Annotated in this window: 46 protein-coding genes and 1 tRNA gene (1 of these 47 running past the window's edge); 27 read left to right on the top strand and 20 right to left on the bottom strand. The window is 40.1% G+C overall.

The window, feature by feature from the left end; all coding sequences use genetic code 11:
* Nucleotides 1-7,232 carry part of the coding region annotated (locus B8983_RS12435; RefSeq protein ID WP_084285517.1) for a hypothetical protein on the bottom strand (this coding region is incomplete at its 3' end). 6,043 nt of the annotated region lie to the left of the window's left edge, so 7,232 of the 13,275 annotated nt are shown.
* A gap of 574 nt (nt 7,233-7,806) precedes the next feature.
* Entirely contained in the window at nt 7,807-9,531 is a 1,725-nt protein-coding gene (locus B8983_RS12430; RefSeq protein ID WP_084285515.1) for a ShlB/FhaC/HecB family hemolysin secretion/activation protein, read from the bottom strand.
* Between the two features lie 402 nt (nt 9,532-9,933).
* Between B8983_RS12430 and hisD the strand changes: the two genes are divergently transcribed.
* From hisD to B8983_RS12415, 3 genes are read left to right on the top strand one after another with little or no spacing between them, the layout of a single operon-like run.
* Nucleotides 9,934-11,256 (top strand): histidinol dehydrogenase, encoded by a 1,323-nt coding sequence (gene hisD / locus B8983_RS12425; protein ID WP_084285513.1) that lies wholly within the window; start codon nt 9,934-9,936, stop codon nt 11,254-11,256.
* 5 nt (nt 11,257-11,261) lie between these two features.
* Nucleotides 11,262-12,017, top strand: coding sequence for an SDR family NAD(P)-dependent oxidoreductase (locus B8983_RS12420; protein WP_084285511.1), 756 nt, complete (start codon nt 11,262-11,264; stop codon nt 12,015-12,017).
* Nucleotides 12,014-13,045, top strand: coding sequence for a LacI family DNA-binding transcriptional regulator (locus tag B8983_RS12415; protein WP_084285509.1), 1,032 nt, complete (start codon nt 12,014-12,016; stop codon nt 13,043-13,045). Before B8983_RS12420 ends, B8983_RS12415 begins: the two co-directional genes overlap by 4 nt.
* A 2-nt stretch (nt 13,046-13,047) precedes the next feature.
* Here the strand turns inward: B8983_RS12415 and B8983_RS12410 are convergent, their stop codons facing one another.
* Genes B8983_RS12410 through B8983_RS12400 form a run of 3 tightly spaced genes read right to left on the bottom strand, consistent with a single transcriptional unit; the run spans nt 13,048 to nt 16,014 of the window.
* Nucleotides 13,048-14,004, bottom strand: coding sequence for a tripartite tricarboxylate transporter substrate binding protein (locus B8983_RS12410; RefSeq protein WP_084285508.1), 957 nt, complete (start codon nt 14,002-14,004; stop codon nt 13,048-13,050).
* Nucleotides 14,005-14,027: 23 nt separating this feature from the next.
* Nucleotides 14,028-15,146 carry a mandelate racemase/muconate lactonizing enzyme family protein gene (locus B8983_RS12405; protein WP_084285506.1) on the bottom strand — a complete coding sequence of 373 codons (1,119 nt, stop codon included), beginning with the start codon at nt 15,144-15,146 and terminating at the stop codon, nt 14,028-14,030.
* A 4-nt stretch (nt 15,147-15,150) separates the two neighbouring features.
* Nucleotides 15,151-16,014: a TauD/TfdA dioxygenase family protein gene (locus B8983_RS12400; RefSeq protein WP_084285504.1), complete on the bottom strand. Its 864-nt coding sequence runs from the start codon at nt 16,012-16,014 to the stop codon at nt 15,151-15,153.
* A 259-nt stretch (nt 16,015-16,273) separates the two neighbouring features.
* Here B8983_RS12400 and B8983_RS12395 point away from each other — a divergent pair, with 259 nt between their 5' ends.
* On the top strand, nt 16,274-17,467 hold the full coding sequence (locus B8983_RS12395) for a methionine aminotransferase (RefSeq protein WP_084285524.1): 1,194 nt from the start codon (nt 16,274-16,276) through the stop codon (nt 17,465-17,467).
* A 36-nt stretch (nt 17,468-17,503) separates the two neighbouring features.
* Here B8983_RS12395 and B8983_RS12390 read toward each other — a convergent pair whose 3' ends face one another.
* The gene (locus tag B8983_RS12390) at nt 17,504-17,884 is read right to left on the bottom strand and encodes a VOC family protein (protein ID WP_084285501.1); all 381 of its coding nucleotides are present in this window, start codon (nt 17,882-17,884) and stop codon (nt 17,504-17,506) included.
* A gap of 314 nt (nt 17,885-18,198) precedes the next feature.
* Here B8983_RS12390 and B8983_RS12385 point away from each other — a divergent pair, with 314 nt between their 5' ends.
* Complete coding sequence (locus B8983_RS12385; protein ID WP_084285498.1) at nt 18,199-19,155, top strand: tripartite tricarboxylate transporter substrate binding protein; 957 nt, start codon at nt 18,199-18,201, stop codon at nt 19,153-19,155.
* 2 nt (nt 19,156-19,157) lie between these two features.
* On the opposite strand, the gene B8983_RS12380 is transcribed toward B8983_RS12385, so the two are convergent.
* Entirely contained in the window at nt 19,158-20,021 is an 864-nt protein-coding gene (locus B8983_RS12380) for a GRP family sugar transporter (RefSeq protein ID WP_084285495.1), read from the bottom strand.
* Between the two features lie 114 nt (nt 20,022-20,135).
* Entirely contained in the window at nt 20,136-21,353 is a 1,218-nt protein-coding gene (locus B8983_RS12375; RefSeq protein WP_084285494.1) for an MFS transporter, read from the bottom strand.
* Nucleotides 21,354-21,550: 197 nt separating this feature from the next.
* Here B8983_RS12375 and B8983_RS12370 point away from each other — a divergent pair, with 197 nt between their 5' ends.
* Nucleotides 21,551-22,570 (top strand): Bug family tripartite tricarboxylate transporter substrate binding protein, encoded by a 1,020-nt coding sequence (locus tag B8983_RS12370; protein ID WP_084285492.1) that lies wholly within the window; start codon nt 21,551-21,553, stop codon nt 22,568-22,570.
* A 21-nt stretch (nt 22,571-22,591) separates the two neighbouring features.
* A complete protein-coding gene (locus B8983_RS12365) occupies nt 22,592-24,349 on the top strand; it encodes a CocE/NonD family hydrolase (protein ID WP_084285490.1) in 1,758 nt (585 codons plus the stop codon).
* Between the two features lie 157 nt (nt 24,350-24,506).
* Here B8983_RS12365 and B8983_RS12360 read toward each other — a convergent pair whose 3' ends face one another.
* The 3 genes from B8983_RS12360 to B8983_RS14050 form a co-directional block, all read right to left on the bottom strand.
* Nucleotides 24,507-26,255 carry a diguanylate cyclase domain-containing protein gene (locus B8983_RS12360; protein WP_084285488.1) on the bottom strand — a complete coding sequence of 583 codons (1,749 nt, stop codon included), beginning with the start codon at nt 26,253-26,255 and terminating at the stop codon, nt 24,507-24,509.
* A gap of 127 nt (nt 26,256-26,382) precedes the next feature.
* The gene (locus B8983_RS12355; RefSeq protein ID WP_084285486.1) at nt 26,383-26,796 is read right to left on the bottom strand and encodes an HD-GYP domain-containing protein; all 414 of its coding nucleotides are present in this window, start codon (nt 26,794-26,796) and stop codon (nt 26,383-26,385) included.
* Nucleotides 26,797-26,824: 28 nt separating this feature from the next.
* Nucleotides 26,825-26,977, bottom strand: a complete 153-nt coding sequence (locus B8983_RS14050) for a hypothetical protein (RefSeq protein ID WP_159460905.1) — start codon at nt 26,975-26,977, stop codon at nt 26,825-26,827.
* A gap of 140 nt (nt 26,978-27,117) precedes the next feature.
* On the opposite strand from B8983_RS14050, the gene B8983_RS12350 reads away from it, so the two are divergent.
* The 4 genes from B8983_RS12350 (at nt 27,118) to B8983_RS12335 (ending at nt 29,725) form a co-directional block, all read left to right on the top strand.
* Nucleotides 27,118-27,318, top strand: a complete 201-nt coding sequence (locus B8983_RS12350) for a zinc ribbon domain-containing protein (RefSeq protein WP_084285520.1) — start codon at nt 27,118-27,120, stop codon at nt 27,316-27,318.
* Nucleotides 27,319-27,460: 142 nt separating this feature from the next.
* The gene (locus tag B8983_RS12345) at nt 27,461-28,300 is read left to right on the top strand and encodes an alpha/beta fold hydrolase (RefSeq protein ID WP_084285484.1); all 840 of its coding nucleotides are present in this window, start codon (nt 27,461-27,463) and stop codon (nt 28,298-28,300) included.
* Nucleotides 28,297-28,767 carry a cupin domain-containing protein gene (locus tag B8983_RS12340; RefSeq protein ID WP_084285482.1) on the top strand — a complete coding sequence of 157 codons (471 nt, stop codon included), beginning with the start codon at nt 28,297-28,299 and terminating at the stop codon, nt 28,765-28,767. The genes B8983_RS12345 and B8983_RS12340 overlap by 4 nt, the downstream gene beginning before the upstream one ends.
* Nucleotides 28,754-29,725 carry a Bug family tripartite tricarboxylate transporter substrate binding protein gene (locus B8983_RS12335; RefSeq protein WP_084285480.1) on the top strand — a complete coding sequence of 324 codons (972 nt, stop codon included), beginning with the start codon at nt 28,754-28,756 and terminating at the stop codon, nt 29,723-29,725. The genes B8983_RS12340 and B8983_RS12335 overlap by 14 nt, the downstream gene beginning before the upstream one ends.
* 66 nt (nt 29,726-29,791) lie before the next feature.
* On the opposite strand, the gene B8983_RS12330 is transcribed toward B8983_RS12335, so the two are convergent.
* Nucleotides 29,792-31,246 (bottom strand): mechanosensitive ion channel family protein, encoded by a 1,455-nt coding sequence (locus B8983_RS12330; RefSeq protein WP_084285479.1) that lies wholly within the window; start codon nt 31,244-31,246, stop codon nt 29,792-29,794.
* A 458-nt stretch (nt 31,247-31,704) separates the two neighbouring features.
* Complete coding sequence (gene maiA / locus B8983_RS12325; RefSeq protein WP_084285478.1) at nt 31,705-32,355, bottom strand: maleylacetoacetate isomerase; 651 nt, start codon at nt 32,353-32,355, stop codon at nt 31,705-31,707.
* Nucleotides 32,356-32,688: 333 nt separating this feature from the next.
* On the opposite strand from maiA, the gene B8983_RS12320 reads away from it, so the two are divergent.
* Nucleotides 32,689-33,684, top strand: coding sequence for an ABC transporter substrate-binding protein (locus B8983_RS12320; RefSeq protein WP_084285476.1), 996 nt, complete (start codon nt 32,689-32,691; stop codon nt 33,682-33,684).
* Between the two features lie 74 nt (nt 33,685-33,758).
* Here B8983_RS12320 and B8983_RS12315 read toward each other — a convergent pair whose 3' ends face one another.
* The 4 genes from B8983_RS12315 to B8983_RS12300 form a co-directional block, all read right to left on the bottom strand.
* Nucleotides 33,759-34,337 (bottom strand): amino acid synthesis family protein, encoded by a 579-nt coding sequence (locus B8983_RS12315; protein ID WP_084285474.1) that lies wholly within the window; start codon nt 34,335-34,337, stop codon nt 33,759-33,761.
* A 24-nt stretch (nt 34,338-34,361) separates the two neighbouring features.
* On the bottom strand, nt 34,362-35,345 hold the full coding sequence (locus tag B8983_RS12310) for a tripartite tricarboxylate transporter substrate binding protein (protein WP_369405861.1): 984 nt from the start codon (nt 35,343-35,345) through the stop codon (nt 34,362-34,364).
* A 23-nt stretch (nt 35,346-35,368) separates the two neighbouring features.
* The gene (locus tag B8983_RS12305; RefSeq protein WP_084285470.1) at nt 35,369-36,370 is read right to left on the bottom strand and encodes a zinc-dependent alcohol dehydrogenase family protein; all 1,002 of its coding nucleotides are present in this window, start codon (nt 36,368-36,370) and stop codon (nt 35,369-35,371) included.
* Between the two features lie 119 nt (nt 36,371-36,489).
* Entirely contained in the window at nt 36,490-37,023 is a 534-nt protein-coding gene (locus B8983_RS12300; RefSeq protein ID WP_084285468.1) for a VOC family protein, read from the bottom strand.
* A 593-nt stretch (nt 37,024-37,616) separates the two neighbouring features.
* Between B8983_RS12300 and B8983_RS12295 the strand changes: the two genes are divergently transcribed.
* From B8983_RS12295 to B8983_RS12285, 3 genes are read left to right on the top strand one after another with little or no spacing between them, the layout of a single operon-like run.
* Nucleotides 37,617-39,710 (top strand): hydantoinase/oxoprolinase family protein, encoded by a 2,094-nt coding sequence (locus B8983_RS12295; protein WP_084285466.1) that lies wholly within the window; start codon nt 37,617-37,619, stop codon nt 39,708-39,710.
* A gap of 2 nt (nt 39,711-39,712) precedes the next feature.
* A complete protein-coding gene (locus tag B8983_RS12290; RefSeq protein ID WP_234987043.1) occupies nt 39,713-41,344 on the top strand; it encodes a hydantoinase B/oxoprolinase family protein in 1,632 nt (543 codons plus the stop codon).
* Between the two features lie 52 nt (nt 41,345-41,396).
* Nucleotides 41,397-42,305, top strand: coding sequence for a tripartite tricarboxylate transporter substrate binding protein (locus tag B8983_RS12285; protein WP_159460904.1), 909 nt, complete (start codon nt 41,397-41,399; stop codon nt 42,303-42,305).
* Between the two features lie 168 nt (nt 42,306-42,473).
* On the opposite strand, the gene B8983_RS12280 is transcribed toward B8983_RS12285, so the two are convergent.
* Nucleotides 42,474-44,033, bottom strand: coding sequence for a rhodanese-like domain-containing protein (locus tag B8983_RS12280; protein ID WP_084285459.1), 1,560 nt, complete (start codon nt 44,031-44,033; stop codon nt 42,474-42,476).
* A 107-nt stretch (nt 44,034-44,140) separates the two neighbouring features.
* The gene (locus B8983_RS12275) at nt 44,141-44,641 is read right to left on the bottom strand and encodes a cupin domain-containing protein (RefSeq protein WP_084285457.1); all 501 of its coding nucleotides are present in this window, start codon (nt 44,639-44,641) and stop codon (nt 44,141-44,143) included.
* Nucleotides 44,642-45,353: 712 nt separating this feature from the next.
* On the opposite strand from B8983_RS12275, the gene B8983_RS12270 reads away from it, so the two are divergent.
* The 6 genes from B8983_RS12270 to B8983_RS12245 all read left to right on the top strand — a co-directional run bounded on the left by B8983_RS12270 (nt 45,354) and on the right by B8983_RS12245 (nt 53,932).
* Nucleotides 45,354-47,591, top strand: coding sequence for an NADP-dependent isocitrate dehydrogenase (locus B8983_RS12270; protein WP_084285453.1), 2,238 nt, complete (start codon nt 45,354-45,356; stop codon nt 47,589-47,591).
* Between the two features lie 336 nt (nt 47,592-47,927).
* Nucleotides 47,928-48,890, top strand: a complete 963-nt coding sequence (locus tag B8983_RS12265) for an alpha/beta hydrolase fold domain-containing protein (RefSeq protein WP_084285451.1) — start codon at nt 47,928-47,930, stop codon at nt 48,888-48,890.
* Between the two features lie 461 nt (nt 48,891-49,351).
* Nucleotides 49,352-49,900, top strand: coding sequence for a peroxiredoxin-like family protein (locus tag B8983_RS12260; RefSeq protein WP_084285450.1), 549 nt, complete (start codon nt 49,352-49,354; stop codon nt 49,898-49,900).
* A gap of 211 nt (nt 49,901-50,111) precedes the next feature.
* Nucleotides 50,112-51,305, top strand: coding sequence for a hypothetical protein (locus tag B8983_RS12255; protein ID WP_084285448.1), 1,194 nt, complete (start codon nt 50,112-50,114; stop codon nt 51,303-51,305).
* Nucleotides 51,306-51,379: 74 nt separating this feature from the next.
* Nucleotides 51,380-52,405, top strand: a complete 1,026-nt coding sequence (locus B8983_RS12250; RefSeq protein WP_084285444.1) for an alcohol dehydrogenase catalytic domain-containing protein — start codon at nt 51,380-51,382, stop codon at nt 52,403-52,405.
* A gap of 255 nt (nt 52,406-52,660) precedes the next feature.
* Nucleotides 52,661-53,932 carry an amino acid ABC transporter substrate-binding protein gene (locus B8983_RS12245; protein ID WP_200806905.1) on the top strand — a complete coding sequence of 424 codons (1,272 nt, stop codon included), beginning with the start codon at nt 52,661-52,663 and terminating at the stop codon, nt 53,930-53,932.
* 207 nt (nt 53,933-54,139) lie between these two features.
* Here B8983_RS12245 and B8983_RS12240 read toward each other — a convergent pair whose 3' ends face one another.
* Nucleotides 54,140-54,691: a cupin domain-containing protein gene (locus tag B8983_RS12240; protein WP_084285441.1), complete on the bottom strand. Its 552-nt coding sequence runs from the start codon at nt 54,689-54,691 to the stop codon at nt 54,140-54,142.
* 364 nt (nt 54,692-55,055) lie between these two features.
* On the opposite strand from B8983_RS12240, the gene relB reads away from it, so the two are divergent.
* The 6 genes from relB to B8983_RS12215 all read left to right on the top strand — a co-directional run bounded on the left by relB (nt 55,056) and on the right by B8983_RS12215 (nt 57,494).
* Nucleotides 55,056-55,340, top strand: coding sequence for a type II toxin-antitoxin system RelB family antitoxin (gene relB, locus B8983_RS12235; protein ID WP_084285440.1), 285 nt, complete (start codon nt 55,056-55,058; stop codon nt 55,338-55,340).
* Nucleotides 55,341-55,870: 530 nt separating this feature from the next.
* Nucleotides 55,871-55,966, top strand: a tRNA-Sec gene (locus B8983_RS14045).
* A gap of 38 nt (nt 55,967-56,004) precedes the next feature.
* Nucleotides 56,005-56,337, top strand: coding sequence for a thioredoxin family protein (locus B8983_RS12230; RefSeq protein ID WP_159460903.1), 333 nt, complete (start codon nt 56,005-56,007; stop codon nt 56,335-56,337).
* A 9-nt stretch (nt 56,338-56,346) separates the two neighbouring features.
* Entirely contained in the window at nt 56,347-56,592 is a 246-nt protein-coding gene (locus B8983_RS12225; protein WP_143736180.1) for a hypothetical protein, read from the top strand.
* Nucleotides 56,593-56,643: 51 nt separating this feature from the next.
* Nucleotides 56,644-56,964 carry a carboxymuconolactone decarboxylase family protein gene (locus B8983_RS12220; protein ID WP_084285434.1) on the top strand — a complete coding sequence of 107 codons (321 nt, stop codon included), beginning with the start codon at nt 56,644-56,646 and terminating at the stop codon, nt 56,962-56,964.
* The gene (locus B8983_RS12215; protein ID WP_084285430.1) at nt 56,964-57,494 is read left to right on the top strand and encodes a carboxymuconolactone decarboxylase family protein; all 531 of its coding nucleotides are present in this window, start codon (nt 56,964-56,966) and stop codon (nt 57,492-57,494) included. Before B8983_RS12220 ends, B8983_RS12215 begins: the two co-directional genes overlap by 1 nt.
* Nucleotides 57,495-57,671 lie beyond the last annotated feature (177 nt).

Raw genomic sequence — 57,671 nt, 5'->3', positions numbered from 1 at the left:
CCAGTTGTCGTAATTGTTCCACCAGCAACTGAAGATACACCGATGTTCGTTCCACCACTCGCTGTTAAATTAACTCCCGTAGCTGCTGAGATGGCTGCACCCACTTTAATACTGAGTTGCGGAGTAACTAGTGAAGTTGTTAAATTAACGCTACCTGTATAGCTAGTAAAAGGAGAAGTTACATAAATAGACGGCGTTGATAAAGAAGCACCGCCAGGTCCAAAGGTCGTTAAGGTAATATCACCCAATGCGTTAATTGGTGAGCTAGTTGCGAATCCGCCAGGTGTATAGGCAATACCCGTTGGACCTATCACGCGAATATTAGCTGTGAAAGTGCCGCCGGCATTAATAACTTGGTTTGCACCTGGTTCCCATGCGCCATAGTCCATATTGTTTGGAATCATGGTATTCGTACTTCTACTAGTAGTGAGGATTACGTTACCACCACCTGTTGTAGATGCACTCACGGCCAAACCATCATTCGTCGTATTTATTTGCAAATTATTATGGGTCCACATGACACCATTTTGAATGGAGCCCATCGTATTGGTAATACCCGGAGTGCCCAAACCACTGATAGTTCCACCTGTTCCATCAAGTACTACGTAACCACCCCGGGTAATAAATTGAGCACTTTGACTCTTACCAGCATCAATGTTATTGCTACCACCAACAAACGCATAAAAATTTGCATAGGTATTCGCTGTATAAAAGGACTGAGCCAAAATATTAATAGGGGCCGCTGATGTTCCAGGAGCATTTTGAGTAATGCTGCCATTAATCGTGATCGTGGAATTAGAGAGAATGCTTACATTAATCGGTGCAGTAATCGAAGCACCTTGCGAACTAATGGATTGAATCGTGATTGCACTGCCACCGTTACCACTTGTTGTGTCGTATTTAATACTCTGAGCATGGTTCGTGTTATTGGCAGCTAAATTTAGTGCACCGGTAAGAGAAATATCGCCGTTGGACTGGAAAAGTAAATCTCCACCACTCGACTGTATTGCAACCGTACCTGTCGAAGAAATCCCCGGATTACCCACATTAGAAGTTTTGTGGTTAGCAATCACAGAAATAGCTGCAACATCCGCTGTCGGGAAAGTTGCTGCACTAGTAACGGTTAAGTTGAAAGCTCCCAATGAATTTACAACTGCCGTACCTGAATTAATACCATTCAGATAAATTCCTGCCCCGGATGTTAAGTTACCTCCTAAGGTAATTGCGCTCAAAGCAGTAGCGTTTGTAGCAGTCACATTGGTCGCCGTTAAATCAGAAACGCCAGCCGTAGTACAACCGTAGCAAGTATTATCTATACGAATGTATCCTGGCATCGTTATTGCTGTTGAGCTAATAGCAGCTCCATTTGTTTTAGCAATAAAGTTAATTGGACTTGTACTAGAGCCAGTAATAGAGATAGCCCCATTCGCTAAGATTGATAGGTAATTACCACTTGTTGTGTCATACGTAACATTGGCAGCTGTACCGGAAGCATTAGCAACTAATGCAATAGCTCCAGACTGAGCAATCTTGTTATTTGAAATGAAACTGATGTTGCCGCCACTGGCATTATCAGTAATAGCACCTGTTTGTGTAATACCGTTATTAGCTCCTGCGGTACTATCATTACCAGTCACTGAAATATCACCGCCGCCTGCATTGATCGTCATTGCTCCTAAAGATACGACCGTTGCAGCAGTTGTAGCGTTCCCAGTCACAGTAATGGAGTTTGCTGTAATTAAGCCAGTGGTTGCAATAGTTGCACCAGTAGTTGATGTGCCCGTTAGGATGACATTACCAGAGGTCGCTGTGATTGGGCTGCTATAAGTAATTCCAGCACCGGTTGAGGTTGTTGAAATTAACGAAATATTTCCAACTGACGCAGTTAAATTATCAGTGGCAGCCGCATCATTGATTCCGATACCTGCAGTGCCAGCGATTGCCTTGAGAGTAATTGCATTAGCACCTGCTAAAGATCCTGATGTTAATGCGCCGCTAACTGTGATTGCTGTGCCCGTTGTTGCATTCGCAGCTAAGGTAACTCCATTATTAGTGTTGTCTACTAAGATAGAACCAGGAACACTAGTAGCAGCGATGTTTAAAGCGGATCCAGATGATTTCACAACATAATTGATTGCTGAACTACTAGTTCCAGCCCCAAGACTTAAGGCACCTGTAGCAATAGTACTATTTTGATTACCGCTTGTTGTGTCATAGGTAATGGCTGAGGAAGTACCACTTGTATTGGCAACTAAAGTAATCGCTCCCGCTTGAGCAATTTTATTATTTGAAGTAAAGGTGATATTTCCGCCACTGGCATTTTGCGTAATAGCACCAGTCTGCGTAATACCAGTATTGCCGCCGGCTGTACCTGTTCCGTTAACAACGATATCGCCAGATGCAGAGTTTGTAAATACAGGTGATCCACTAAATCCAATGTTAGCAATCCCGTAACCAGCCGTTGCTAAAGAAGTTGATTGGGTCGTTGCAACTGTTCCCCCAGTCCACAGCGTATTAATGTTTGTACCAGCGCCTGTGGTTAATGCTGTCACGCTTGTTTTTGCAGCTAGCTCTGTTGCTATTAATTGACCACCAACCAATTGAAGGTTTAATTGAACTATTCGTGTGAGTGGTGCAGCTGCAGCTCCCCAACCTAGTAAATAGTTCGCATTGGTTGCAGTGTTGCCTGCCATTGCATAAACTACCGTTGCACTTTGAATATTGCCAGTTAGTCCCGCATTGGTTCCTGCAATTGCTGCAGATGTCAGAGTTGGTAATGTCGCAATGGTGCCAATGTAAGTACCATTCGTATTAGAAATAAAACTTGGAGCAGCATTAGTGCCAGCAACATAGAGACCATTCACCGTCATCGCACCAAGACTAGTAATTGTTGCAGCAGTAGTTGCTGTACCGTTCACAGAAATGCCTAAACCAGTAATTGCTCCGGTTGCAACAATCGTAGCTCCAGTTGTTGAAGTTCCAGTAATGCTGACAGATCCTGAAGTTGCTGTCATTGGACTTGCATAGGTAATACCAGCCCCAGTAGACGTGGTGGAATTTAGGGAAATATTACCAACAATTGCGGTTAGATTGTTAGTCGTTAAACTGTCATTAATACCAACACCAGCGGTACCAGCAATCGCATTAATCGTAATAGCATTCCCACCAGCGTAAGCACCAGATGTTAGAGCACCACCAACAGTAACTGCAGTCCCGGTTGTTGCATTCGCCTGAGTTACCCCACCGCTAACCGGAGATGCGCCACCATAAGTGTTATCTAAAAGAATATAGCCAGGTACTGTTACCGCCCCAACCGTAATCGGAGCACCCGACGTAATTACAGTATAGTTAATAGCGGTATTCGAAGCACTCATACCACCAGTTAGCGTTAACGCCCCAGTTGTAATTGCAGAACTTTTATTTCCGCTAGTAGTATCGTAAGTAACGCTTGAGATTGTGCCACTTGTATTAGCAGCGAGTGTTATTGCCCCTGTTTGATTAATGATGTTATTACTTGTGAATAATATCGTTCCACCATTCGCACTTTGGTTAATAGCGCCAGTGGAACTGATACCGGTATTGCTGCCAGCAGCACTATCATTGCCAGTGATAGCAATATTGCCAGTTGTATTGGTAATAGTAGCAGAGCCAAGATTTACTACCGTTGTTGCTGTAGCAGAAGTACCTGTAATAGTGACGCCCGCTCCTGCAGAGATATTTCCACTCTGATTCACAGCAACGCCAGTGCTAGTAGAATTACTATTAATGGTTACCGGACCGGATGAACTAGTAATTGTTCCAGTATTAATAACACCAGTACCTACTAAATTGTTATTGATAATATTAACACCCGTAGCACCCGAAATAGCAGCTGCACCATTAACCCCCGGTGCCGTTGATGACCCAGTGCCTGTGGAAGTAAGATTTACAGAGCCAGCATATGATGTCAAAGTTGACGTGATATCGATGATTCCTCGGCCACTTGTAGTTGAACCCGAACTGTTGCTTGCTGTAATGTTGAGATTACCAACCGCAGCGATAGGAGAATTGGCGGAATAGAGGTTAGTTACAAAGCCTCCCCATAATGCTGTTCCGGTAGCATAGGTATTAATATCAACCGAACCACCAATATACCAAGCCCCATTTGGGCCAAAGCTAGGCACTAGACTATTTGATGATGTAACTGCAAAATTTCCACCGGTTGTGTTTGAGCTTACACTGGTAGTTGCTGTCGATGTGGTGTTGAAAACGACACCACCAGACCCCAGCGCAACAGTACCGTTGACAATGGTTCCTTTGGTAATTACACCTACAGCAGAAATGGAGCCCCCGGTACCATCTAAGGCAATAAATCCGCCCTTGGTCGTGATGTTGCCAACGATATAAATGTTGGCACCAGAACCTGAACCTGCCGCATTTGAATTATAGAAAGATTGCATGGATACATTTAATGGCCCTGTGCCTGAGGCTGTGATTGCGCCCGTCGCTGAAATGGTACCGGATGCTTTAACAACTAGGCTCGTGGTGGCTGTGCCAGTTGTTGTAATGGCGGCAAGACTAATATTTTGAGCAGTACCACTGGTGTTATCAATTGTTAAAGTTGCTGGGGCTGTGCTATTTGCAAACGTCAACGCTGCTGATTGGGTAATCGTACCAGTTGCAGAAATAGTGACGGAAGTACCTGCGTTAATTGCATTTTGAATATCCGCAGTATTAATATTAGAAACACCTGCTTGCGCAGCAAATGCAGCGATATTAGCGTTGTAGTTAGAACCTGTTGCAGCAACTCCACCGGTAGTGGTTGCAGCCGAAATCGTCACATTGGTTGGATCAAGCAACCACTCCCCACTTGCATGCACATTTACACCACTGATACTTAATGCTTCACCTGAGGTCTCAACATTCGTACCAGTTAGGTTTGAATTAAAGATAAAAGTTGATGAACTTAATGCACCTTTAGCAAAAGCTTGACGTCCAATTGCAATTGAGCCATTAGTAGTTGTGATACTGGAATGATTAATTTGGATTTGATTACCGAATACGACGATTTTGCCGTTTGGTGAATTAATAGCGCTTTGGCTATTTATTTTGATAATACTTGAAGTAATACTATTATTTGAATCTACTGCTGTTACAACTGCATTATTAACAAAAACTATTAATGAAGGAGGTGCCGTTGCTGGGGGAGCTAAAGTAGAACCATTACTTAGATTATTAATCTGACCCAAATTAATAACACCACCTTGAGATAAACCTTCCGAACTAATTAAAGCGCCAATAATATCCGTTTGGGTTTTACCAACAATGGCAACGTTACCACCATTATTTACCTTACCAATGGAATCAATAATACCGTTATTATTAACATTACCAGAAGTTGAAACGATATTAATCGTTCCACCATTAATACCGTTAGCAGAAATATAACTATTAGAACCTACATTAATATCTCCACTAGAAATAACGTTAATAGTTCCACCTGAAGAAGTATAAGTAACGTTATCTGCAATTAATCCATTTTGGCCATTACGGCGATTATTACCCGTATTGGCATTTGATAAATTTAATGAAGTTGAATTATTTGAACCACTATTATTACCGTTGCCATTACTATTAATATTACCTAATAGATTAATCATTGCACCAGCTAAGTAAATATTTGAACTCGATCCACCATTAGTATTGATAGAGCCATTTACATTAATTGCTTGAGCAACGGCATAAACGGCCCCCGCCGTAATATTGTTATTAATGTTGATTGTCCCAGCCACTGCATTTAAGGACAAGGAGGTCAATTGATTTTGAGAAAAGATATCAGCGCCAGCTAAAAAAGTTATGCTGGGCACACTACTTTGCACACAAGTTCCGAATCCACCGCAGGAAGCAAGGGTGGCATCCAAAGTAACATTGGTTGTTATCAGGGCATTGGAGATCACTGAGGCAGCGTTTTGGTCAATCGTTATTTGTGTGATCCAGTTACCAATCTTTCCCTTTGGTGCTGTTGTATCAACCAACAATCCCGTTCCATAAATAACTTTACCAACAGAACTGTTATCAATCGTACCGCCATTACCAGAAAGTAAACCACCTTTAGCACTCAATGCACCTGCAACTGTCGTTACCTGCTCTGACCACACTTGAATCATGCCACCATTGCCATTTTTTGAAGCAGATACATCAATTACAGCACCCTTATCAATAATTACTGTTTTGGCATTAACTTGAGTTAAAGATGAATGATTATTTGATTTACCAATAAAAATCTGACCACCACCTGTTGTGCCAGTAGCCGTAGTTTGAGATTGACTCGTTAAATTAACCTCATTACCAGTAATATTAATCTGACCACCAGTTGAAGTGGTCGAATTTGATTCGATAATACCTGCTTGAACAACTTTATTACCAACTAAGGTAATCACTCCACCCTCTTTATTAATTCCTGAAGCAGAAATAGTTCCTGAATTTTGTACTACAGAGTTTCTGAGTGCCTGTGCAGAATTTGCTGCAATAATAATGTTTCCACCTTCTACTTGGATTAATCGCTTATTTTGAATCAGAGAGTTAATACTTGAAGCATCAACATAAACATTAACTAACTGTTGGTCATTAAATGTTAACGTAACTTTTTGACCAGAAACTAAAGCAATTGCATTTGCTCCAGATAATGTAGCGGTAATAATGCCTTCATTTCTAACTTCTGGTGCCATTAAAGCAATATAACTATTAATGTTATTACCAGTTATTTTTCCTTTATTAATAACTTTAGCTGAGCTATTAACATTTCCGGAATATGTTTGCTTCATATTTCCGGACATAAATTCATCTTGATTAATATTCATGGTAGTTGCAACCATACCACCGACATTTACTTCAGCATTTTTACCAAATACAACACCATTTTGATTAGTAAAAATAACCTGACCATTTGCATTAACTGCTCCATCAATCATTGATTTTGACGAACCATTTACAACATTTAAAGTTGCGGAATTTGAATTTGGTTGATTGAAGTTTACTTTTGCACTAGAGCCTACATTAAAACTATTCCAGTTAATCACCGCATTTTGGGAACTTTGATTGATATTCATCACATTACCCGATTGGGCAATAACGGCCTGACCTGCAATCAGAACTCCACCTGTCGGTAATGCATTTGTTGCTAAAGGCGCGGCAATAGCACTTGAAGTTGCAAACAAACTACTAATGATTAATGCTAATTTGAAGTGCAACATCCTACTCCTATCACCTTTGACAGTGAAAGGACTATGACTCCTAGTTAGAGAGGAATTTATAGTTGTATGCAAATTAAATTAAAAAAATTTTGTTAAATAATTCTCATGACACTCAGAAGGATCAGCATTTTTTTTACGAGCGCAACCCGTTTAGGTCATAAGTTTTAGTATTCTAAAAACATGCCCATTCAAAAAATACACCCAAAGGTAGGTGTTTTTGAGCAATTGCATAATTTTTTCTACTCTTTTAAATAGTATTTATCTACCATTTAAAATTGGTTGAAATTAATATATTTTGCTAATCTTGATGTGTTTCCGTATTGGATTTTTTTGATTAGAACGTTAGACTTCAAAGTTCTTTTGCCGCATTCGATGTCTTTTGTCGAATGCGCTAATTTGATGGGGCTTACTCGGCAACATTCACTGAAGAGGCCGAAAAGCATCATTGAGGTTGCAGTAGATAGGTGTTATTCACCTAAAGTGAGTTAAAACCTTAGTACCTCAATTGAAGTAAGTTTAAAGTTCTCTTGCAACCCCTTCATTTTTCCGTAACTAATTTTGATTAATTGCTAAATTAAAAATAATAGTTACCCCTAATCCACGCTTGTACTGTTCTGTATTGGTTATCAGTATTCAGTTGAGCACCATCTGCATTAAGTAGGGGATTTTGTCCTACCCGAAATGCAACTGTGCCTTGCAGCTGAAAATTGTTAAAGTTATACTTTGCCCCAAATCCTGCAGCATAGACAGCATAAGCGTTATCAGCATTAGTTAAACCTTGGAGCGTTGTACTCCATTGGCTGAGATATTGTTGAACCACGCCCATATCAAAAAATATACTAAGCTGCAATTGACTAGGATAAGTATGAATAACTTCAGCTGAAGTCACGATTCCTTGTGCGCCACCACCTTGGGCAATTGGGTAAGCCCTAACACCATAAGGCCCTCCAATATACAGTTGCTCAGAAGAATTCAAATTACGACTTGAGACTTGGGCATTCACTGAAATCAAAACGTTCGTCATCTCAATAGGGAGTGGACTTAAATAACCTAGATAAACGTTCAACTTTTCATAGGTTCCCGCCGTGAAAGGTCCAGTTGGCGATTGATCAGAGACGAGTTGTTGCGAGTTACGAATGAATAAATTACCAACAGTACCAGTGACTGAATAGTTGAGGGAGTTCTTATCCAGCATTTTTGTGCCGGACCATCCCATATTAAAACTCGTGATACTGTATTTACTTGCCTCTAATCCTTTCACATAGTTTAAGTAATCACGGTTTTCTAAGCCAAAACTTAAATTTTGACTTTCAGCGCCGTTTCTCTCTAATGCATAGGACGCATAGACACCATAAGTAGAAGCATCGCCATTCGTTGGAGTTGCTGAAAAACTCTCTAAACCATAGTAAGTAAGTTGCGAACCACCAAAACCAATTCTCCATCCATCATTTCCAACAGGCATCCAAAACTTAACTGCCCCATAAATTGCGCCTTGGGAACCAATTGCATCTAATACAATCTGATCACCCATTCCAAAGGGATTGTTTAAATTAAAACCACCAATGACTTGGGGCACGCCAGTACTTGCAGCTCCATGGTTAGAAAAGTCCACGCGACCACTAATGAGGGCGTTATCTTTTAGTTTTACCTGAATATTACTACCTCCATCTTTCTGACCTGGCAAGAGTCCACCCTCGGCTGACACGCCGGGTAGCTCATTGAGCAGAATAAGACTTCGTTGTAACTTAGGGAAATCGATGAAATCACCAATCTGATTACCATTTTTAATGAATCCTCTTGCAACCTCTGGTTTTAAACGAGACTGACCTGTTTCAGATTCATTTTCGATAGTGATCGCCTCGACTGTCCCCTCCAAAATTTTAATTTCAATGATGCCGTCTTTCACTTCTTGGGGAGGAATCACTGCTGTAGCGACGCGTCCAACTTTTGTATATATATTAGTGATGGCATTCCCAGCTTCTTCAATCTGCGCAAAAGTTAGTTCTCTACCACTAAAGTTTTTTAATGCTTCTTGAACAGTTCCCTGACTGATTAAACTGACGCCACTCACACTAAAGCCATTTACTTGAATTTTCTCTGCTGGTTGTTCAGAGGGTGTTGGCGCAGATTCCTTTTTGGGCTCTATTGGCTCCACGCTTTGTTGCTGCCGATTACGTTCTGCCTCGCGTTGTAATTGCTGCTGTAATGCTCCAGCATCTTGAGCATAAACATTCGGACTTAAAACACCACTGATAACTAAACCCAATGATGCAAATTTATAAACAAAAGGTGATTGCATAAATGAAAATGTTGAATTTTTAGATAAAAAAATAGTAAATCACCGATGTTACGGTTTCTACCAAAATTAAAAGTTGGTACCTTAACGCTTGATTTTTTATGTTTTATTTTTGCAAGCAAAGCCTGAATATGTAGAATTTTCAGGTTGGGGAAGATCACTTTTAAAACATATTACTACAAAAAAATTTCAAACATCCGCTAACCATCCTCGTATTCATCTTGTCTATTTAATCCTCTTCTAGATCATATTGTTACCAAATTCGTTCCAATTCCACGTTGCAATAAATTAATTTAGTTACAAAATAAAGATAATCATCGATACAAAATTCTTTTTTTTGCATACGCATGCAAATACGATATACTTGAAAAAAATTATTATTCATTAAACCTAGGAGCTAACAAAATGATCAAGTATCTGAAACGCGGTAAAGATGCGCAAGTCCGCTTAGATGACGACGCAAAAGTTCGTCAAACTGTTGAAGGAATCATTAAAGACGTTGAATCGAATGGTGATTCTGCTGTTCGTGAATATAGTAAAAAATTCGATAATTGGGATCCAACTGATTTTCGCTTAAGCCAAGCAGATATCGAAAAAGCGTATAAAGCGCTCTCCCCGAGAGAAATTGAAGATATTACCTTTGCGCAAAAGCAAGTTCGTAATTTTGCGCAAATTCAAAGAGACTCCATGAAGGATGTAGAAGTTGAAACTTACCCTGGCGTCATTCTTGGCCATAAACATATTCCAGTAAACGCTGTCGGTTGTTACATTCCAGGCGGTAAATATCCATTACTCGCTTCTGCTCATATGAGTGTATTAACGGCAAAAGTTGCAGGTGTTAAACGAGTAATTTCTACAGCACCTCCTTTTCAAGGTGCCCCTCACCCAGCTATTGTGACTGCGATGTCGATGGCTGGCGCAGATGAGATTTATGTTTTAGGCGGAGTGCAAGCAGTGGTTGCAATGGCCGTTGGCACACAAAGTATTGCACCCGTAGATATGTTAGTTGGCCCAGGCAATATGTTCGTTGCAGAAGCAAAACGCCAACTCTATGGTCGGGTTGGTATTGATTTATTCGCTGGCCCAACTGAAACACTCGTGATTGCAGATGAATCCGTTGACGGTGAACTTTGTGCTGTTGATCTGTTAGGCCAAGCTGAACATGGTCCAACATCACCTGCTATTTTGCTAACCAATAGTGAAAAGCTTGCGAAAGAAACGATGGCAGAAGTTGAGCGTCAATTAGCTATTTTGCCAACCGCAAAAATTGCTCAGCAAAGTTGGGCTGATTATGGCGAAGTGATTGTTTGCGACACTTATGAAGAAATGCTCCAAAAAGCAGATGAATTAGCTTTTGAGCACGTGCAAGTAATGACGAAGGACCCTGATTACTTCCTCAATAATATGACGAATTTCGGCGCTCTCTTTCTAGGACCAAGAACCAACGTAAGTTATGGTGACAAGGTCATTGGTACAAACCACACCTTGCCAACGAATCGTAATGCCCGTTATACAGGTGGTTTATGGGTAGGTAAATTCATCAAAACTTGTACTTATCAAAAGGTACTTACTGACGAGGCTAGCACCACGATGGGTGAATACTGTTCACGCTTGTGCCATATGGAAAATTTTGCGGGTCACGGTGAGCAAGCGAATATTCGTGTTCGTAGATATGGTAATCGTCCTGATTTGCCTTGGTATCAACCAGTTGCTGCAAAGGGTGAGTAATTCACATGCAAACACCTAACTTTAGAGTAGATGGACAACGTGCCCTAGTCACTGGTGGCAGTCGTGGTATTGGATTTTTTGCTGCAATTGCCCTGGCGCAAGCCGGGGCGAAAGTTACTCTAGCCGCACGATCCATTGCGACCTTAGAATCTGCTGCAGAAGAATTTAAAAAAGCAGGTTTTGAATGCGAGATCTTGCAGCTAGATGTTACCGATCCGATTGCGGTCGATGCCTCATTAGGAGCGCGTGAGCCATTTCAGATTCTCGTTAATAATGCTGGTATGAATCGGCCAAAGCACTTGGTGGATGTCAAAAACGAGGATATTGATGCTGTTTTTGATTTAAATATCAAGGCAGCCTTTTATGTGACTCGTAAAGTGACCCAACAATTACTTGCTGCTAAATTACCAGGTTCTATTATTAACATTTCATCGCAAATGGGTCTAGTCGGTAGTCCACGTCGCACCCTGTACTGTGCCAGCAAGCACGCACTAGAGGGAATGACTAAAGCACTCGCTTGGGAGTTAGGCACAGCCAATATTCGAGTCAATACGATTTGTCCGACTTTTATTGAAACGGATATGACTGCACCAATGTTTGAAGACAAGGCGTTTCGCTCCTGGGTGATTGATAAAATTGCGCTTGGCAGATTGGGGCAGCCAGATGAAATCATGGGCTCGATTGTTTTCCTAGCTAGTCCTGCTTCCAGCCTAATCACTGGTAGCGCATTAGTACTTGATGGGGGCTGGTCTGCTGCATGAAATCGGCACCAACGGCACAGGATGTTGCGGCACTTGCCAATGTTTCACAATCTGCTGTTAGTCGCAGTTTCACACCGGGTGCCTCGGTATCTGAAAAGACTAGGTCGAAAGTACTTCTTGCTGCGAAAGAGTTGGGTTACCGCCCAAATGCTATAGCAAGAAGTCTTTCTACCAACCAAAGTCGAATCATTGCTTTGGTCATGAGTTATCTAGAAAATCAATTTTATCCACTGGTGATTGAAAATCTCAGCCAAGAACTGCAAAAGCAGGGATATCATGTTTTACTCTTTATCGGTCAAACGAATAATTTTGATGCAGACTCCATCTTGATGGATATTTTGCAATATCAAGTAGATGGCATCATTATGGCTTCGGCAACTTTATCGCCCAATCTTGCTCAGAGTTGCGCTGCTTCTGGTGTGCCCGTCGTGTTATTTAATCGCGTTTCCTCGATCAGTCAATCGAGTCTTGTAAGTACAAGCTCCGTCACCTCTGATAACTATACTGGGGGAATCCTGATTGCGAAAGTTCTTGCTGAGCGTGGTTACAAAAAAATAGGTTTTATTAGTGGTCTTGAAAACTCTTCAACAAGTATTCAGCGTGAAGATGGGTTGAAAGACGGATTAAAGCAATATGGACTTGATGTGCAGTTTAGATCGGTGGGACAATATGACTTTAATCAGGCGAAAGTTGCAACTCGAGAACTTTTTAGCTCCAAGGATCACCCTGATGCAATTTTTGTTGCGAATGATCATATGGCGATTGCTACGATGGATGTAATTCGAGAAGAACTCCACTTGCGAATTCCAGAGGATGTGGGAGTGATTGGCTTTGATAATATTCCACAAGCAAACTGGCAAAGCTATCAGTTGACCACCATTAGTCAAGATGTCGACAAGATGGTTCGGGCTACTGTGGATGTTCTCATTAAACAGATTCATCATGAAATCCAACCCGAACATATTGTCATTCCGTCTAACTTCATTGAGCGGAATACACTGCGCAAACCAACGGAAATTTCAGCCTAAAATTAATCAGCCTTAATCTCAAGTTTTCTGATTAATTTATCCCATTTCACAAGATCCAGCTCAACTTGATCTGCAAACTGCGCTCTACTCATTGGTTTTACCTCTAAACCTTGTGCTAGAAGTTTAGTTTGATTCTCAGGATCTTTTAAGGATTCATTAATGGCTTTATGGATTTGATCTAAAGTTTTCGGTGGCGTTTTTGCCGGTGCAAATGACCCATACCAAGGCTCGAAACTAAAGCCTTTTAAGCCACTCTCATCTAAAGTTGGAATCGTTGGCAAGGAGGGTGTCCGCACTAAACCGGAGGTTGCAATAGCTCTCACCTGACCAGAATCAATGTAAGGTTTAATTGCCGCAATGGTCATAAACATCACTTGAATTTGGCCACTAATTAAATCAACAATAGCTGGACCTGATCCTTTATAGGGAATATGCGTCGCCCGAAAATGTGCTCTATCTTTCAGCATTTCCATGGCTAAATGGCCAGCACTTCCAACGCCACCGGAGCCAAAATTCACCTTATCTGGATATTTATTTACGTAAGCCAAAAACTCAGAAACGTTTTTTACTGGCAGTGCGTTAGTAACCACTAAAACATTTGGGGTCACACCAATACTAGCTAAAGGAATAATGTCCCGACGCGTATCAAAAGGGAGTTTATCGTACAAAGCAGGATTAAATACAAACCCCATATGATGAAACATCAGCGTTTTTCCATCTGGATTAGAAGTCGCTAATTTTGTCGTACCAATCGTACCACCACCCCCACCTCGATTCTCAATCACAACTGAGTCTCCCAACAACTTACTTAAGTCCGGGGCTAATTGTCTGGCGACAATATCTACTGTCCCACTAGAGGCGAATGGCACAATAATAGTCGTCGTTTTACTACCTTGAGCAAAACCAAGACTACTAAATAAGATACTCAGAAGAAATACAATATTTTTGCTACGAATCATAGAGAGTTGTTTAAAAAAAGGTATTAAATGGATTTAAAAAAACTATATTTTTGGATTTTCTCATCATCCAAAACAACCCCTAAGCCTGGGCCGCTTGGAAGTGCTAAAGAACCACTAGAAATGTCTAACTTATGATGCACAATATCATCCACCGTTTTTAGAGGTCCTACGCATTCAAGTCCTGGCAAAACATCTTCACTGGAAGCTGCAAACATAATTTCAGCAACAGTATTTACTCCTAAACCAAAACCATGTCCAATCACTACTTTGAGCCCAGCGGCACTCGCCGTTTCAAGCATTCTTCTAGCAATTAAAAAACCACCCTGTTTCATTACTTTTAATTTAACGATATCTGCCGCATCTTTTTTAATCACGGCAATCAAACTGGCATGGTCAATAATTGATTCATCTGCCATCACAGGAATGCCAATCGCTTGTCTTACTTTGGCCATGCCGTCTAAATCATCTGCATGCACCGGTTGCTCAAACAGTTGTAAATTAAAAGGCTCGAGCAACTTGCCAAGCGCAATAGATTCTTCAACGGTATAACCTGCATTGGCATCTACCCTAAGTTTCATCTCAGGACCAACTGCTTCACGAATCGCGGCAATCCGGTCTCTATCGGCGTAAATATCGGCACCCACCTTGACTTTGGCTGATTGAAAACCTTTATCAAACCATTTTTTTGCCTCAGCAGCGGCCTCATCAGGCGGTAGGATGCCAATCCAAGCATTGAACAGGACATTTTCAGTAACATTCCCACCTAACAAGGTATATACGGGAATGTTTAGTTTTCTACAAATTAAATCGGTACAAGCCATTTCAATGGCTGCTTTCGCATCATAAAACTGCTCAACAGATTGATTCATCTTTTTTAGCAAATGATGCACATTGAAAGTGTCAAATCCAATAACAAGTGGAGCTAATACTTCTTTAAGAACTTTTAACGAATCCTCAATCGACTCTGCGGAGTATCCGGGGGATGGATCAATATTGCCAAGGCCTACATTACCACTGTCATCAGTAATCCGGATCACGGCACTTTTTTGGACTGTTTTAGTGACATAGGCATTTTTAAAGCCACCACCAACGAGTGGCACTGCAACGCCAAAGACTTCTACTTTAGTAATAGTTGATTTCATATTTTTATTCGAATGGAATGACAGAACTACCTTTGATTTGAGTACGATGCATCAAGCGTCTAGCATTAGGATCAAAACTATCACGACGGTGCAAAGTACAACGGTTATCCCAAAGGATCAAATCGTGCAATTGCCATATTTGGGTAAAAGTAAACTCAGGTTTGGCAGCATGATCCCACAACTCATCTAATAATTGATTACTAGCTTCTAAATCCATCCCAAGAATATAACTATTTCTTCTACGACCTAAAAATAGCGTGGGTAGGCCTGTTTCCGGATGGACTGATACCAAAGGATGATGAGCGCCAGGAGCTTCCCTTGGATCCGTTACATCTTTCATCCCTTTACGAATCATGCCAGCACTATTGTAAGTAGAGTCATGAATCGCCTTAAGACCTTTGATCTCTTTCTTCAATGCATCGGGTAATGTTTGATAGGCTAAATACATATTAGACCAAGAGGTATTTCCACCTTCCTTAGGAATTTCTAAGGCATGCAAGAAAGATCCTTTCGGAGGATTTTCAATATAAGTCATATCCGCGTGCCAAGAAGCCTCACCATCACCTAATCCACCAATCGCCTGATCGCCCACTTTGATATTTGAAATGACATTCATTTCAGGAAAGTCGGCTAGGAAAGGTTTTCCATAGGAGTTAGGGCCTGGAGGGTCGATTTCACCAAAATTACGGGTCACGTCAAGTAATTGTGGATCACTTAACTCTCGCCCCCTAAACCGGAGTACCAAGTGTTCTTTCCAAGCATTAAGAATCTGTGCCAAATCCTCTTTTGCGATGGGCTTAGAAAGGTCAACACCAGAAATCTCAGCGCCCAAGGCATCTGCTAATTTGTGTACTTTTAAAGTTGTCATAAGTTTGTCTCGTAAAAATTGTCATTACAATCAATCTGAAATAATTATTTATTTAACGCATACTGATTGAACAACAATCTCAAATAATAAATGAGGTTCATTGTTTTTAACCACCAACATTAAATTGTTTCGTTATACCGAATTTGATATATAAGGTCATTTTAACTGTTTATTCTAGAATTCAGACCACCTTTAAGGAGGATTATTGGGGCGAGTAAAATGAGTGAATTACTTCTTTTGCCTTTCAATGACTCCAGTGATGACCCAAAAACTATTGCAATCTAAATTTCCAGAGATGGAAACTACTATTTTTACCGTGATGTCCGCTTTAGCGCGGGAACATAATGCAATCAACTTAGGCCAAGGATTTCCTGACTTTAGCTGTGATCCCCAATTATTAGATGGTGTGGAGAAAGCCATGCGAGGGGATCAGAATCAATACCCCCCAATGACCGGCATCCCAGAATTAAGAAATAAAATTTCTGCAAAAATTCAAGACCTTTATGGTAAATATTACTCATCCGATGATGAAATTACGGTTACAGCAGGAGCAACCCAAGCTATCTTAACTGTCGTTTTAGCCACGGTAAGGCCAGGTGAAGAAGTTGTAGTGATTGAACCAGTCTATGACTCTTATCTTCCGGCAATCCACTTGGCGGGTGGGAAAGCCATCTCAGTAAAAATGATTCCGCAAAGAAATACTTTGGGTCTGGTAGCAAAATATGTCCTTCCTTGGGATGACCTAGCAAAGGCAATTAATCCTAAAACTCGGCTCATCATGATCAACTCTCCTCACAATCCAACTGGGATGGTATGGGAAAGTGAGGACTTGGAGCGACTTGCCGACTTGGTGAGGCCAACCAATGCACTCATTTGTAGTGATGAAGTTTACGAGCACATGGTATTTGACAATGAGCACCATCAAAGTATTTCTCGTCATCCAGAACTCTGTCAAAGAAGCTTCGTTATTTCCAGTTTTGGTAAAACTTTTCATGTAACAGGTTGGAAAGTGGGCTATGTCGCAGCACCTAAAGAGTTAATGGCAGAATTTCGTAAAGTGCATCAATTTAATGTTTTCACAGTAAATACTCCTATGCAGTATGGTTTAGCCACTTACCTCAACTATCCAAATGCATATAAGGAGTTACCAGCTTTTTATCAGGAAAAACGAGATTTCTTTAAGGCTGGTTTAATTGATACGCGCTTTTCATTGCTTCCGTCTAAAGGAACTTATTTTCAGTGTGTTGACTACTCCAATTTAAGGATTCCAGAGGCGAAATTCAATGAGGTAGACTTTTGCCAATGGTTAACGAAGGAAATAAAAGTTGCCGCAATTCCAGTGTCAGCATTTTATAGTTCTGCAACGAATTCTAATGTGATTCGATTTTGTTATGCCAAAAAGGAGGAGACTTTAAAAACCGCACTCAATCGATTGCGGACAATTGCTAGTTAAACTGCTCAAATTTTAGATTTTGGATTCTTTTATAGATTACTCAAAGGAATGGAGTCCAATCGCATTACCTTCGGTATCACCAATAATTGCGATAAAACCATTGGGGCCAATGCTCGATTTGGGTTTAAATAATTGCCCACCATTTTGCAGAGCAATCGCTGATTGAACTGCGCAATCATGACTATGAAAATAGACTAAAGTTCCTTCTAAGGACGGTCTTCGCATTGGGTGCTTCACTAAGGCACCCATCGCACCATTGCTATGAATCGCATCAGGAAATTGTAAAACTTCAAAGCTACCATCAGTAGTTTGCGGTTCTAAGAAGCAATCAAATACTTTTTCGTAAAAATTTTTGGCTCGCTCCATATCATCAACATAGATTTCGAACCAAGTGACAGGATTATTAGATTTAGACATCTCAATTTTTTCGTGATTGAATGAACTCCATTATCTCCTAGGATTTCTTACACTTTAGTGAGGCTCTGCTAATAATCATTCAATCTTCCTCTGAACTATCTGAGTTTCAGCACCTAGATATGATCGCCTAAAGACTATTCATCGATGAGTCTCTTTCTATTTATAGAGTTCAGGAGAGTTCGTTTATTTTAAGAATTGTTCAGTGGGAAATTTCCGTAACTTACAATTATTCATATAAACTGATTAATCAGAGAGCTTTGCAAAGAAAATTATTTAAAAAAATGCGAAGTCGTCATCAGCTCAGGAGACTTTAAATGAAAAAATTAATATTAATTCTTAGTGCTTTCGTTTTTACAAGCCAAATTTGTATTGCGCAAGAATATCCCACGAAGCCAATAAAAATTGTCGTACCTTTTCCTCCAGGTGGTGGTGCTGATGTCTTAATGCGACCATTAAGTAAGCGCTTATCAGAGTTACTTGGTCAAGCAATCATTTTAGACAATAAGCCTGGCGCGAACGGTAATATTGGTGCAGATTACGTAGCAAAATCGGCACCTGATGGGTACACTCTTCTCCTCGGGAATAGCTCATTGCCGATTAGTTCGGCACTCTACGCTCAACTCCCATTTGATCCTGTAAAAGATTTAACGCCCATAGCACTCATGGTAAATACGCCAAGTGTTTTGGTCGCCAACCCAAAATTCAAAGCAAAAAATATTACTGAATTAATCGAGTTGGCAAAATCAGAACCCGGGAAAATTAATTACTCTTCTGCTGGTATTGGCAGTACGCCACATTTAGGCATGGAGTTACTAGGGAACTTAACCGGTACCAAATTTACCCATATTCCCTACAAAGGCGGTGGGCCAGCGGTTTCTGCAGTACTTGCGAATGAAGTTGATGTTTTAATCACCAACACCTCGACGGTACTTGCCCAAGTTCAAGCTGGTAAGTTAATTCCTTTAGGAACAACTACTTTAAAGCGCACACCAATTCTCGCCACTGTTCCAACCATCGCTGAGACAGTTCCTGGCTTTGAATTAAATACTTGGTATGGCATCTTTGGACCGACTGGAGTACCTAAAAACATTGTTCAACGCATCAATCAAGCTTTCATTCAATGCCTGAATACTCCAGAGATCAAACAACAGTTAATTGCCTTAGCATATGATCCGGATCCTGGTTCAGCAGAAACATTAGGCGCGCTATTGAAAAAAGATAATGCCAACTGGGCTAATATTGTGAAATTAACGGGGATTAAGGCAGAATAAATTTAGATTGCTAGCAGTATCATCGCCGCGATCGAGCAAACTAAACCAAGGACTTTTCTGACGGAAATTTTTTCTTTAAAAATAAAGATACCTAAGATTGCAGTGACCACAAAACCCATCTGTGAAATGGTTACCACCGTGCTTGCAGGGCCTGATTTCAAGGCCTCAAGTAAAAAATAGAGCGCTAAAAATAAGAAGAGTGCCGTAATAAATCCTAAATAAAGATACTTCCACAAAAAGATAATTTTTTTATCTTTGTAGTAACAAGAAGAAAACGCCATCGTGAAAAAGACCACTGCCTGCCCTGCGACGATTGAAATCGAGTTTCCTCCAGCGATCGCACCCAATTTATAAATAAAGCCGGTAATGCCTAATAGGACCGTTGCAATCGCAAGAGAACGGAAATAAGTTTTACTCGTTTTTGAAGGGCTAGGGTTCGTTGAACGAAACGAGAGATTACTCAGCAATAAAAATGCTGCAATGATTAAGAGCACAAAGGCAAAGCCCTTATTCATCGTTAAAGACTCATTTAAAAAAAGCAGTGCTAGGGTCGCTGATAAAACAAAGCTGCTTCTAAAAACTGGTGCTACCACGCTAACGTCCCCAGTATTCAAACTAATCGAAAAGTACAGCAACGCAAAGTACAGAGTCAAACCAGCACACATTCCAAATAAGAAGGGCACACCAAAATGAAGAGAACCCGTCACCCACCCCAACAAAAGGGCACTAGGTAGAAAAAACACGGTTTGTAAAACGATGAATCGATGCGCCGGAATTCCTTTACGAGCAGCAAATTTAAAAACCAAATCTCCTAATCCGTAACAACACATTGAAATTAAGGCGAGTGGTAAGTAAGCATTTTGCATGGATTTAGACTTTATAAGGTGATTCAAAACTTTAGTTAATTTTATAGCTTTGATGAGATAACGTTTCAACTATCTCACATTGAATGAATTTTCTTAAAAAAAGTAATTAGTAATTTAAGCGATTATTTTTCTTCTTACATGGTAAGCAACAAAAATACATCCCCAAATCACAATTGATACATAGGCAAACACCCAAGCTACGGGTTGTTGTTGTCCGCCAGACACATCTAAGACAAATCCAAAGATAGATGGTCCTAATAGTCCACCACCAAAACCCATCATCGAATGCAATCCCATCGCAGCACCCTTCAGTTGATCAGAAGTGCTAGTAACCAACCCAGCTGTTAAGGTAGCAGAATCCGCCATAATAAACAACGTATGCAGGACTGCAAAAATCATCACTAACCACCATGCTTGACCAATCGACATGGCCAGTAGGATACCGAAAATAGTACTCAAAATCATGGCGGTGTAGATCCATTTTTTTCGCCCAATTCGGATAGCAATTTCGTTACCCAGAATTGAGGCGGGTACCCCAAAAAAATTAATGAGGCTAGCTGATTCAGTACCACTGAGCAAAAACGATTGATCCGAATTTGCTGCGCAAATCAAAAAGAAGGCGACTAACCAACTTCTTGATGCAAATAACTCTAGGGAATGTACCACGTAGCCCCAAATATAAGTAGAAGCATCTTTATTTTCTAAAACAAGTTTCCAGCGAGCAATCGGAAAAATATCTCGCCAATGGAGGTTGAGTTTACCTTGCCATTTTTTATCTCTGAGTGGCTCTATCAAAAAATAAACAATGGCTCCTGCAAGTAATGGGCCAACCGCAATCACTCCATAGACATAATGCCAATTGAGCAACTTTAAGATGAAGCCTGACAAGAGATAAGAAAAACCAACTCCAATGCCAAAAGAAGCAGTATAAAAAGAAATGTACCGAGTCAATTCACCGGTCTTGACTCTGTCAGTGATAATTTTTAAACCGGGCATATAAGCACCAGCGACGCCAGCACCATTTAAAAACATAAAAAATAAAGCACTATAAAAGCCATTCGTCATGGTTGCTAAACCAATGAGGCCGATGAATTCGATAAAAACGCCAACTAAGTAAATTTTTCTCGCGTCTAAACGATCGGTTAATACCGTGGCACAGGAGACAAACCCAATATAACCAAAGAAAAAGATACTGGCGATGAAACCAGACTGAAAATTTGATAAATGCCATTCTTGTTGAAGTGTATTTAAGGTCACCGCATAGCTCGCAAAACCCAACAGGGTTAAGACTTGTGAACAGAGCATGCAAATAATGATATTTTTTGTCTTCATATTTATTATTTAAAAGGTTTTTGCAGTAAATCTTATCGATAAGACTATTCTAATTGGTCAATCACTCCACGTTTCTTTTCTGGCTGGTTTTTATGCTTACTTTGCACCTAAATCAGCAAAGGGGGATTTGTCCGTATTGATATTTCTAAACTTCTAGAGTAGGCTTTAAAAAAAGAAAATATTAGGGAGGCAAAGACATGGTAATCAATCCACTGATTGGTATAGGAAAACGCTCGCTTTTTCGAAAGTATTTTTATTTTTCTATTTTAAGTGTCATCTGTATTTTGCACGCACTGCACGCACCGATGGCATTCGCACAAGCTTGGCCTAATAAGCCCATCAAAATCATTATCCCGTTTCCACCGGGTGATTCAATCGACTTGACCACGCGAATGATTGCTCCGAAGCTGACCGAAATACTCGGGCAGCCGATTATTGTTGAAAACGTTGTCGGTGGTAGTGGCTCCATTGGTATCGCTAATTTAGTCAGGTCAAGTCCAGATGGCTATACCTTTGCTTCCGCTCAAACAGGTAATTTAATTGTCTTACCCAACACACTTAAAAGTGTCAAATACAATCCACTCAAAGACTTAGAGCCTATTGCTCTCATTTCAACCAATTTTCAGGGGATTGTGGCAACTCCCAATACACCCTTTAACAACCTAAAAGAGATGATTGCTTATGCCAAAGCAAACCCAAACACTTTAACCCTCGCTACCAACGGAGAGGGTGGCTATCCGTTTTTAACCTTCGAAGACCTCAGAATGCGCGCAGGATTTGACTACATTCATGTGCCCTATAAAGGGAGCGTGCAAGTAACTACTGACGTCATTGGCGGACAGGTACAAGTCGGAATTTTAGGCATGGCGACCTTTGTGCCGCAAATTCAGGCAGGGAAATTAAAGCTGTTAGGTATTACGGCTGCAACTAGCCCTGCCACTTGGCCTGATGCGCAATTAGCCAGTGAAGTAGTCCCAGGGTTTAATGCGACGGGTTGGTTTGGCTATGTAGCTCCTGCAGGGACCTCTCCAGAAATCATTCAAAAAATGAACCGTGCTATCAACATAGCAATGTCCCAAAAAGAAGTGATTGAGAAGTTAAAGGGAATGGAATTATATGTTCAATCATATACTTCTCAAGCCTTTAAAGAAGTCATCGAAGCAGACTTTATACGTTACTCAAAACTGATTCAAAGCATTGGACTTAAACCACAATAAATTTAAAAAGAGACTATCAAAATGACCAACAATACAAATGATTCATTTAAGAGTGAAACGCGTGATGGGATGCAAATCGATTGGGATGTTCCCATCGAGATGGATGATGGAATTGTTTTAAGAGCTGACATTTTTAGACCTATTGATTCGGGTCAATATCCTAGTTTGATTAGTTATGGCCCGTATGGAAAAGGTTTAAGTTTCCAAAAAGGCTACCCAACAGCTTGGGAAAAAATGGTCAGTGATCACCCTGATACAGCTGCTGGTTCTAGCAATAAATATCAAAACTGGGAAGTACTTGATCCTGAAAAATGGGTACCAGACGGATATATTTGCATTCGAGTGGACTCAAGAGGTGCGGGTAGATCCCCTGGTGTAGTGGATCACCATTCCCCAAGAGAAACCCGTGATTTCTATGAATGTATTGAGTGGGCTGGTCAGCAAGCATGGTCTAACGGCAATGTTGGGTTAGCGGGGATCTCTTATTACGGCACGAATCAGTGGCGTGTAGCTGCATTAAAACCTCCTCATCTAAAAGCCATGTGCATTTGGGAAGGTTACTCTGATCGTTACAGGGATAGCACCCATCACGGTGGTATTCTCTGCACCTTTGTCAAAAATTGGCAAGATATGCAAGTACGTAATGTGCAACATGGCCTAGGTACGAGAGGACCGATTAGCGAATTAACAGGAGAACTCGTTTGTGGCCCTGAAACACTAACTGACGAAGAGTTAGCAGCTAACCGCGTACCAATGTGGCAAGAGTTGCTAGATCATCAAATGGATGATGAGTATTATGCTGTTCGGAAGAGTGTTTTTAGTGAGATTGAAGTCCCCTTATTATCTGCGGGCAATTGGGGTGGCCAAGGTCTACACTTAAGAGGCAATATTGAAGGCTTTATGCGTTCAGGCTCCACCCGTAAATGGCTTGAAATGCATGGCGGAGCGCATTGGGCAGGACTTTATACGGATTATGGTGTTGATATCCAAAAAAGGTTTTTTGATTACTATCTGAAAGAGATCAATAATGGTTGGGAACAAAATCAACCAAAACTACAATTACAAATACGGCATGTAGATCATTTTGAGCAGCGCTATGAAGAAGCTTGGCCAATACCAAGAACCGAGTGGACAAAACTTTATTTAAATTGTGCCGATCATTCTTTATCCTTTAACCCTCCCGAAGAAAATACTAAAGTGAGTTATCAACCTTTAGTACAGGGGACTACTTTTTATGCAAAACCTTTTGAAGAAGAGGTTGAAATCACGGGACCGGCTGCGTTGAAAATCTTCATGAGCTCCTTATCCAATGATGCTGATATTTTTACCGTACTACATGTTTATGATCCTCAAGGACAAGAAGTGGTATTTCAAGGAGCCCTCGACCCACATACACCGGTTGGGCAAGGATGGTTACGTGCATCTCATAGAGAGTTAGACGAGACCTTATCAACCCCTTACCGCCCGTATTATCGTCATCAACAAAAAATGCCATTGATCCCAGAACAAAAGACAGCGCTCGACGTTGAGATATGGCCAACAAGTATTGTCATACCCAAAGGATATCAATTAGCGCTCAGTGTTTTAGGTAAGGATTATGAGTGGGATGGTCCAGCAGCACATCTTTCGAATATGAAAAATCCCATGAAAGGTTGTGGTCCTTTCATCCATGATGACCCTATCGATCGACCACCTGCAATTTTTGGTGCTGAAGTCACTTTATACTCTGATCAAGATATGCCGTCGTATGTCTTGTTGCCTTTTATTCCTAAAAAATGACTAAATCCTGAATCGATCTTTTACTGTAATCGGAAGACTTCTATCCTCACTGATTTATTATTTACTGGTTCGGAAGCTTCCAATTACAAGATGGATAACAACGTAACAAGTTAATAGGAGAGAGGCCAGTGAGGAAATACGTATCTAGTTCTGGGTTTTATGGACTGACAGGCTTGCTATAAAAACATACCTGATTCCCTCCAGCCTTTTTCGCTAGATACATTGCATCATCAGCCTGTGAAAGCAGTTCATCTTGCGTTTTTTTATTTCCTAAAAAGACGGTAATACCAATACTTACAGAGCAAGTATATTTTTTTAAATCATTTAATTTGTCCAGCTTACCGAATGCTATTTCCATGGATAAAGTATTGGATAAGCTTTCACATAATTTTTCAGCAATCTTTTTTGCCTGTTCACACGCAACAGAATACTCAAGACCTAATTCACCGAGAATAATAGAAAATTCATCACCGCCGATTCGAGCTATCGTGTCGATCTCCCGAATGATCTCTTTCATGCGCTTTGCAACCTCCATCAACCTTACATCTCCCATCTGATGCCCATAGCTATCGTTTAAATTCTTAAATTTATCTAAATCAAGAATCAGTAATGCACAATATTGTTGATGGCGTTCTGAATTTTTAAGCGTTTGATCTAAGCGATCTTCAAAGATACGGCGATTCAGCACCTGCGTTAATGGGTCATAAAAAGCTAATTCTTGAAGTTTTTCTTGAGTAGCTACTTCTTCACTAATATCACTAATAGCACCAACCATCCGAATTGGCGTACCATCCTCTGATTTTTCAACAACGGCGCCTCGATCTCTCACCCAAATTTGCCGACCATTAGTCCGAAGCATCCGATAAGAATATCGATACTCTTGGTGATCCTCAAGCGTTGCTCTCAGTTGATCAAGTACGGCATTTAAATCATCCGGATGAATACGTTTTTTAAAATCCTCGACAGAAAAATACGGTTGCCCTGGATCTTCACCAAGCATTTCTATCCAACGGCTATTGTGCTTCACTTCACCAGTCAGAATATTCCAATCCCAAATGCCATCTCCAGAAATATCTAATACATACCGCAATAGTTCTTCACGTTTTAATAGTTCGTTTTCGGCATCGTCTAACTTAACTTCCATCGATTTGACCTCTTGGAGCGTTGTCAACAACTGCCAGTCAGATTGAAGAATCTTATTATTTGCAATTTCTAACTTCATTAAATTGTTTTCTTCAATCGTTTTTAGATTTTCAGAACTAATTCTACCGACCCAATAGGCAATGATAGTCACATAGGAAATGACCATTAAGGCAAACCAAATCCATCGAATTAAAGCCAATTCGAAAGGTTCTTGATATAAATTTATATTAGACGGTAATTGTTGAAAAAATATCGCCGCTAATCTCATGAAAGTTAAAATTAACTCCACAACAGTAATAAAGAAAAACAATCTTAAATGTTTTAATCGAACTTTACCTAATAGTCCCAACTCGATGAGTTGCCATAGAAGACAAAGGGACGATGTCGAAACAACCAGTAGCACTCTTTCTGTAAAAACACCTCTTTGTCTTAGATATTCGAAAACTAGAGCAAAAATCAAAATCGCCATGATGGGCAACCATTTGCTAGTTTTATTGCTTGGTTTTCTGAGCGATCGACAAAATAATGCCAGATACATATTGCCAGCAACAAAGCAGGTATTAGCAAATGTCAATAGTACTAAATTAAGGATGGAGGCAATCGTAAAAAAACTAAAAGCACATGCTGAAAAAACAAAAGTCAAAAACCAAGCGTTTTCTGATTCAAGAAGTTTACGTTTATTAACTAATGGTTTTGAGGCTGCCACCAGTCCCCACATGATTAATGCTGAGGTAAGAAAGAAGATTTCGTTAAGAGATAACATATCTTAGATCATTTTGTATGAAGCTATTGCTGTTTTACAACCCCAACTGAGGCTTAAATAATACCCTTGGCTACGGATTGCTTTATCTAGTTGAGTTGTCTTGTAATGACTTCCCCTTAGGTGCAAATTAGTTATCTTCATATTGCTGTGAAATAACAAGAAAGTTATCTGACTCCAAAACAAACGCATCAACTACCAATGGATCGAAATGATGCTCCCTTTTAGAAATAATTTCATGAATGGCGTCCTCATGGCTCCAGCTTGCCTTATAAACGCGTTTACTCACCAATGCATCATAAACATCAGCAAGGGCCATGATGCGCGCTGGCAAGGGAATATCTTCCCCGCTTAAGCGGCGAGGATAGCCAGTTCCATCCCACTTCTCGTAGTGACCGCCCGCAATTTTGAATGCCATTCTAATGACACCTTCATCACCTGGAAATTCCTGTTCAGCAGAGGACAGGATCGTTTCACCAATCGCAGCATGGGTCTTCATAATTTGCCACTCTTCATCATTCAATTCATTTTTGTAATAACCCATTTTCCTTAATCTTAAGGCCAGTATTTTGTTAGAGCGACTGTAAAAAAGGAATCTCAACCTCAGTCATAAGTAATCCTATTAAGCGTGACTGACCAACTACCTTGATTTTGATGATGGAAAGCATTTGCCATGCTAAAACAGAGCAAATCACAATCAGAATCGCTACGATTACTCTTTTCATTTTCTAAGTATTGAAAGAAGTGTCTCTGAGGGGTTGAATATAGTTATAAAATACTACTTTTAATGGCTTGATATTAGTACCTTTTAATTAGCAAGGCAAGTATATTTTGCGTGAAATAGTAACTTTCATGATTTTTTGTAATTTCTTCAATTCACATTGAAATCACCCGCCAAATTTGCCGCAAGGTCCCATGTGGGCAGATTGGCAAAGGCAACCGCAAGACCCCATCGCACTTTAAGTGCGTATCTTGTGGGCAGGAGAATCACGCCGATATGGTTGGAGCAATCAACTTTTTAGAGCGGGGATTGCGCTTGTTAGCTTGTGGAGATCCGTGCCGTTAAATCGGTCAATGAAGCAAGAACCCACCGAGACGACTTTCGATACTCTTGCAGCGTAAGCGTGGTAGGAATCCTCTTACTTCAGGGAGTAGAGGATGTCAATAATGGATAATGAATATTATTTCAAATACACTAAAGGTTAAAAATGCCATACGCTCTTGTTCGCGGTGTTCAAATTTTCTACCAAATTATTGGTGACCATGGCCCTTGGTTCACTCTTTCTACTGGTGGCAGAAGGAGTCATGCCGAATTTATATCACTCGCTCAAAAGATTGCTAAAGGTGGCTTTAGGGTTTTATTACATGATCGTCGCAATACAGGAGCCTCTGAAGTATCAATTTCTGGTCAAGATGGTGAAGAAATAATTTGGGCAGATGACTTAGCGGAGCTTTTAAAACAGTTGGGAATTGGTCAAGCATTCATTGGAGGAGCATCCTCTGGAGCAAGATTGTCCATCCTAGTCAATCAACGCCATCCGGGAATTGCCAAAGCACTCGTTTTAATTCGCTTGACTGGTGGGGAAACAGCCGCTGCTAGATTACCCAAAAAATATTATCAACAGTTTATTGATGCGGCTAAATCAGGTGGAATGCAAGCTGTATGTCAAACTTCTGACTATCAAGAAAGAATCACGGCACGCCCTGAAAATCTTGAGGTATTAATGAAGATGGATCCGGAAGAATTTATTCGGGTCTTAGAAAATTGGCTGAGTATTTTTGTGAGTGGCCCCACATATCCGGTGATGGGCGTTGAAGAATCTACTTTGCAAGCAATTCAAGTACCTGTACTCATTATTCCAGGTAATGATCGTACCCATGCACGGGGTAATGCCGTTGCTGCCTCTCAAATCATTCCCCAAGTAGAGTTATTTCAGTTACCGATTGAGGATCAAGATGCAGACATTATTTCTTTCACAGAATGGGCTCCACTTGAGGAATCCATCGCTACTAAGGTTATTTCTTTTTTGAAAGCTATCCAATCATGAAAATTCGTCGCGTTGTCACCGGGCATGATACAAATGGCAAAGCCATCGTTGAGCAAGATGAAATCTGCACCAATATTATTTCAAGACGTGATCATCACTCCAGCATCGTAGTGTGGTCGACTGGTCAATTTCCAGTAGATAACTTAGATCCTGCGAATGGCAACTCAAGGGATGTATCCGTCCTCACTAAAGAGGATACGGTGTTTCGAATTGTGCAATACGATCCAGGTGTTGCTCCTAGAAATCATCGGACTGAAACCATTGATTACGCCATTGTGATGTCTGGTTCCATCGATATGGATTTAGATGGCAGCATTGTTCATCTAAAACAAGGCGATGTTATTGTTCAAAAAGGCACCATTCATAACTGGGTTAATAATGGCGATGTGCCATGTGTGATTGCTTTCATCCTCATTGCTGCAAAGCCGATTAGCCTTACTCAAGAAACTTTACATGCCGATGGATAAAATATTTAAAACTATTTTAGTTTTTATGTTGATGGGGGTGAGTAGTTTTTCTTCTAGCCAAACTTACCCTATAAAACCAGTAAAAATCATTGTTCCATCTGCGCCAGGTGGTGGCTCAGATATTATTGCCCGACAACTGGCCCAAACTTTTACCAAAACATTTGGGCAAAGTTTCTTCGTAGAAAACAAGCCGGGTGCGGGTAATATGATTGGGATTGAGGCGGTAGTTCACGCCCCAGCTGATGGATATACCTTACTCATGGTACCCACCCCATTAATTCTCAATCCACTACTCTTGAAAAATGTAGCCTACGATCCGATCAAAGATTTTGCGCCAATCTCTCTCGCCGCTACTGCACCCAATATTTTTGTTGTGAATCCGAATGTTCCTGCGAAGAATATCAAAGAGTGGATTAATTTAGCGAAGAAAGATCCTAATAAATTCAATTTTGGGAGTGCCGGAGTTGGCACTTCTCCACACATGTCGATGGAATTATTTAACTATCTTGCCGGGATTCAAACCATTCATGTGCCATATAAGGGGACTACTCCGGCAGTAACTGACCTAATGAGTGGGCAGGTGGATGCGATGTTTGTTAACCCGCTAACCGCACTGCCCTACATCCAATCAGGGAGACTTCGAGCTTTAGCAGTATCTGGCAATAAACGATTAGATCTTTTACCGAATGTTCCAACCGTCATCGAATCTGGTGTAAACAATTACGTCTCATTACAGTGGTATGGCTTACTGGCGCCAGCGGGAACTCCTGACAGTATCATTCAGATGATTCAAAAAGAAATGGCAAAGGCTCTTCAAAATAAAGAAATTAAGGAGAGACTTTTTGCAGAGGGTGCTGAACCAATAGGGAGTTCGTCGGAAGAGTTCAGAATGCTCATTAAAAATGATTATCAAAAGTGGTCTGAAGTTGCTAAAAGGGCAAAAATCGAACCACAATGAACTGCAACTTAATAGTGGCGAAAATTGGTTTATTTCGTCACTATTTATTAAACAATCCTACTACTTCTAGGTCTTTGCCCCAAAGAAAAAAGTAAAGATTTTATGAGCTAATGCTTTAATCTGATTGGCTTTTTCATGATGACCTGAAGCGCTTGATAGTGCTTTTTCATTGATCAAATTACGCTCAGTCAGAATGTGAGAAATTTCCTCAATTAATTTTGGTGATTCCTCAAATATTGGAGCAAGGTGATCTTTCGTTAATTCCAGTAAGACGACTTTTGATCTCGCGAATACGTTTGCCGACCTTGGCTCACCAGTGAGTAATGACATCTCACCAACGCAATCGCCTGGCCATAGAGTAGCTACCACCTTATCATTACCTTCATTATCCTTAATACTCACTTCAAGGTGTCCCTCAGAAATGAAATACATACTTTCAGCAAGTTCCCCTTTGCGAATTAATTGCTCACCCGACTCGTAGCGCATAATCTTGACATTCGATGAAAGTTCCTCAACTTGATATTCATCTAAAACTTTCAACACACTCGAGTGATAAATGTCCATCAATCGTTGTTGCGCCTCAGGGACGGCCTCTGCAGTAGTTGTAATCTCAACATCAGAACCAAGATTAATGGCAGCTGCCCGAAAAATATGTAATAGTCGTGTAAACACGATATTATTTGACGCATTCTGAGTCAGACTTGGATCGCATTCATAGCCAACCGCATAACCAATCTCTCCCCCTTCAATTTGCTCAACGTGACATACATATTTTGGGAGAAACCGATGGTCTTTAGAAACCAAGTACTTCATGGCTGTTTCCATTGTCTCTAAAACTCTAGAACTATTATTGCCCGTCGTTAGCTTAAAACTAATCCGTCTTAGTGTGCCACGCTTTTCAGGCTGTCTACTCAAATTGATATATTTTAAATTCAGAAACAGGCGCGCCGGCATACGAATAACATAGCGTGTGTCAGTTTGCATCGTAATCATGCGATGATCAATTTGAATCACCTTGACTGCACCTTTTTCCCCGGACATTAGCAGGAAATCGTTGATTCCAGCTAAATGATCCGTTTGAATCTGAATACTCGCTGTAACGTCAGCAATCCATTCACGAAAAATAAAGAAAGCACCCACACCTAAAGCTCCAGTAGTCGCCAAGATATGAGTTAGGCCATGATCATAAAGAAGAATAAAGCCTACTAAACCAATCAGGCCGTAAATCACGATACTTAAAGCAGTGACGGCAATTAAAGGAATTTGTCCCTTAGCTAAACGCTGATTTACGGAAATTATCATTAAGCGCATCAGCATATCTACCGTCAGCGCAAACAGGGCAAATTGCACAATCGCCAAAAATGTCGGAAGGCTCATCGATAAATCACTCGACAAATCGACTACTGTCCAACCCCGGAAACTACCGATTTCTATCTTGAGCCACCATGCATAGGCTAGATTACTCATCAGCAAAGCAACCCATGCTGGTTTAGGTATTGCAAATATTTTTTTGTGTTGCATATTTAAATCGATTAAGTATTGATGCTTGGTTGAACAGCGGAATCATTTGCCAACAAAATGAAATGATAGATATAGATAATTTTTTCTTACTTATCATCATATTACAAATATTTTGACTTGAATACAAAGTAAAGACGTAATTTAAAAAAAGAGTATGGCATCCAAACATTTATCTCGAATCAGAAGCCAAACCTAAGTTTGAATTGAATTGATTTACTTTCACCGTAAGGCGTGAGAAAAAAGGGAATGTATATGTTCGGTAAAGGATGTCAATAAATTGCCAGTCATTTACCTATCTATTAAAAGCTTCTAAGAAGAGTTGAAAGATAGTCAAAGAGCACCCCCAAAAACCATATTTTGACCGCTAAAATCAGCCATAAAAAGTATCACCCGGTCAGCAATTTTAAAAACATCATCATTTTTACTTACTTAAACGGGTGATAACTAATTTTCCAATCTCAAATGGAAGTAGGTGCACCAGGCTGCTTTAAAGGATGGGCTTTAGCAAAAGCTTCTAATTTTGAGCAATTTTCATAGATTTGGAGCACACGTGGCAACTTACTGAGGTCGCATTTAAAAAATCCAGCACCGATTACATGTGATGCGAGAAAGATATCAGCCAGTCCTGGTGTATCACCGTAACAATAAAGACTAGAAGTCGAATTTGCCGTCAAAATTTCTTCACATGTTTCTAAAGCCGGCATGACAAAACGATGAATCCACTTTTGCACACCATCGGCATCTAAACCAAGTTCTTCAGTTAAATAATTTCTTACTCTCGGTACCATCAGGGGATGAGAATCAGCAGCAATAATTTGAGCTAAGGCGCGAACTCTTGCCTTGCCAAGAGGGTCAGATGGCAAGAGCGGAGGATTCGGAAACATGTCATCAATATATTCAATGATGGCCATCGACTGGAATAAAGCGGGTCCACTGCCAACATCGAGTGCGGGTAGTAGGCCTTGAGGATTAATCGAGTGATAATGCTCGCCAAGATGCTCTTTACCTAATAAATCAATTGGCATGACTTCTACATCAATACCTTTTAGATTGATTGCAACTCTAACTCTGTAAGTGGCCAGTGAACGCCAATGTCCATAAAAACGCATAAATTAAATCTCCTTATTTTGGGAATACAAAAATCACCCTATTGATGTTTAAAAAACTCGTTACATCTAGTGTAATGCGAATCTATTTCATGTGAGCTATTAACGTATTAAAACAGGAACCAAACGCAACAAGTTTTTATGATTTACTTCAAGACTTCTACCTTCTCCCTTATTTTTTCTTCAAATCGCATCAAAATAAAGCCATTGAACCCAACTTGGTATCTTGTGCCACTTTTTAGGGCGTATCTTGAAATTTCTCAGTTAGCTCGAAGGCATACTTGAAAGTGAATAAGTACGCTAATAGTTATTTTTTATTTAAAAGGAAGAATCAGCATGAGTAATCATAGGTTTAGCCAAGGTCGTCGCCAAATCCTTCAAGCAGGGGCGCTTAGTGCTGTTTCAGGTTTGATCCCATCATTTGCTCATGCAGCAGACGATAAAATTCTCATTGGCTATTGGCCTATTGCCAGTGGTCTACCCTTTTTTGTAGCACTAGAAAAAGGTTACTTCAAAGAAGTAGGACTGAATGTCGAAGGGGTTAAATTTGCTAGCCCGAATCAAATTGCTGAAGCCATGATTGCCGGACGTATACACGGTTCTGCAAACGGCACTGCTTCTGCTGCATTAGCTCTTGCCGAAATTGCCTCACCCAATCTGTTTAAGATTATTTGTTCCAACCCATCCAATGTGAAATATGTATTAGATGAGGTTTTAGTTCCCCTCGATAGTAAAATAAAAGCGATTAAAGATCTGCCAAAAGACGCCAAAATTGCCTGTGGTCCTGGTATCCAAAATGTAACTTTGACGAAAATTATTCTTGAGAAAAATGGACTATCGAATATCCAGCCAATTGAACTCCCCGTTGGCCAACATGTTCCAGCTTTAGCAGCAGGACAAGTTGATGCTGTTTATACCCTTGAGCCATCTGGTACCGTTGGTAAAGTAAAAGGGTTCTCACGTATTTTAGAGGCAGGTGTTATTTCTAAATACATGTTGGGAGACCCTATGGCACCTTGGTTTGGTGGATCTGCAACCCTCACAACTACAATCATTAAAGAACGATCCGCTGAGGTTAAAAAATTCATTACTGCCTATGCAAAAGGCGTGGAATTTATTCGGAAGAATCCAGATGAATCCAGAAAATCACTTGACGGATTTACAGCCATCGAAGAATCAATTGTGAAAGAAGTACCTTTGGCTGATTTTGTGATGTTTAATGAGTTTAAGCAGTCGGATATTTCATATTTCCAAAAATACTTTGACGTTTTCACGGATCGTAAAATTTTCACAAAAACTGTAGATGTGAAATCTCTTATTTACACTAGCTAATCATAAAAATATGAACAATCAAAGCTCCTGTCTTTGATTGTTCTGCGTTCATTTCTTGCACTTAATTACGTTCGTTATCGTTGTCCATCATGCACGGATACTTTATCTTTAGTTAAGCCGCCTAATCGTGAATGTACACGAGCACCTGTTCCCATCACCAATGCAAAAAGGATTTCATTCGGGCGAGGTGCATCTTGAATCCCAATTTCCATACTATTAAAATGACTACGGACATAAGATGCATGAATATAGTGCAAAGGAACCATCAATCGATACCCAGTTGCGGCCACTGCTTTAGCAGCTGGCACCATGGCTTTGGGCTCACCTAAAACACTTCGCATCGCCCACCCACCTGCTTCGTGCCAAACAGCGCCATGTTCCATTTCACCATTCACGCCAACGATTGCAGCTTTGCTATACGTTTCAATGTTGTCACGACCGAGTGTATCCACGAGCTCTTGAGCTAGTAAAGTGCCTAGGCTTCTTAACTCTGCCATAAAGGGCATTAAATCTGATTCATATCGACCAGCGTAGGGGTTCAGAATAACGGCGCATGATGCCGCCATCTTTAGAGGCACGGTCGCCTTTGGACCACCCTCATGATATTGAGTTTCAATAATTAAACTACGCTTGCGAATTTCAATGAGCGACATAAATATCTCCTTTCTTAATGTGAACTATTGTTTTGGAATTTTTGCATCATTAACCACTTGAATCCATTTTTGAGTTTGGTTGGAAACCATCACCTTCATTTCTTCGGGAGTACTTCCTTTTACTTCACCGCCCATATCTTCTAATTTGTTTCTCACAGTAGGTACAAGAAGTGCTTTTTGTAGTTCAACATTTAACCGATCAAGAATTGGTCGGGACATGCCGGCCGGAGCCATCAACCCCGCCCATGAACGTACGTCGTATCCTGGGATGCCTTGTTCAGCAACGGTCGGCACATCTGGTAAGCCCGGCCATCTTTGCGGACCGGTAGTTGCTATAGCGCGTAATTTTCCAGCTTTAATATTGGACATGACAGCTGTCGGTGGAGCAATGATCATTGGTAAATCACCGGATAATAAAGCGACTACAGAGGCAGCGTCTCCCTTGTAAGGGATGTGGAGTAATTGCGTTTTTGACATGCTAGAGAGTAATTCACCTGCTAGATGATGAGTCGACCCAATTCCAGCAGAACCATAACTTACTTTATCAGGGTTCAATTTTGCATCTTGGAGAAGTGATGATAGGTTCTGAACTTTACCGTCGTTCTTCACAACAATCAAAAAGGGAAAATAAGTGATCGTACCAATCATGTCAAAATCTTGTACGGTTCTATAAGCTAAATTACTATACAGCGCCCCAGCAACCGCATGGCCACCAGTAGCAAGCAATAAAGTGTAGCCGTCAGGCTTAGCTCTAGAAACTGTAGTGGCTGCAATAGTGCCACCAGCGCCAGTTTGGGCATCTACAATAAATGATTGTGAAAGTCCTTTCCCCATTTCATCGCTGACAGCCCTAGCTATAGAATCTGCGTTTCCACCTGGTGCAAAACCTTGTAGGATTCTGATTGGGTGATCAGGATAATTTTGCGCATTACTTAGTATCGAACTGAGCAATAAGATTAGAACAGAAAAGATGTTAAGTAAAAACTTTGGAACTTCTTTTGTCATCATGTATCTCCTTTTTAAAAACCCTCTTAATGGGGTTTTAAAACAATCTTACCTAAAGTAAGTCCTTGGTCAAGAATCTCATGTGCTTGTCCAACCTGACTAAAATCCATGACTACCGATGGTGACGCTTTCACCTGGCCATTTGACATCAAATCAATTGCTTTGCACATCAACTTTCGACGGTTATCTTTATCTTCATCAAAGGTATGCATTGAAAAACAACGTACTCCCAAGCTTTTACCTAACAGCTCACGAAGTAGTCCAAAGAGATCTTCGTTGGGTTTGCCAGTGATAATGTTGTAGGAAATAGCTAGTCCAAGTGGGGCTAAACTTCGGATACACTGCGGAAACATTGCGCCTCCTAAATGGTCATACACCAAATTGACCCCTAGACCATTCGTTGTAGACATCACTTCTTCGACAAGAGTCAACGGATTAGCGTCCAGGATTACATCAAAACCATTCGATAAGGCAAATACTCTCTTCTCCAAAGTACGAGCTGTGCCTATCGTTTTAAATCCATAGTACCGTGCAAGTTGCGCAAGCATGGTAGCGACCCCACCCGCGGCACCAGTAATTAAAATGGTTCCCGGGATTGGTGTATGTCCCGGACTAGCAGCCTGCATGAGTGCTAGGGCAAGCTGTAAATTTGGCAAACTGACTGCATCGTTGAATGAAATCGCATCGGGTAAGTTGTAAGGAGCACTCTCTGGAACTACGATACTTTGAACGTAGCAACCACCTCTTTGCGCTAAATCTCGGGCACTCACCAAAACACGCTGACCTAGCTGAAGTGACAGCACACCTTCACCAACTGCGTCAATTTCACCAGCAAGTTCTGCCCCGGGAATTGCTGGTAGTGGTGGCATCCACTTGTAAGTTCCCTGACGAATCAATACGTCAGGACGACCCACCCCAATTGCATGGGCTTGCACTCTGACTTCTCCAGGACCTGGCATTGGAAGAGGTAATTGCTCAACACATAACGCATCGGGCCCTCCTGGTTGATGAACTCGTATAACGAACATGCTAACTATCTTTCTACAGCAATAGAATTAATCAAGGCACCCCATGAACTGCCAGCTTTTAAAATGAATGATAAAAGTTTCATCTCTTTTATTCCTATTTTTATGATTTTTAAGAGTATTTATTTAAAAACTTCTGCTCGCCACTCATCGAGAAGTTTGAAACTTGGATCGTTTCGACACATTGCTTCTGTCTCTCTAAGTAAAGTTTCATCATCTTTATCAAGATTTAATGGGTCTCCATGGGGTTGAGAAATATAAAATGGCATATCCACGTAAGCCTCAACCGTATTACCCTCTGGATCAGCAAAATATACAGATAGTGCATTACCATGATTGAGAGGTAAAAATTTTGTTGCACCAAGTTCAGTTGCTCTCGTTCTAATCTCCCTTAGATACTGAATACTAGGTACTACAAAAGAAAGTTGCATTACGGTACTAAATGTTGCTTCGATTGGTCGACCACCAGCAATGACCAACTGATGATGCTGATCTGGGCTTGCGCTCAGAAAAACCAATGGCGCTTTAAATGTTTTACCAACACCTCTATCCGTCTCCGTCAAACCAAAAACAGCTTTATAAAAATTAACCATCTTGTCTACGTCTGTCGCGTAGATCCCAAAGTGAGAGGGAGTCGGCCTAGTAATTTTTAACATCTGTATCTCCAAATAATTAATGGGTCTCTTTAACCCATAATGCCGTTCCCTTTAATACATTTTTATGCGTACTAAGCACAAGCTCTTGATGTAAGTTACCGGCAGGTTCGATATCTCGATTAAGAATTGCTCACATCAACAATTGATGATCTTCACTGTTTCGCTTGACTACAGTTTTATAACGAGCTGAAATATGTCGGTACCGTTCAACTTGATCAAACAAACTCCAACTACTAGAAATAAGTCGTTCAGTCGATTTAATATCTTGATGCATTTTTTAATTTTTATACATAAAATTTAATTAATACATAATGGAATACCCTGTATGAAATAATCATTTCACTCTAGCAAAATAGCAAATAATTGAGCTAAGCGTCGTTTATCTATCAGGTGATTTATGGGAATTTTTTAATGTCGTTTACAAAATCAATTACCCCAATAAAACTCTATGCAAAAAACGAGTTGACTTCTATTATTCATTTAACTCGAATTTTCCATCAGATGAGGTCTAATAGAAACGAATTAAACTTCAGAAGTTACATCGTATACTTTGATAAATGAAACATACAATTACTTTTTAGGAACATGCTGAAATGAACTGGTCGATAGGTATTGATATTGGAGGAACATTTACTGATATTGTTGCTTGCCACTTACCATCGCAAAAAGTTGAGTCACTCAAAGTACTCACTACAAACTCCAATCCAATTGTTGGAGTTGAGAATGGTTTGAATCAGCTCATTACTAACCAAAAAATTTCCCCTGAAGAAATTTTTCGGATCGTACATGCGACAACTTTATTTACGAATGCTTTGATTGAACGCAAAGGCGCTAGCACCGGCCTTATAACTAATCAAGGATTCAAAGATATTATTGAAATAGGCAATGAGCGTAAATATGACCTTTATGATTTAGCGATCAGCCGTCCAGATATGTTAGTTCCCAGAAATCTCAGGGGCGAGATCTCTGGACGAATTGACGCTAGAGGATTTGAAATTGAAAAAATAAATGAGGTACAGGCGCTATCCGAAGTCGAACGCATCATTCATTTAGGCGTGGAATCACTTGCCATTTGTCTACTGCATTCCTATGCGAATCCAGTTCAAGAAGAAACCTTAGCAAAGATAATTAAAAATAAATATCCCCGTTTGGCGGTTACTATTTCATCCGAAATAAGTCCTATTATTCGTGAGTTTGAAAGAATGACTACCACGATTGCGAATGCTTATATTCAGCCTATTGCGCTTTCGTATCTAAATCAACTTGAAAGCACACTTTCTAACATCGGCATCAAAGCCGAGGTGTTAATGATGCTTTCGAATGGTGGACTCAGTCATCTAAATACCGCAAAAAGTAAACCCATCGCTCTACTAGAATCGGGACCAGCTGCTGGTGTGGTGGCTGCAAGTTATTTTGGCATCGAAGAGGGAGTTTCTGATTTATTAGCCTTTGATATGGGGGGTACAACCGCCAAACTTTGCCTTATTAATGAGAGTAAACCTTCCATTGCCTTTAACTTTGAAGCGGCAAGGCGTAAACGCTTTACAAAAGGCAGCGGTATGCCAATGAATATCACTACGATTGACCTGATTGAAATCGGTGCTGGTGGTGGCAGTATTGCACATCAAGATGAATTAAACTTACTTCAAGTGGGCCCCAAAAGCGCTAGTTCTGAACCGGGACCAGCATGTTATGGACTCGGCGGAGATCAAGCAACTGTAACAGACGCAAACTTATTTCTAGGTTATATCAATCCAGACTTTTTTGCTGGTGGAACGATTCCAATTCACTCTGCGGCAGCGGAGGGGGTATTAAATCAGCTAGCTCATGACTGCCACTTAAATCAAACTGAGATTGCGTGGGGAATTCATCATCTTGTGGCTGAAAATATGGCCACGGCAGCACGCTTACATGTGGCTGAACAAGGTCAAGATCCCCGTAACTTTGTTCTACTTGCCACGGGAGGTGGAGGTCCACTTCATGCCTATATGGTTGCCAAAGCAGTAGGTATCTCGAAGATTATCTGCCCTCGGGATGCCGGGGTTGCATCTGCATTTGGCCTTTTAATCGCACCGGCTAGAGCGGATCGCTCGAAAACAATCAGTTATAAACCCGATTTCAACTTGATAGAAGATTTAGAGAAAAATATTCGAGATTTAGAGTTAGAAATACAAACAGACCTTCTAGCGCTTGATGGAAGTTATGGCCCAATTCAGATAACTTATCAAGCAGAGGCAAGATTTGTGGGGCAGGGATTTAATTTACTCTTTCAACTACCTACTCTTTCGGTAAGCAATGAAGCCAAAAAGATTTTGAATCAGGCAATTAAAAATACATTTCTTGCTCAATATGAAGAAAAATTTGGACGTACACCTCCCAATGGAATCATTGAACTAGTAAATCTTCGAATTGCTGGCATCGCTGCACCACTCCAAAAAAATCCTGTGGCACACGATAAAGAATCACCATCTATTCCTATGGCAAAGTTTCGACAGGTTTTCTTTCAAGAAATTGGTGAATTTATCAATACTCCTGTTTTTAACCGCTCCGAGTTGGACTCGAGCTTTGAACATCAAGGACCCGTATTAATTGAAGAATATGGTACGACAATCGTAGTAGGTCCCTTGGGCTTTGTCAAAATGAGTATTCATGGCAACTTAATGATCACAATTGCAGATAACACATGAGCATGAAAAATACCCCTCTTTTAAATTCTGGTCCAGTATTTTTACAAATCTTTTGGTCACGTGTTCAAGCAATTGCTAACGAAGCAGCGCAACTTATTATCCGGACGTCCTTTTCTACGCTTTCTTCCGAAGCGAATGATTTTGCTGTTGTCATTACAGACTCTAATGGTCATGCATTTGCTGAAAATAATGGAAGTCTCCCCTCCTTTATCGGTACTTTACCGAATACTGTGAAAGCTACCATTAATACCATTGGTAAAGACAAGATGGCCAAAGGTGATATTTTTATCACAAATAATCCTTGGATTGGCACTGGCCACTTAAACGATGTTTGTTTAGTTGCACCCATTTTCCACCAAGAAACACTAGTTGGCTTTGCTGCGACCGCTGGACACGTGCCCGATATCGGCGGGAAGATTCGTTCGGTTGATGCGCGGGAATTGTTTGAGGAGGGTCTGCATATCCCGATCATGCCCTTAATAAAAAACGGCAATCAAGATGCGACCTTAATTCAATTGATCCGATCCAATGTTCGTACGCCCGATCAAACTGTGGGTGATATTTTTTGCCATGTCGGAGCAGTGGAATTAATTGCGCGGCGCATGGAAGGATTACTTACAGAATATAAGCTGAACACTTTTTCAGAGTTGGCTGATGGCTTATTTGAGCGGAGTGACCTTGCCATGCGCAAGGCAATTCAATCATTACCCGATGGCACCTATTCTTACAGTATGGAGACAGATGGCTTTCAAGATCGCCTTCTCTTTCATGTGAAGGTAGAAATTAAAGATTCAACGATTACTTGTGACTTTTCAGGATCACCACCGCAGCAAAACTCTGCGATTAATTGCGTTCTTTCCTATACCAATGCCATGGTGATCTACACCATTAAATGCCTACTATTGCCGAATCTTCCCAATAACTATGGACTCTTTAAAGCAATCACAACAACCGCCCCCGAAGGATCACTCCTAAACCCTAAATCACCAGCGCCGGTAGGGGGTAGGTCCTGTACTGGGCATTATGTTCCTTGCTTAGTGTTTGGCGCACTTGCACCAATCCTTACCGAAAAAGTAATGGCGGCTTCAGGCTCGCCAGTATGGATTTCTAATTTAAGTGGCATCAAAGAAGATGGTAAGCCGTTTTCCAGTGTTTTATTTTTTAACGGAGGCTTAGGTGCTTCTGCACTTAAAGATGGTTCCTCGGCGATGTCGTGGCCTAGTAATATTTCACCAACGCCCATTGAAGTTGCTGAACGTGACTTTCCATTGTTTTTTAAAAGGAAGTATCTTGTGTGTGATTCAGGAGGACCTGGGCTTTATCGAGGCGGCTTAGGGGAAGAAATATGTTTTATCAATATGCACACATCACCCCTTTCAGTTGCACTCTTAACGGAGCGATTGAAAGTAGCCGCACCAGGGATTGTCGGGGGTGAGTCCGGCAAATTAGGTCAAGTGCTAATTAATGGTAAGGCGGTAGACTCTCGAAAACCACAAATTTTGCAACCTGGTGATGAAGTAGTATTAAGAACTCCAGGAGGGGGTGGCTATGGTGATAAGAAACAACGTCCTCAAACCCAGATAAATTTTGATTTACAACATGGTTATATTTCTGAAAGTATGGATTATGAATAAACATTTTTTTCTAAAGGTTTTTGTTAGTAGCCTTGTAGGGATTTTTTTTACGATGAATTTTGCGGTAGCTCAAACGGATTATCCAAATAAGCCCATTACGCTAGTCGTTGGCTTTTCTCCCGGGAGTAGCATCGACTTGGTGGCTAGAACTTATGCTAAATCTATTACCAATAAACTTAAAGTACCCGTCATTGTTGAAAATAAAGCAGGTGCTGGTGGCAATATTGCAGCAGAGTGGGTAGCTAAGTCAAAAGCGGATGGTTACACGTTTCTAGTGGTTGCAAATAGCATTGCAATTAGTCCTGCTTCTTATGTCAACCATAACTTTGATGTAAAAAAAGATTTGGCGGCAATTGCTTATATGGGAATCGGTCCGCTGATCCTAAAAGTAAATAAAGACTTAAAAATTAATTCAGTAAAAGAGTTAGTTAATTACGCTAAAGATCATCCGGGAAAGCTCAATTATGGATCTTCGGGTGAAGGTGGAACACCACATATGGCTACGATTTTATTTGAGCAAACCGCCAATATCAAAATGACGCACATCCCCTACAAGGGAGGTGGTGAAGCCTTGGCTGCTCTGATGGGTGGGCAAGTTGACGTACTGATTAATCCACTTTTAGGTGATATTAAGTCAGAGCGAATCTCTTCACTTGCTATTACGGGGTCGAATCGATCGCCATTGTCGCCAGATATTCCAACATTTAAGGAATCCGGCTACGATTTTAATATCGGAGTTTATTACGGCATCATGGGACCGAAAGGGGTTCCCGTCAAATTAGTTGAAACAGTAAATCAAATTTTTAATGATGCATTATCCGATGCTGAACTAATCGAAATACTAACAAATAAGAGCGGCATCGTCACACAAAAGATGTCGCCAAATGAGTTTCAAGAGTACTTAAATAAAGACATTGAGCTTTGGAAAAAAGTGGTTGCAAAGACTAAAGCGGGGGGATAACAGCAGATACTTTTTGACCTTTATTGAAGAAGGGAAAGTCTTAATGTCTCAGTTGGATTTTCCCTTTTATTCATGAATACATCTTGTTAGATATTTATTTTTCTATATCCAACGGGTGATCAATCTTCACTTGACTCATTTTAACTTCCGATAACTTAGTTTCAAGTCTCATTGAATTGAATACAGGTTTATTTCATCTTGGTCTAACTGCGCAATCAGGCCAGTCTCCCACTCAAGATAACGACGAGCTGCATCTTTATTGCCGTCATGCCGATCATGGACAAAAAATAGGAAATCAATACACTCTAAATCAGGTGGTATGGTTTCCGTTGAAATGGTTTCAAGCTCTTTGGGAAACCCAGCGCCATCTAATTCATATAGCTTTATATTTAAATTTAACCCGTCAAGTTCTAAAAGTGCCCCATAAGTCAGCGCAGGGTCATCGGAAATCATTAGAATAGTTTGATTAGCATCACGAATGATTTCTTTTAGCTTTGGTCGAATAGCCCAAAGAGAATTGGGTACATGAGCCCTACGATATTGCATGCTGCCACGAATATCCAAGATTGTGACAGAATCATCTTGATACATTTGATTCAAGTCATCAGTCTTTATCGTCATGCAGCCAAATGAATGGTCAATCTGAATAGTTGGCAAGCTAACTTTACTTTTTACTCCATCGCGTAAAACGGCTACGTCATGTCCCATCTGTTTTAACCAACTTGCAACAGTGATTGCCCGCACTCCATCAGAATCATACAAAACAATTCGCGCATTACGAACGCCAACAAATTGATCTGTGGCCTGAATTAATTGTCCTCCCGGTGCATGTTGTGCACCAGGTAGTCCATTCAGAGTAAACTCCTCGGCAGTCCTCACATCTAATAGATATAAAGATCGATTTTCATCATTGTTCCAGATTAAAAATTGCTCATCTGCAATGAGAGGGATATCAAACTTATTGACCAAAGCCTTAGAGGCAAGGAGAATTTCATCATCGACAAATGGCGGCGCATATTGTGCAACTTTGCCATGATCTAAGACATAATCATTCAGATACCAACCCTGGGTGCCGTTCTCTAATGCAAAGATTGGATTTTTAATTCCCAAATTAATCAGTGTTTGTGCGCCGATGATGCTACGGGTTCTACCGGCACAATTAATGATAATCTTAGTATCTTGGTTCTTCACATGACTTTTAATGCGGTAAGCCAGTTCTCCATTCGGACAACATTGCGCTCCAGGAATACTCATTTTTTTAAATTCACCTTGAGGCCTTCCATCTAAAATGATGAAGTCCTCTCGGTTCTGCCTCATTTTCATTACCTCATGAGCACTCACTCGGGGGGTATGACACTGATGTTCAACTAGCTCCCCAAAGGTTTTAGATGGTAGATTTACCCCTGCAAATAAAGTAAATCCAGCATCCAGCCAACCTTGAGTGCCACCACTTAGGAGATAAATATCTTGATAGCCCTGTTTCAACAATGCCTGGGCTGCTTTCACTGAAATACCAGCACCATTATTGTCATAAACCACTAGCCTGACGGATTTACGGGGGGCTAATCGAGCTACGTCATACTCAAGTCGACTATACGGCACAGAGGTTGCTAAGAAAAGATGGGCCTCACCGTATTGACCTTGTTCACGCACATCAAACACAGCAATTTCACTTGACCCATGCAGCCATTGCTTTAAGGTTTTAGCATCAACCGATTGAATTTCCATTACTAATCCATATTCTTGGTATCAATTTCACTTCCCTGAAACTCTCATAACAGAATCATTAATACTCTTTCAATTGCATGAAAAATGACCCAAAAAACCAATTAGGATTAAACCACTTGGTATTTAAAACGCTTTACCTTCGACATATCGGTACCTTCAATTCGAATCAGGCTTGTCGAGTCTTTGCGCTCGGGCGCATGTAAGTCTCCTTCGTTATACACGTGCGCATCACCAGGATTCAAAGCGTAAGCTCGGATAGCTTTCACTTTGCCAGGTTTATCAGCACTAGCCTCTTCGATTTTTTCAAAGTCTCGCATTGCCGTAGTACCATGCACCTGCCCATAGATGGCCCAAGAATGCGCATGATCATGTGGATCAGAACTTTTGGCGCCAAGGTAATGATGGACCAGAATACAAAATCCCAATTCGGAATCTTGATAAATCATTTCGCGCTCACCAGTGGTTGGGAGAAGATACTTTGCAATAAAAGTCTGGTCAACCAAGATGTCCTTTAACGCATCAGCAACTTTTTGACGCCCATCAGGTCCAGGACTATTCTTCAGAAAATCATGGCACTGACTGGCAAATTGTTCTAATGTATGACTCATGCTCGTTATCTCCTGATTCGTTTTAATAGCATTATGTTATCTCAGTTTAAATCGATTTGGCGAGGCTGTGACGAATAAAATGTGTAGTCCTGCTCTGCGCGATGGATACTGTTATTGGATTCATCTTGGTTAATCTGTCAACGCGTAAAACCTCGCCGTTTAAGGCGAGAATGCAAGCGCGAACGACAAAGCCGTTCAATAGGGAGTTGGAAGTTGCTTAATCTATTGCTTAATCTATTGCCTAATCATCCCAATCGACGCGTCGCCACAACTTACTGCGTAGTAACTAAGTGACTAAAGAGCACCAGCTAATACTTCTTTGTCATGTTTATTTTTTTTAATATAGGCCCTATCTTCTCTCAATTACTGCAGTCTTTCCTATTTTAGGCTCCTATTTCACATTCTGTTCATTAGAAAGCTTGCAACAACTTGATTAGAAGCCATTTTGACACTGGTTCTCTTTTAGTGATTTTATGAAATCTAAGTTATTCGGTTTTATAATATTAAGATAAGAAGATATAAATAACGTCAATGATTGAGACTGAATTTGTTCTAGAAAGATGTAGTTTAAAATTTAGGATCAGGCGTAGCTGATTATGCCAATTTTATCCATGAAGAATTCTCATGGCCGAAGCTGGTTGAGGTAATCCTATCTTTAAATACTGTTAATAATTGATCCATTTTTAGAGTTGAATGACACCAAAGGAAAGACATGAGTAATAAGCAATCACAAATCATCTATACCATCACTGATGAAGCACCAATGCTCGCTACAGTTAGTTTTTTACCACTAGTCCAAAGCTTTTCTGCTCAAGCGGGAATTGACGTTGTTCCATGTGATATTTCTTTAGCGGCACGTATCTTGGGTGAGTTTCCAGAATATTTAACTGCTGAACAAAAATTACCAAATAATTTAGCAGAATTAGGGCAACTTACCTTGCAGCCTTATGCCAACATTATTAAATTACCCAATATTAGTGCATCAATTGCTCAATTGATCAGCGCTATTAAAGAATTACAGTCTAAAGGTTATCAAATTCCTGATTATCCAGAAACGCCTAAAAACGATGAAGAAAAAGTTATTAAGGCTAAATATTCCAAATGTACTGGTAGCGCTGTTAATCCTGTTTTGCGCGAAGGAAACTCTGATCGTCGTGCTCCCCGTGCTGTAAAAGAATTTGCCAAGAAGAACCCCCATTCAATGGCGGTTTGGAGCCAAGCATCACCTTCCCATGTTTCTCATATGCCTCGGGGTGATTTCTATGCCGGTGAAAAATCGATCACTTTAGATAAAGCACGTGATGTGAAAATGGAATTGATCACCAAAAGTGGCAAAGTGGTAGTTCTTAAAAATAAAGTGTCACTTCTTGAAAAAGAAATCATTGATAGCATGTTTATGAGTAAAAAAGCTTTACTCGATTTTTATGAAAATGAGATGGAAGATGCGCGAAAAACAGGCCTTCTCTTTTCTTTACATGTAAAAGCGACCATGATGAAGGTTTCTCACCCAATTGTGTTTGGCCATTGTGTTCGGGTTTTTTACAAAGATGCTTTTGCTAAACATGGTCAATTATTTGATGAATTAGGCGTGAACGTGAATAACGGGATGATTAATTTATACGATAAAATTGCGAGCTTGCCACAAAGTAAGCAAGATGAAATCAAACAGGATTTAAAAGCTTGCCAGGCAAATCGTCCTGAATTAGCGATGGTAGACTCAGCGAAAGGTATTGATAACTTTTATTCGCCAAACGATATCATCGTTGATGCATCCTTGCCAGTCATGATTCGCAATGGCGGCAAAATGTGGGGAAAAGATGGTCAATTGAAAAATGTTAAGGCCACTATTCCTGAATCTACCTTTGCACGAATTTATCAAGAAGTGATTGGATTTTGTAAGTGGCACGGTAATTTCGATCCTAAAACCATGGGAACTGTTCCTAACGTTGGCTTAATGGCACAACAAGCTGAAGAATATGGCTCACATGATAAAACCTTTGAGATTCCAGAAGATGGCGTAGCCAATATTACTGATATTGCTACTGGGGAAGTACTCATGAGCCAAAATGTAGAGGCGGGAGATATTTGGCGGATGTGCCAAGTAAAAGATGCCCCAATTCGTGATTGGGTAAAACTAGCTGTCACTCGTGCTCGCAACTCTGGTATGCCAGCAGTATTTTGGCTAGACCCATATCGCCCCCATGAAAACGAATTAATTAAAAAGGTTAACACCTATCTCAAAGAATACGACTTAAATGGCCTTGATATTCAGATTATGTCGCAAGTAAGGGCCATGCGCTACACCTTAGAACGAGTTACTCGCGGACTGGATACCATTTCTGTTACAGGAAATATCTTACGTGACTATTTGACGGATTTATTTCCAATTATGGAACTAGGAACGTCTTCAAAAATGCTATCCATCGTGCCCTTAATGGCTGGTGGTGGTATGTATGAAACTGGTGCTGGTGGATCAGCTCCAAAACACGTTCAACAACTTGTGGATGAAAACCACTTGCGTTGGGACTCTCTTGGGGAATTTTTAGCCTTAGCAGTTTCATTTGAAGATTTAGGTATTAAGAATAACAATCAAAAAGCTAAACTCCTCGCAAAAACTTTAGATGCTGCAACAGGAACTTTACTAGATCAACGTAAAAATCCTTCTCCTAAAACAGGTGAACTTGATAATCGTGGCAGTCAATTTTATTTAGCCATGTATTGGGCTCAAGAATTAGCAGCTCAAAACGAAGATCAGGATTTAAAGACTAGGTTTACTGAGTTAGCAAAAGCACTTGCTGATAATGAGAAAAATATCGTGAGTGAGTTAGCGCAGATTCAAGGCAAATCAGTTGATATCGGCGGTTATTATTTACCTGATATGCAAAAACTGACTCAGGTAATGTGCCCAAGCACGACCCTTAATACCATCTTGAAAAACTTTAAAGCTTAATTTTTTTATTTACCATCATTCCTTGATTAGGGATGATGGTGTCTAAAATGGATCACCTACCTCACGCAGTTCTGTTTGACCTCAAACAATCGGAGTATGTTGTAAGGTTTTTATAGGGTGATGAATGGTAAGGCTGATATTTCTCTAGAATTGGTTCTTCGCATAAATGCTTGGTTAGGAGAGCAAAATGGTAGTAAGCTAACGAATCGAGTTGTGCGGCGCTAGGAGCCCGAAGTGGTAAATATTTCAAGCATATCAAGATTGCTTTTGCAATTAATGATTAGTCATACAGTAGATGAATGATTGCCAAACTCTATATTGATGAAAGATTAATAAGTGAACTCAATTAACAAGGATTTATTGGCTATTCAGAACGAAATGAATAGTAATGGCTTAGGCGCTCCTGATATTTTTAAGGATGAATTAGCATTAGCAAGAAAACAGATTGCCAATCAATACACCTATTTAAATAGGGATTTTGTTCATCAGATGGGGCAACTGGATTTACGAATCCCATATTTAGACGAACTGGTCAATGTCCGTTGCTATTTTCCGTACAGTATAGGTACTTTCCAGAGTAATACCCTGCTGATCTATCTGCATGGTGGAGGATGGAGTTTCGGGGATGATGATACTCATCATGCAATTGCTGCATCATTTGCCAAAAGTAGCGGGCTTACTTTGGCTTCTATCGCGTATTCATTAGCGCCGCAAAAAAAACATCCCTACCAAAACCATGAATGTACTTACATTACTGAAAAATTATTAAATCAATTTAGAAATGATTATGGAAGTGAATTAAATTGTATCCTGATAGGCGATTCTGCAGGAGCAAATTTAGCTTTGAGCTCGTACCTGCATTTATTTGATGATGTCTTAAAAAAGAAAGTTGTTGGCATGGCTCTTTTTTATGGCGTATATGACTCTCATCCTATTTCGAATTCCTGGAATGAACTTGGGGATGGTACATTTGGTTTGTCCATCAAGGCGATGAATTGGTATTGGGATCAATTTTTATCAAAGGATGCCGACAGATTGAGCTCTTTAGCTGCTCCAATCAATTCAGTGATGGAAAATTTACCTCCGATCTGGATGGCGATTGGAGATTTAGATCCTTTGATTGATGAAAATCTTGCTTTAGTAAAAAAAATTACGGCGTCTGGCGGGAGCTCTGAATGCCTTATTGTGCCGGGATATACCCATGGTTTTTTGAGGTTTTGTAATCAATTAAAGGAAGTAAAAGAAGCCATCGAAAAATTCGCTAAAGCTATCAATATTATGGCTCAAAAGGTTTCCTGATTTAAGCAAGGTTTGTCGCGCATGCGAGCAAAGGACTATGATTTGTGACAGTTTCAAAACTCTCTAAACTAGGCCTTCGCCATATGCACATTCAACTGGTGATCACTTATCAGAAACTTGGCTCGGCATTATCTTCTCTAACTATTTAAACAATCACATCTGGGTTTCACCACATTTAACTCTATTGCTACAGCGGTTTTCTTCCTCTGGTAAACAAATTTTATAAATCATCTCCGGTAACCCACTTAGCTTACGACCCAAAACTTTTCGGGTACTTCAAGAGCCCTGATCTCGAAATCCAAGTTGACTCAATTACCTGCAAACTAAAGCCTTAAGGTAGGAAAACTCTTTTTAATGAAGATACTCTGAGATCAGCTCACTCTTTAATGTATTGATAGTTGTCTTTATTGTAGATTTTGTAGTAAAGTAAATTCAAATTAAATAAAACTCAAAGAGACTCTATGACACCTACTGCATTAATGCCAAGATTTCCAGTTCCAACTTTAGAACTTAACACCATCAATGGAACTACATTTAATTTGAGTTCTTCTGGAGCAGAAAACTTTACTCTAATTGTTTTTTATAGAGGCTTACATTGCCCCATCTGCGCAAAATACCTCATTGAATTAGAAAGACTTGCTCAAGAATATAAGAATCGTGGCGTAAGGATTATTGCTATCAGTTCTGATAATGAAGAACGCGCGAAATCGATGGCTGAGAAAGTGAGTGCTAATTTAGTTGAGTTTGGTTATGGCTTCAATCTTTCAGAAGCACGTCAGTGGGGTTTGTATATTAGCTCAGGCCGTGGCCCTACTTCAATTGGCATTGAAGAGCCAGCCTTGTTCAGCGAGCCTGGTGTTTTTTTAGTGAGACCGGATGGAACACTTTATTACGGTTCTACTCAAACGATGCCGTTTGCGAGGCCATCATTTCAGGATCTACTAGCTGGCATTGATTTTGCCATCACAAAAAACTATCCAGCTAGAGGGGAGTTTTCCGGATCGCTTTAAAGAAGGTTATTGTCCTAACTCCTCCCCAATAAATCCGAACCCTTCTTAACGGTCGTCCTTAAAAAATTAGACAAAATATCTAACTTTAGGGGCAATTCCATATCACAAGACTATTTTGATTATGACTTCTAAAACCTCATACCAACATCAAATCAGTTTGTTCAAATAATTTTATCTAAAACACTTTTACAAATATTTAAAAATGGGCCATATGTTAAAAGTAATTGACACAATTGAAGGCTCTGGTTTTCCTTTAGGCTTTAGATGTTCAGAAACAAACCAACGTTCGTCCCTGTTACTCAATCAAGAGGGAAGTGATTCCATCATTGTTGAATGCCGAGCGATGGGAGATCATCAAAAAGAATCTATTGTTACAGAAGGTATCAACGGGACACAGTGGCGGATGACAAGCGATGAAGGTCCTTATTTAAACGGAACAGATCATGCGCCCTTTCCGTTAGGTTTTTTTAATATTGGATTGCAGGCTGATCTGATTAATCGTATAGGGCATATTGCCAAAGCAAGATTGATTCAGATAGATTTCTTACATCTTGAGTTAGATAATTTATATTCTTTTAGCGGTTCTTTTTTTAAGGGCACTGGGCAGGGATCCGCTGATGGTGTCGAAATACGTATAAAAGTCACTTCAAAGTCAGATACGAATACGATACGAACCCTTATCAATGACGCCATTCAAGCGTCTCCAGTATTTGCGGCCCTCCACACACCGCTCATGAATACTTTCGCGATCTATGTGAATGGAAAGCGTAGAAATGTTATTGGTATTCACTCATCAACTGCCCAAGACAAGCAAGACCCCTTTAAAAAATATACGAAACTTCCTAGCCCCCTGCAAAATGATTTCGATCAAGCTGATTTAATCACTAAAATCCCATTTGTCAGCTCCGAAGAAGTGCAAACAATGCCTTCGGAAAGTACTCGAAGTGGACTGTGTGTAAAGGGGCAAAGTGAACTCAACAACACAAAAACAGGAGTCATATCCGAAACGACCCTTGAGCGTCCAGTAGGAAGTAAATTTGGCTTTAAGACCGATGAGTTTTCTACGCAAAGTACTGCCCCAAGTGGGCTCTCTTACCTTTGCGCGGGTATTGCCTTTTGTTACATGACACAATTACTAAGATACTCAGAGTACCTTAAATATAAAATTAGTGATATTCGAATGGTTCAAGTGAACCCCTTTCATCTTCATGGGTCAACCTCTCAACATCATTTAAAAGCATTTGCAGATCCAGTCGATACGCATTTATTTTTAAATGGCGAAGAAGCTGACGATGTGATGCAAAATCTTCTGACGATGGGTGCAAAAACCTGTTACCTCCATGCAGCCTTAAGTACCCAAATCATCCCGCAGATTTCGATTTATTTAAATGACGAAGTAATTTAAAAAATATGGCGTAATAAAATTACCCGAGGAAAATTTCAAAAACCGTATCAACTAATTTTATGGATAAGTGATATATGAAAGCAATGGTTGTTAGAGAATGGGGCAGTCCCTCAATATTAGAAGTTGTTTCTCATCCTAAACCCGGTCCAGGTGAAGCTGTCCTAAAAGTAAAGGCTGCTGGTGTAGGTTTAACTTTACTCAATATGCGCAATGGTAGCTTTGGAGGTTCCGCCCCCAGAATTATGGGGCATGAATTAGGTGGCGATATTGTTGAAGTGGGAGCAGGTGTAAGCTCATTATCAATTGGTCAAAGATGCGCTGTATATTTTTATTTAACCTGTGGGCGTTGTAGATGGTGTTGTGGTGGAAGAGAAACTCTTTGTGAAAATTTCGGAGGATTTGTAGGTGTTCATAGAGATGGGGGATTCGCAGAGTATGTATGTTTACCTGTAGAAAATTTCTTACCAATCCCTGACGGATTAAGTTATGAGGCTGCAGCTATTGCAACAGATGCTGTCAACACGAATTGGCATTGTATGCGTGAGAGGGCAAAAATTAATCCTCATGATAGTGTTTTATTAATTGGCGCAGGTGGTGGCGTTGGCATTCATGGTGTACAAGTAGCCAAGCTATTTGGAGCACGTGTGATTGCTGCTGACGTATCAGATGAAAAATTAGCTTTAGCTAAAACTTGGGGTGCTGATGAAACCATCAATGTTAAAAACAATCCGAACCTAGTCGAGGCAGTGATGCAAATGACTCAAGGGAAAGGAGTGAATGCTGCGATTGACTATGTTGGTCATGGCAGTACTTTTCAGATGGCTTATGACTCTTTAAGTATATCGGGTAGAGCAGTTGTTGTAGGCGTGGGCAAAGGTGATATCAGCATCAATCCAAGAAAATTAATGCTCTCCGAAAAGATAATCACAGGATCTAGGCACTCAACTCGCACTGAATTAATTGAAACGATGGAAGTAATGGCTAGGGGGATTATTAAGCCAGTTGTGGGTATGACACGCCACTTTTCAGAGATTGAAAATATATTCGATGCCATCAAGAATGAAACTTTGCTCGGGCGTGGTTCATTGACCTATGAGTAAACCTTACTTTTTATTTTTAAAGATTACAAATAATTAAACGGTCAAATCCGACACATTTAGAAAAGGTTAACTACCCATTTGATCAAAGAAAATTTGCTTTTCCTGACACTTCGCAAAATTTTGGTATTGATACCTCGCTTTAAAAATAATTTTTAGAATTTTTTTAGATTTTTTGACTCTTTAAGGGTTTCCCATAGATAGCATACGAATATAAATAGATTAGGATTTAAAAATAACTACATAAAGGAGATAACAATGTTGCATCTTAACCTGCGTCGCCGTTTTCTTATTATTACAATTTTCTTGCTTAGCTCTCTTGGGATGAGCTGCCAAGTAATTGCACAAAATAAACCTCCACTTAGGGTTGGTTTTAGTATGGCTTTAACAGGACCGCTAGCAGCGAATGGTAAAGCAGCATTATTATCGATGGAAATTTGGCGTGAAGATACTAATAAAAAAGGTGGTGTAATTGGCCGACAGGTCGAATTTGTTTATTACGACGATCAATCAAACCCCTCTTTAGTTCCAGGTCTTTATACTAAATTGTTAGATTCTGACAAAGTTGATGTTGTTGTTTCACCATACGGAACCAATTTAATATCGCCTGCAATGCCATTGATTATGCAACGTAATTTAGTCTTCCTTACTTTGTTTGGGGTAGATGTTAATGCCAAGTTTAATTACCCTGGTTATTTTCAAATGATGCCTAATGGTAAAAATCCTACAGTTGGTATTTCCTCAGGATTTTTTGATGCTGCAATGACTGCAAAAGAAAAACCAAAAACTGTGGCTTTCATTGGAGGAGATGCAGAATTTCAGGCAGTGACTATAGAAGGTGCAAGAGAAGTTGCAAAAAAATATAATTTGAAAGTTGTGTATGACAAGTCTTATCCACCTAATACAACTGATTTCACACCGGTTTTACGAGCCATTCAAGCAACGAATCCAGATATCATTTATGTAGCTTCTTATCCAGGTGAAACCCCAGGTCTTGTTCGTGCTGCTAATGAGATCGGTTTAAAAGCAACTGTATTTGGCGGAACGATGATTGGATGTGGCTTTGCCTCAGTGAAGAAACAACTAGGTCCATTGTTGAACGGACTGCTTTGCTTTGAGCTCTACGTTCCTGAGAAGACCGTCAAGTTTGAAGGAATTGAATCTTTCTTAAAAATATATCAATCACGAGCTGAAAAAGAAGGGGTTGATGCTTTAGGTTTTTACCTGCCACCATATGCTTATGCACAAATGCAAATTCTTGGTCAGGCCATTGAAAAAGTTGGCAGTATAGATAACAAGAAATTAATTGATTACATTCATAACACTAAATTTACTACTGTCGTTGGTGATGTAAAATTTGCCACAAATGGTGAGTGGGAAGTCGGTCGTCCTTTATATGTTCAATATAAAGGCATTAAAGGAAATGATATTGAGCAGTTCCGTAAACCAGGACCTGCCGTTATTATTTCTCCAGCCGAATTAAAATCTGGAGATCTCATCACATCTTATCAAGAGGCAAAAAATAAATAAAACTCGCTGTCATTTTTTGAACTCCCCCCAGAAATTGGACAAAATTTCCAATTTCTGGGGGGAAATTTTATGTGACTCCATCTCAAAAAAGTACGATAGTACGATGTTTCAAAATTAGAGGAATTTTGATTCTGACTCCGCTCATGCTAGAGTCAGCTTCTATGAATACTTAGAAAATAAAAATGATTGATTCAATTTGAGATATTTCTATTTAAGCAATCCCGCGTTGCGTAATGTCTCTTTGGCGGTTTCACTAAAGTCAACTTCTGGAGAGTCACCGCCAATAACAAACATTAACCAGTGTGTTTTATCGGGCTCTTCAAAGGTAACATTTTCAAAGCGACGTTGAACGCCTGCTGGGAAAGAGCAAATATCCCACTGACCAACATCAAAATACTCAACCTGACCATCGACTTCCCAGGAACAACGCCATTTACCGGTCATAGGAATAAAAGTTTCATTAGTGTCATGGTTATGCATCATCGGCCCAAAGCCCGGCTTACACTCGCAAAACCCAATGTTAAAACCTTCACTAATTTTGATTGCTGAACTCTCAGAAGCATTGCTACCAACTGGAGATTCAACTTCAGATCCTCCCTTACCTTTTGGCGGTTGAAAACCAAGAGCATTGTAGAGCTTTCGATAGGCAGACGGAAACTCACTATCAATCAAGCCCGTATCAAATCCTTTTAGATCTTTAAAGAATGCGACACGTGCGCGCATTTCTTCTTTAGTGAAACGTATTTCAGGTATTCCCATATTTGTCTCCTTACTATTTTTATGTGTAAATATAGTTTATATCTCATTTATCAAATATGGCAAATTATTCATCAATTAATTTAAAAGTCAAAATCATATAGACTTCAAGAGATATGAAAGATGTCCAAATGAGATCGTTGATACCCTCTGTAATAAGTGCCCCCTAGCTATCTATGCAGGTGGCCCTTCAGGGACTTAAACCCAGTTCCAAAGGATTATGAGGGCAGATATCCTAAATAAAACTCCTTAGTATGGCGCTCTAAAAGCAGTCAGTTTAGGCGTGTAAAAAATGTGTATTGATTAGGTTAGCATTGAACTTATAGACTTTATTTGCCATACTTGTATATCAAATTTAGGAGGATTTATGCTTGCGATTAGATTGCCCGAAGACATTGAATTGCGACTTACTACTTTAGCTAATAAGACAGGGCGTACTAAAACCTTTTATGCCCGTACAGCAATCCTAGAGTATTTAGATGATCTCGAAGATCTCTATTTAGCAGAGAAGCGTCTGAATAATATTACAGATGGTAAAACCAAAACAATCAAACTACACCAATTGGAGCGTGAACTTGGATTGGCCCCAGCAGCAAAAAAAGAATTAGGGAAATTAGACCCACAAATAGCAAAACAAATTCTTCAGCTTTAACAACTAAACTTGCCAAGTAAAGATCCTAGAGAACTTGGAGAGGCTCTAAGGGGGTCTAAACTTAGTGATTTTTGGAGATGCCGAGTTAGTGATTATTGAATCATTGCGAGCATTCAAGACAAAACTGTTTTTATTCTGGCTTTAAGTATTGGTAATCGCAAAGAAGTTTACAAATAGCATATACAAAAAAGAGATTACTTCCCAATAAGCTTGGTGGAAGTTAATTAGTTGCGTAAAAAAAGAGTCTATAAATAATTTTTTTATGTAAGTTGGTATTTTGTATTAGTCTGCCAACAATGACAACAAACCGTCGAAAATTATTTCCGATTTAAAACTAGAGATCTGCTCTGAATCGATTTAAGATTGGATTTAGTGAAAGATTAAACCTTCACTAAAAACTGGAACAACTGACAGGGATTAATTTACACCCACTCTGCTGAATCTACTTTACTATTGGTCGGCAATATTTATTGCATCATTCCGCTCTGGGAATAAACATGAAAAACTAAAAGATTTTTTTAAAGATAAATGGAAAATTATCGATACAGGTGGGACGTCTAGACTTCAAATCGAGGAAAGGCTATTAAACAATCCTTAGTGGGTTCGACTCCCATATTTTTCCACCATGTGTTAGAGTTATTACATATTAAAGATGAGACAAAACGTGAGTACAAATGTCATTACGGAGTTAAATCAAGATAACTTTCAGGAAATGGCTTTAGCTTTTAAAGGTATTTCCGTTGTTGATTTTTGGTCGGCTACTTGCTTGCCCTGTAAGCAAATGACAAGAATCCTTGAAGAAATAGTTCAAGAAATACCAGAACATGTTCGAATTTCAAAAATCAATGCTGACGATAACCCGTTATTAGTTCAAAAATATAGTGTGCGGGCACTACCTACACTTTTGTTTTTTAAGGATGGGAAATTAATGGAAACTAAAACCGGCGTTGATCGTAAGCAAGTAATCCGTAAGGCAATAGAATCTTATTTAAATTAGGAGATAAGGGTGGCGAATGTACGAATGTTAACCATCGAAGAATTACAGGCTACAAAATTAAAGCCTTTAGTTGATTATTGTCTTGAAAATCGTGCTCCAGATCCTGGCTATCATGCTGTCATGGGGCATAATTTAGATTTGTCGGAAACGGCATTTAATGCATGGCGTACTGCTTTTTTTACAGGTCAAGTCAATCATTCGATTAAAGAGATTATTCGTGTCTTATTGTCACGAATGGCCTCATGTAATTACTGAGGTAATGTTCGATCTGCTTCGGCGAAGCAGAATGGACTAACTGAAGATCTTTTGAATGATGGAATTGATAACTATCAACAAAGTCAAAAGTTAAGTGATGCAGACAAGATTGCAATTCGCTACTGTGAGTTGATGGCAACCAATCCTGATCAAATCGATGAAGCCTTTTACGAGGAACTCAAGAAATATTATTCATTGGCAGAAATCGTTGAATTAGGATCTTTTATCGGGCTCAATATTGGTTACCACACCTTTTATGGCACCCTTGATTTTTATCCGATGTTCTCACCAGATGGACGATTAATTGATCAAGATGAGTCAAGGAAGATTTATGGCTCGGAAGTAAAGTCTCTGAAAGGAAGGGGAGTTTAATGTTTCATATCGATCCCATTTCAATCGAGGATGTGAAGGACCCTGAATTGTTAGAATTGATTCATCAGGCAAAAGAACTTGGTGTTCCGGACGAGCAATTTATGCTCATTCTTGCAAGAGTCCCTAGTTATGCGAAAAACATTTTAAAAACTATGTTGATGTCACACACTGAAGGTAATACATCGCATACCCTTAAAGAGATGATGCGTATCCAGTTGGCTCATTTTGCCGGAGACCCATACTTTAGTAAGCTACGATCTAAAAAAGCACTCGATCAGGGGCTTACTGAAGAGCAAATAGCTTCAGCTAGAGATGACTATGATGATTCCCCTGATTTTTCTGAAGCGGATAAAGTGGCGCTTCGGTTTTCAGATCAGATGTATTTAGATTCTCAAAAGGTAGATAAAGCCTTTTATGATGAAATGAAAAAGCACTATTCAGATGCTCAAATTATGGAGCTAGGAGCATTTATGGTTCATCAATATGGTATGCAGGTGTTTATGAGAACACTACAAAAAAAGAAGCCTTGATTGCGAAGTATTGCATCGAAACCCAGTTGAAGCTGAGGTTCGATGTATCCTTAGGCCGCAGAATTATTTGAACTTAAAGCACGAGGCTGTAAATAATTTTGTGTAAGTTGATATTTTGTATTAATCTGCCAACAATGGCAACAAAATGGAAACTTGCAAGATGGACAAAGCGAAATT

The sequence above is a fragment of the Polynucleobacter kasalickyi genome, from assembly GCF_900176405.1.
Lineage (GTDB): Bacteria > Pseudomonadota > Gammaproteobacteria > Burkholderiales > Burkholderiaceae > Polynucleobacter > Polynucleobacter kasalickyi.
This window is presented reverse-complemented; position numbering and strand designations above follow the sequence as displayed.

Bases quoted from the DNA above. Each gene is read 5' to 3' on its own strand.
- B8983_RS12430 (WP_084285515.1), bottom strand. From the start codon at position 9,531: ATGCAATCACCTTTTGTTTATAAATTTGCATCATTGGGTTTAGTTATC.
- hisD (WP_084285513.1), top strand. From the start codon at position 9,934: ATGATCAAGTATCTGAAACGCGGTAAAGATGCGCAAGTCCGCTTAGAT.
- B8983_RS12420 (WP_084285511.1), top strand. From the start codon at position 11,262: ATGCAAACACCTAACTTTAGAGTAGATGGACAACGTGCCCTAGTCACT.
- B8983_RS12415 (WP_084285509.1), top strand. From the start codon at position 12,014: ATGAAATCGGCACCAACGGCACAGGATGTTGCGGCACTTGCCAATGTT.
- B8983_RS12410 (WP_084285508.1), bottom strand. From the start codon at position 14,004: ATGATTCGTAGCAAAAATATTGTATTTCTTCTGAGTATCTTATTTAGT.
- B8983_RS12405 (WP_084285506.1), bottom strand. From the start codon at position 15,146: ATGAAATCAACTATTACTAAAGTAGAAGTCTTTGGCGTTGCAGTGCCA.
- B8983_RS12400 (WP_084285504.1), bottom strand. From the start codon at position 16,014: ATGACAACTTTAAAAGTACACAAATTAGCAGATGCCTTGGGCGCTGAG.
- B8983_RS12395 (WP_084285524.1), top strand. From the start codon at position 16,274: ATGACCCAAAAACTATTGCAATCTAAATTTCCAGAGATGGAAACTACT.
- B8983_RS12390 (WP_084285501.1), bottom strand. From the start codon at position 17,884: ATGTCTAAATCTAATAATCCTGTCACTTGGTTCGAAATCTATGTTGAT.
- B8983_RS12385 (WP_084285498.1), top strand. From the start codon at position 18,199: ATGAAAAAATTAATATTAATTCTTAGTGCTTTCGTTTTTACAAGCCAA.
- B8983_RS12380 (WP_084285495.1), bottom strand. From the start codon at position 20,021: ATGCAAAATGCTTACTTACCACTCGCCTTAATTTCAATGTGTTGTTAC.
- B8983_RS12375 (WP_084285494.1), bottom strand. From the start codon at position 21,353: ATGAAGACAAAAAATATCATTATTTGCATGCTCTGTTCACAAGTCTTA.
- B8983_RS12370 (WP_084285492.1), top strand. From the start codon at position 21,551: ATGGTAATCAATCCACTGATTGGTATAGGAAAACGCTCGCTTTTTCGA.
- B8983_RS12365 (WP_084285490.1), top strand. From the start codon at position 22,592: ATGACCAACAATACAAATGATTCATTTAAGAGTGAAACGCGTGATGGG.
- B8983_RS12360 (WP_084285488.1), bottom strand. From the start codon at position 26,255: ATGTTATCTCTTAACGAAATCTTCTTTCTTACCTCAGCATTAATCATG.
- B8983_RS12355 (WP_084285486.1), bottom strand. From the start codon at position 26,796: ATGGGTTATTACAAAAATGAATTGAATGATGAAGAGTGGCAAATTATG.
- B8983_RS14050 (WP_159460905.1), bottom strand. From the start codon at position 26,977: ATGAAAAGAGTAATCGTAGCGATTCTGATTGTGATTTGCTCTGTTTTA.
- B8983_RS12345 (WP_084285484.1), top strand. From the start codon at position 27,461: ATGCCATACGCTCTTGTTCGCGGTGTTCAAATTTTCTACCAAATTATT.
- B8983_RS12340 (WP_084285482.1), top strand. From the start codon at position 28,297: ATGAAAATTCGTCGCGTTGTCACCGGGCATGATACAAATGGCAAAGCC.
- B8983_RS12335 (WP_084285480.1), top strand. From the start codon at position 28,754: ATGCCGATGGATAAAATATTTAAAACTATTTTAGTTTTTATGTTGATG.
- B8983_RS12330 (WP_084285479.1), bottom strand. From the start codon at position 31,246: ATGCAACACAAAAAAATATTTGCAATACCTAAACCAGCATGGGTTGCT.
- maiA (WP_084285478.1), bottom strand. From the start codon at position 32,355: ATGCGTTTTTATGGACATTGGCGTTCACTGGCCACTTACAGAGTTAGA.
- B8983_RS12320 (WP_084285476.1), top strand. From the start codon at position 32,689: ATGAGTAATCATAGGTTTAGCCAAGGTCGTCGCCAAATCCTTCAAGCA.
- B8983_RS12315 (WP_084285474.1), bottom strand. From the start codon at position 34,337: ATGTCGCTCATTGAAATTCGCAAGCGTAGTTTAATTATTGAAACTCAA.
- B8983_RS12310 (WP_369405861.1), bottom strand. From the start codon at position 35,345: ATGATGACAAAAGAAGTTCCAAAGTTTTTACTTAACATCTTTTCTGTT.
- B8983_RS12305 (WP_084285470.1), bottom strand. From the start codon at position 36,370: ATGTTCGTTATACGAGTTCATCAACCAGGAGGGCCCGATGCGTTATGT.
- B8983_RS12300 (WP_084285468.1), bottom strand. From the start codon at position 37,023: ATGTTAAAAATTACTAGGCCGACTCCCTCTCACTTTGGGATCTACGCG.
- B8983_RS12295 (WP_084285466.1), top strand. From the start codon at position 37,617: ATGAACTGGTCGATAGGTATTGATATTGGAGGAACATTTACTGATATT.
- B8983_RS12290 (WP_234987043.1), top strand. From the start codon at position 39,713: ATGAAAAATACCCCTCTTTTAAATTCTGGTCCAGTATTTTTACAAATC.
- B8983_RS12285 (WP_159460904.1), top strand. From the start codon at position 41,397: ATGAATTTTGCGGTAGCTCAAACGGATTATCCAAATAAGCCCATTACG.
- B8983_RS12280 (WP_084285459.1), bottom strand. From the start codon at position 44,033: ATGGAAATTCAATCGGTTGATGCTAAAACCTTAAAGCAATGGCTGCAT.
- B8983_RS12275 (WP_084285457.1), bottom strand. From the start codon at position 44,641: ATGAGTCATACATTAGAACAATTTGCCAGTCAGTGCCATGATTTTCTG.
- B8983_RS12270 (WP_084285453.1), top strand. From the start codon at position 45,354: ATGAGTAATAAGCAATCACAAATCATCTATACCATCACTGATGAAGCA.
- B8983_RS12260 (WP_084285450.1), top strand. From the start codon at position 49,352: ATGACACCTACTGCATTAATGCCAAGATTTCCAGTTCCAACTTTAGAA.
- B8983_RS12255 (WP_084285448.1), top strand. From the start codon at position 50,112: ATGTTAAAAGTAATTGACACAATTGAAGGCTCTGGTTTTCCTTTAGGC.
- B8983_RS12250 (WP_084285444.1), top strand. From the start codon at position 51,380: ATGAAAGCAATGGTTGTTAGAGAATGGGGCAGTCCCTCAATATTAGAA.
- B8983_RS12245 (WP_200806905.1), top strand. From the start codon at position 52,661: ATGTTGCATCTTAACCTGCGTCGCCGTTTTCTTATTATTACAATTTTC.
- B8983_RS12240 (WP_084285441.1), bottom strand. From the start codon at position 54,691: ATGGGAATACCTGAAATACGTTTCACTAAAGAAGAAATGCGCGCACGT.
- relB (WP_084285440.1), top strand. From the start codon at position 55,056: ATGCTTGCGATTAGATTGCCCGAAGACATTGAATTGCGACTTACTACT.
- B8983_RS12215 (WP_084285430.1), top strand. From the start codon at position 56,964: ATGTTTCATATCGATCCCATTTCAATCGAGGATGTGAAGGACCCTGAA.